Annotated in this window: 36 protein-coding genes and 1 tRNA gene; 17 read left to right on the forward strand and 20 right to left on the reverse strand. The window is 36.5% G+C overall.

From position 1 onward, the window contains the following. Positions 1 to 242, reverse strand: a 242-nt coding sequence (locus tag AC1W31_RS10795) for a DUF6249 domain-containing protein (RefSeq protein ID WP_481734453.1), incomplete at its 3' end; no start/stop codon positions are given. 137 nt (positions 243 to 379) lie between these two features. On the opposite strand from AC1W31_RS10795, the gene AC1W31_RS10800 reads away from it, so the two are divergent. Both AC1W31_RS10800 and AC1W31_RS10805 read left to right on the forward strand, forming a co-directional pair. Beyond that, the gene (locus tag AC1W31_RS10800; RefSeq protein WP_481734454.1) at positions 380 to 958 is read left to right on the forward strand and encodes an RNA polymerase sigma factor; all 579 of its coding nucleotides are present in this window, start codon (positions 380 to 382) and stop codon (positions 956 to 958) included. Between the two features lie 13 nt (positions 959 to 971). Next, the gene (locus AC1W31_RS10805; RefSeq protein WP_481734455.1) at positions 972 to 1,442 is read left to right on the forward strand and encodes a hypothetical protein; all 471 of its coding nucleotides are present in this window, start codon (positions 972 to 974) and stop codon (positions 1,440 to 1,442) included. A gap of 55 nt (positions 1,443 to 1,497) precedes the next feature. Here AC1W31_RS10805 and AC1W31_RS10810 read toward each other — a convergent pair whose 3' ends face one another. Further along, positions 1,498 to 2,955 (reverse strand): rubredoxin, encoded by a 1,458-nt coding sequence (locus AC1W31_RS10810; protein ID WP_481734456.1) that lies wholly within the window; start codon positions 2,953 to 2,955, stop codon positions 1,498 to 1,500. A 502-nt stretch (positions 2,956 to 3,457) separates the two neighbouring features. On the opposite strand from AC1W31_RS10810, the gene AC1W31_RS10815 reads away from it, so the two are divergent. Next, positions 3,458 to 3,856 (forward strand): hypothetical protein, encoded by a 399-nt coding sequence (locus AC1W31_RS10815; RefSeq protein WP_481734457.1) that lies wholly within the window; start codon positions 3,458 to 3,460, stop codon positions 3,854 to 3,856. 153 nt (positions 3,857 to 4,009) lie between these two features. Here the strand turns inward: AC1W31_RS10815 and AC1W31_RS10820 are convergent, their stop codons facing one another. The 7 genes from AC1W31_RS10820 to cobA form a co-directional block, all read right to left on the reverse strand. Next, complete coding sequence (locus AC1W31_RS10820; RefSeq protein ID WP_481734458.1) at positions 4,010 to 7,561, reverse strand: molybdopterin-dependent oxidoreductase; 3,552 nt, start codon at positions 7,559 to 7,561, stop codon at positions 4,010 to 4,012. 623 nt (positions 7,562 to 8,184) lie between these two features. Further along, a complete protein-coding gene (locus AC1W31_RS10825; protein WP_481734459.1) occupies positions 8,185 to 9,039 on the reverse strand; it encodes an ABC transporter ATP-binding protein in 855 nt (284 codons plus the stop codon). A 114-nt stretch (positions 9,040 to 9,153) separates the two neighbouring features. Next, on the reverse strand, positions 9,154 to 9,930 hold the full coding sequence (gene ntrB / locus AC1W31_RS10830) for a nitrate ABC transporter permease (protein WP_481734460.1): 777 nt from the start codon (positions 9,928 to 9,930) through the stop codon (positions 9,154 to 9,156). A gap of 73 nt (positions 9,931 to 10,003) precedes the next feature. After that, a complete protein-coding gene (locus AC1W31_RS10835; protein ID WP_481734461.1) occupies positions 10,004 to 11,212 on the reverse strand; it encodes a CmpA/NrtA family ABC transporter substrate-binding protein in 1,209 nt (402 codons plus the stop codon). Between the two features lie 113 nt (positions 11,213 to 11,325). Beyond that, positions 11,326 to 12,945 carry an alginate export family protein gene (locus tag AC1W31_RS10840; protein WP_481734462.1) on the reverse strand — a complete coding sequence of 540 codons (1,620 nt, stop codon included), beginning with the start codon at positions 12,943 to 12,945 and terminating at the stop codon, positions 11,326 to 11,328. Between the two features lie 177 nt (positions 12,946 to 13,122). After that, positions 13,123 to 14,418, reverse strand: a complete 1,296-nt coding sequence (locus AC1W31_RS10845; RefSeq protein ID WP_481734463.1) for a NarK family nitrate/nitrite MFS transporter — start codon at positions 14,416 to 14,418, stop codon at positions 13,123 to 13,125. Between the two features lie 162 nt (positions 14,419 to 14,580). Continuing rightward, complete coding sequence (cobA, locus tag AC1W31_RS10850; RefSeq protein WP_481734464.1) at positions 14,581 to 15,351, reverse strand: uroporphyrinogen-III C-methyltransferase; 771 nt, start codon at positions 15,349 to 15,351, stop codon at positions 14,581 to 14,583. A 404-nt stretch (positions 15,352 to 15,755) separates the two neighbouring features. On the opposite strand from cobA, the gene nirB reads away from it, so the two are divergent. The 4 genes from nirB to AC1W31_RS10870 all read left to right on the forward strand — a co-directional run bounded on the left by nirB (position 15,756) and on the right by AC1W31_RS10870 (position 20,936). After that, on the forward strand, positions 15,756 to 18,260 hold the full coding sequence (gene nirB / locus AC1W31_RS10855; protein WP_481734465.1) for a nitrite reductase large subunit NirB: 2,505 nt from the start codon (positions 15,756 to 15,758) through the stop codon (positions 18,258 to 18,260). A gap of 92 nt (positions 18,261 to 18,352) precedes the next feature. Beyond that, a complete protein-coding gene (gene nirD, locus AC1W31_RS10860) occupies positions 18,353 to 18,706 on the forward strand; it encodes a nitrite reductase small subunit NirD (protein ID WP_481734466.1) in 354 nt (117 codons plus the stop codon). An 11-nt stretch (positions 18,707 to 18,717) separates the two neighbouring features. Beyond that, positions 18,718 to 20,136 carry an ATP-binding protein gene (locus AC1W31_RS10865; protein WP_481734467.1) on the forward strand — a complete coding sequence of 473 codons (1,419 nt, stop codon included), beginning with the start codon at positions 18,718 to 18,720 and terminating at the stop codon, positions 20,134 to 20,136. A gap of 158 nt (positions 20,137 to 20,294) precedes the next feature. After that, on the forward strand, positions 20,295 to 20,936 hold the full coding sequence (locus AC1W31_RS10870; protein ID WP_481734468.1) for a response regulator: 642 nt from the start codon (positions 20,295 to 20,297) through the stop codon (positions 20,934 to 20,936). Between the two features lie 84 nt (positions 20,937 to 21,020). On the opposite strand, the gene AC1W31_RS10875 is transcribed toward AC1W31_RS10870, so the two are convergent. The 3 genes from AC1W31_RS10875 to AC1W31_RS10885 form a co-directional block, all read right to left on the reverse strand. Then, positions 21,021 to 21,719 carry a DNA alkylation repair protein gene (locus AC1W31_RS10875; protein WP_481734469.1) on the reverse strand — a complete coding sequence of 233 codons (699 nt, stop codon included), beginning with the start codon at positions 21,717 to 21,719 and terminating at the stop codon, positions 21,021 to 21,023. 73 nt (positions 21,720 to 21,792) lie between these two features. Continuing rightward, positions 21,793 to 21,864: transfer RNA gene (locus tag AC1W31_RS10880), tRNA-Arg, on the reverse strand. A 15-nt stretch (positions 21,865 to 21,879) separates the two neighbouring features. Further along, complete coding sequence (locus tag AC1W31_RS10885; RefSeq protein ID WP_481734470.1) at positions 21,880 to 22,599, reverse strand: RluA family pseudouridine synthase; 720 nt, start codon at positions 22,597 to 22,599, stop codon at positions 21,880 to 21,882. A gap of 214 nt (positions 22,600 to 22,813) precedes the next feature. On the opposite strand from AC1W31_RS10885, the gene AC1W31_RS10890 reads away from it, so the two are divergent. Next, a complete protein-coding gene (locus AC1W31_RS10890; RefSeq protein WP_481734471.1) occupies positions 22,814 to 23,320 on the forward strand; it encodes a hypothetical protein in 507 nt (168 codons plus the stop codon). A 108-nt stretch (positions 23,321 to 23,428) separates the two neighbouring features. Continuing rightward, entirely contained in the window at positions 23,429 to 24,103 is a 675-nt protein-coding gene (locus tag AC1W31_RS10895; protein ID WP_481734472.1) for an outer membrane beta-barrel protein, read from the forward strand. Positions 24,104 to 24,183: 80 nt separating this feature from the next. On the opposite strand, the gene AC1W31_RS10900 is transcribed toward AC1W31_RS10895, so the two are convergent. Next, positions 24,184 to 25,722, reverse strand: a complete 1,539-nt coding sequence (locus AC1W31_RS10900) for a YifB family Mg chelatase-like AAA ATPase (protein WP_481734473.1) — start codon at positions 25,720 to 25,722, stop codon at positions 24,184 to 24,186. 245 nt (positions 25,723 to 25,967) lie between these two features. On the opposite strand from AC1W31_RS10900, the gene eutC reads away from it, so the two are divergent. Further along, entirely contained in the window at positions 25,968 to 26,717 is a 750-nt protein-coding gene (gene eutC / locus AC1W31_RS10905; RefSeq protein WP_481734474.1) for an ethanolamine ammonia-lyase subunit EutC, read from the forward strand. 298 nt (positions 26,718 to 27,015) lie between these two features. Here the strand turns inward: eutC and AC1W31_RS10910 are convergent, their stop codons facing one another. Beyond that, positions 27,016 to 27,675 carry a metal-dependent transcriptional regulator gene (locus AC1W31_RS10910; protein WP_481734475.1) on the reverse strand — a complete coding sequence of 220 codons (660 nt, stop codon included), beginning with the start codon at positions 27,673 to 27,675 and terminating at the stop codon, positions 27,016 to 27,018. A gap of 236 nt (positions 27,676 to 27,911) precedes the next feature. On the opposite strand from AC1W31_RS10910, the gene AC1W31_RS10915 reads away from it, so the two are divergent. The 4 genes from AC1W31_RS10915 (at position 27,912) to AC1W31_RS10930 (ending at position 31,029) form a co-directional block, all read left to right on the forward strand. Continuing rightward, positions 27,912 to 29,222, forward strand: coding sequence for an Nramp family divalent metal transporter (locus AC1W31_RS10915; RefSeq protein WP_481734476.1), 1,311 nt, complete (start codon positions 27,912 to 27,914; stop codon positions 29,220 to 29,222). Between the two features lie 92 nt (positions 29,223 to 29,314). Further along, positions 29,315 to 29,644, forward strand: a complete 330-nt coding sequence (locus AC1W31_RS10920; RefSeq protein WP_481734478.1) for a phage holin family protein — start codon at positions 29,315 to 29,317, stop codon at positions 29,642 to 29,644. 241 nt (positions 29,645 to 29,885) lie between these two features. After that, positions 29,886 to 30,287 (forward strand): hypothetical protein, encoded by a 402-nt coding sequence (locus tag AC1W31_RS10925; RefSeq protein WP_481734479.1) that lies wholly within the window; start codon positions 29,886 to 29,888, stop codon positions 30,285 to 30,287. Beyond that, positions 30,265 to 31,029, forward strand: a complete 765-nt coding sequence (locus AC1W31_RS10930) for a phosphoglycerol geranylgeranyltransferase (protein ID WP_481734480.1) — start codon at positions 30,265 to 30,267, stop codon at positions 31,027 to 31,029. The genes AC1W31_RS10925 and AC1W31_RS10930 overlap by 23 nt, the downstream gene beginning before the upstream one ends. Before the next feature lie 49 nt (positions 31,030 to 31,078). Here the strand turns inward: AC1W31_RS10930 and AC1W31_RS10935 are convergent, their stop codons facing one another. Then, on the reverse strand, positions 31,079 to 32,353 hold the full coding sequence (locus AC1W31_RS10935; protein ID WP_481734481.1) for a Glu/Leu/Phe/Val family dehydrogenase: 1,275 nt from the start codon (positions 32,351 to 32,353) through the stop codon (positions 31,079 to 31,081). A gap of 408 nt (positions 32,354 to 32,761) precedes the next feature. Between AC1W31_RS10935 and AC1W31_RS10940 the strand changes: the two genes are divergently transcribed. After that, the gene (locus tag AC1W31_RS10940; protein WP_481734482.1) at positions 32,762 to 33,154 is read left to right on the forward strand and encodes a TraR/DksA family transcriptional regulator; all 393 of its coding nucleotides are present in this window, start codon (positions 32,762 to 32,764) and stop codon (positions 33,152 to 33,154) included. Positions 33,155 to 33,232: 78 nt separating this feature from the next. Here the strand turns inward: AC1W31_RS10940 and AC1W31_RS10945 are convergent, their stop codons facing one another. The 3 genes from AC1W31_RS10945 to AC1W31_RS10955 form a co-directional block, all read right to left on the reverse strand. Next, the gene (locus AC1W31_RS10945; RefSeq protein ID WP_481734483.1) at positions 33,233 to 34,138 is read right to left on the reverse strand and encodes a DUF72 domain-containing protein; all 906 of its coding nucleotides are present in this window, start codon (positions 34,136 to 34,138) and stop codon (positions 33,233 to 33,235) included. A gap of 220 nt (positions 34,139 to 34,358) precedes the next feature. Next, the gene (locus AC1W31_RS10950; protein ID WP_481734484.1) at positions 34,359 to 36,929 is read right to left on the reverse strand and encodes a zinc-dependent metalloprotease; all 2,571 of its coding nucleotides are present in this window, start codon (positions 36,927 to 36,929) and stop codon (positions 34,359 to 34,361) included. 97 nt (positions 36,930 to 37,026) lie between these two features. Continuing rightward, positions 37,027 to 38,559, reverse strand: coding sequence for a sensor histidine kinase (locus tag AC1W31_RS10955; RefSeq protein WP_481734485.1), 1,533 nt, complete (start codon positions 38,557 to 38,559; stop codon positions 37,027 to 37,029). Positions 38,560 to 38,788: 229 nt separating this feature from the next. Between AC1W31_RS10955 and AC1W31_RS10960 the strand changes: the two genes are divergently transcribed. Beyond that, positions 38,789 to 39,628: a hypothetical protein gene (locus AC1W31_RS10960; RefSeq protein WP_481734486.1), complete on the forward strand. Its 840-nt coding sequence runs from the start codon at positions 38,789 to 38,791 to the stop codon at positions 39,626 to 39,628. Positions 39,629 to 39,722: 94 nt separating this feature from the next. Further along, complete coding sequence (locus tag AC1W31_RS10965; protein WP_481734487.1) at positions 39,723 to 42,884, forward strand: serine hydrolase domain-containing protein; 3,162 nt, start codon at positions 39,723 to 39,725, stop codon at positions 42,882 to 42,884. A gap of 183 nt (positions 42,885 to 43,067) precedes the next feature. Here the strand turns inward: AC1W31_RS10965 and AC1W31_RS10970 are convergent, their stop codons facing one another. Together AC1W31_RS10970 and AC1W31_RS10975 are read right to left on the reverse strand one after the other, a co-directional pair. Further along, positions 43,068 to 44,108, reverse strand: coding sequence for a hypothetical protein (locus AC1W31_RS10970; protein WP_481734488.1), 1,041 nt, complete (start codon positions 44,106 to 44,108; stop codon positions 43,068 to 43,070). A gap of 408 nt (positions 44,109 to 44,516) precedes the next feature. Beyond that, a partial coding sequence (locus tag AC1W31_RS10975) for an OmpA family protein (RefSeq protein WP_481734489.1) occupies positions 44,517 to 45,166 on the reverse strand: 650 nt, incomplete at its 5' end.

Below are 45,166 nucleotides of genomic sequence, written 5' to 3' on the forward strand. Positions count from 1 at the left end.
TCTAATAAAGAACCCATCAATAAGCCAATTCCAAAACCAACCAAAACAAACCCCCAACGCAGCGAATGGCTTGGATTAACTTCATGCGAAGTTTTTTGTGGAGGAACAATTCCTTTGGCAATCATGGCCATTCTTTCGTCATTTTGATACTTTCGTAAAAAGATAATCATTGTAAAAACTGCAATTGTTCCAACTATTGGAATTAACATTCCTACGATTGGCACCATGTTTCCGTCTATCATTGTCGTATTTTTTTATTGTGAATTAATTGATTTCTGGGGATATGATGTAAATTGTTATTGAAAGGTTACAGTTACATATAAAATATTCTTTCATTGTTTTCTGTAACCTTTCCCAGCAAACCCGCATCTAAACAATTGTGAAGACCAACGAAACAGATAATTCTATTATTGAACGCATTTTGTCTGGCGATAAGTCAGGGTATCGAGACCTTGCTAATCGCCATAAAGATTATGCGTTTACGGTGGCGTACAAGATTGCGGGTACTCGTGAAGATGCGGAAGAAATTGCTCAGGATGCCTTTATTCAAGCATTTCAAGCTTTATCAACCTTTAATCAAGAAGCGAAATTTACCACATGGTTTTATCGGATTGTTTTCAATGCAGCTTTGATGTTTAAGCGAAAAAACAGAATTCAAACCGAGGATATTGAACTTTCACAATCGGCTCAATTTGTCCCCGCTGATACAGCTAATGAGCTAAGAATGAGCGAACAACGACAATATATACAAAAGGCGCTCAACCATTTATCGCCCGATGATGTTACAATGATAACGTTATTTTACTTGAAAGAACAATCATTGGAAGAAATCGCCCAAGTAGTAGGAATTTCTGCTGAAACGGTCAAAGTAAAACTCTGTCGAGCCAGAAAACGATTGTCAGAAACGATGAGTAAAATGTTAGGGAAAGAAGTAAAAACATTAATCGGAGAAAACTAATTACTCCATAAAAATGAAAGACGAAGATATTTTTGCTATTCTTGACGGCATAGCTTCCGAAGAAATCATCCGCCAGCACCACAAAACGCTCACAGAAAGTACTGATTATCAGATACTTTTCAGTGAATATGCCCAGACGCACGCCCTACTCATGGATACGGGTAGAGAAAAAACAGCGTTTAATTTTACCGATAAATTAATTGATCGTTGGGAAGTCTCCCAAGAGGTAGTGATTATTCGTCAAACCAGTAAATTGCCCATTTATTTCTTAATTGGTGGGGCAATTATGTTGACTATTTTAATGATTTTGGCATTACCCACAATAAGTCAATCAACTATTCAAATTGATTTATCAAAACCTTTAAGAATATTGCAGGATAAAACCCTGGTTCATAGTGTATTGATAATCAACGTTTTATTTGCTTTATTTGTCATTGATAAAAGATTTTTAAAGCCCTATTTTCAGCGTAGAATGGGTTTATAAGAAAAAAGACGGCATCCTTTTGAGGGTGTCGTCTTCAAAACGCTGTTCCTTTAATCTACACCAATAATCCATCCACTGCCACCTCAACAAATTCACCCTTAGCACTTTCACAAATTGGACAGCAATAATCAGAAGGCAAATCTGCAAATTTTACCCCAACTAAAATTTCATTGACCGAATCGCCAAAACGTTCATCATAAATGGTGAAACAAGTTTTGCACTGATGTACCTTAATCAGTCGTAAATCAGACACTTTAGTTTCTTTTGTTTTTACAATTGAAACTTCATCCTTAGAGTATTGAGCATAAAAACGCTTCGTTAATCGCTGTAAAATCTCTGGAACGTGCGTTTTATTTACACCTTTTTCAAACAAAACTAATTCACGAGTATTCGGGTTAAAATCGATAGTATGATAAATATCAAAAACACTGGAAAGTCCTCCGAAAATAGCTCGTTTTTTAACCACTACCGAACCAAAAACCTCTGATTTAGAACGTGTTTGAACGGCAAAACTTAAACCAAAAGTACGAACGTCCTCATCATCAAATTCACGAATGATAGCCTTTTTTAAAGCCAATCCTTCAGGCGCTAAATCCTCCACTTGCCAATTCAATTCATTGGCCGCATGGCGAACATTAATCGTGTATTTGCCCAATAATTTATCCCAAAGATTACGATGCTTATTTTCTATTCCTTTGATAATCAATGATTTCCACGGAGTTGTGCAAATTTGCCCAATTTTAGTATCTAAGCATAATTTGCAAATTTCAATTAGAAAGTCAACGGAGAAAGTTTCATTTCTACGATAAATTCCGAGCCAAGTTTTATCCCCATAACGATTGAAACCTTCATAATAGGGCAATGAGAACTTAGGTAATTTCAAATCTTCTAAAATTACTTGCGAAATGATTTCTCCTTTGGCAATTACCTTTTCATATATCTCATTTTCATCTATTTCGGCATTTTCCCAAATCACTTCTTCAATTCGTTTACAGATTTTTGGAATCTCCAAAGTGTAAATTAAAATCGGAAATCTAAAAATTTGATTCGATTGTTTTGGACGTACATATAAGTACCAAAAGTTTTGGGTATTAGACGCAATAAAATTAAGATTACCCGTAAAGAAAGGTGTAAAAGATTGTTGAAAATCAGAGATGTTTACTTTCAATTTAGGTTGATAATCAAAACCATCGAAAATATCATTATAAATTCCTTCCGAAATCCATTGCCCCGTTGGGAATACTTCTTCGGCACAATATGAAGTAATAATATTGGGATAGTTATCAGCATTAATTTCGTAGTCAATCTTAGATTCGTACAATTTTTTCTTTAATTCGACAATTCCACTTCCTCGAACAGTTTCAGCTTTTACATACATTAAAATTTGTTGTCTTGCCCCAAATCTTACTTCTCTGATTCCAGCCTCACGAGCGGCTAAAAGGATATACTGTAAAGTCCCAGGAGAAATGATGCCTCCCATCAAATTTATCTTTAATAATGAATAGTCTTTCACCTTGAAAAAAATTTATGATTAATATTATACTTATGTAAATTAGTAGGTATTATTAGTAATATATACTTAATATACTGAAAATCAGCAAGATATATTTTGATAAATTCTATATGACTATTTCAATATTATATATAATTCCCAAATCTCGAATAGTATTATTTCCAGAAATATAATTTTTTTTAGAAGAACTTTCTTGAAAAAGTTAAAATTTTACGGCTTTTTAGTTTGTGCTTTCAAATTTTCGTTCTAAGTTTACATCGTCAACCGATTGACGGGAGTAGATTTTCAAGCATTTAGAATGAGTTTTAAAAACAAGTTTTGTATTCCTTGTAGATTCATTTTTAGAAATAAATACCTTTAACAAAGTAACGTTCGAGTTAAATATATTTGATTTACTAATCATTAAATTCTTGGAAATATACAATTTAAGTTTAACAAATAAATCTATCATTATAGAGATTAACAAATTAAAAATCTCTTTAAAATAATAAATATCACAATCATGAATAAGAACACTATAAAAGCATTTATCGTAGCGATAGCTATGATTTGCACATCGAATTTATCTTCATTTGCTAACAAGACAAATGACGGAGCGACTGCTTCTGTAAAGACAAGAATTACTCAGGTGAATAAATCACTAAGTTTTAACGTTTGGGTAGAAAATACGAATAAAAAAGTAATGGTAGTTGTGTTAGATGCTGACAAAAATGAAATTCACCGTGAATACGTGAGTGCTAAGTCAGATAAATTTGCAAAAACATTCGATTTTTCAAATTTGAACGATGGAAAATATACGATTGAAGTAGTCTCTTCAAATGTTGATGTGGTTGATTCAAAAAGTTTTGAAATAAAAACAAATCAAATTGTAAACCGTGACCTTATCGTTGCAATTCGTTAATTATTGTACTTCGATTTTCCAAAATCGAACAAAATTTAACCTCAAGATCATAAGGGAGTTTATCGAAAGATTAACTTCCTTATTTTTATTTTACCCTGATATTTCAGCATCGGAGTAATAAATATTTTCATTCTACGATACTGAAACATCAGGTTACATAACCTCTACCAATTCTTCTTTCAAAGCATTTTCCAAAATTACCCGCACTTCTGGGCGACAACTTCCGCAACCTGTACCCGCTCCAGTGGTTGCACACAAAGCGGTAAAATCTTTACAACCACCTGATATACAAGACTTTAAATTGCCTTCTCCTACGTTGTTACACGAACAAACCAACTTGCCCATTACCGGATCGGCCTTTTTGCCACTTCTCAATAACGCTAAACGTTTGTCAGACAATTCAATACCTTTGGCTATCAAATCTTTGAATTCTAAGAACTCCGATTTATCACCAATCAGAATTGCTCCGACTAATTTATCGTTGTGGATAATACACTTTTTATAATATCTTTTTGCTTTATCAATAAACGTAATTTCCTCATAATCAGGCGATTTTGGCGTTTCAATGATTCCCATTGAGCATAATTGCACCCCTTGGATTTTCATAATATTTACCGAAAGTGAGCCTTGATAGTAACTTGCCCAATCGCCCGCAATATATTTGGCAATGGTATCGGCTTGTTGTTCGGCAGCGGCCGTAATTCCCCACATTTCGCCACGCCATTGAGCAATTTCACCCGCCGCAAAAATATCAGGGTCGGAGGTTTGTAGATAATCATTCACCACAACGCCACGATTTACTTCTAATCCGCAAGCACGGGCAATTTCTACATTTGGTGATGTTCCGATAGCAAAAACGGCTACTTGAGCATCAATTTTTCGACCAGATTTTAATCTAACTCCTTCGAATTTATCTGTTCCGTAAAAGGCGGCAACTTCATCATTAAAATAAACGTCAACACCCAAATTAAGCATTTCTTCGTAGAGTAAATCAGAACCTAATTGGTCTAATTGTCTATCCATGAAACGACTAATACGCTGAACAATAGTTACTTGTACATTTATCTCACGGAGCGAAGCTGCCAATTCTAAGCCCAATAAACCACCACCGACAATGAGTGCATGAGGATTTTCTTGGTTCATAAATGGCATAATTCCATCGGCATCCAAACGAGAACGCATATTGAAAATCCCTGGAATTTTGGGAACCGATGGCGGCATAAACGCCCGTGAACCCATGCCCAAAATTAGACGGTCATACGTGTGTTCTTGTCCGTCAGAATCAACCACAACTTTATTTTTACGGTCAATATTTACAATTTCTAAACCCTTATGTACTTGAATGTTCGCTTCGGTAAATTGGTCTTCCCGAAGTTTTACCAATTGCTCCCAATCTTGAGCTCCTGAAATATAATCGGGTAACATGACACGGTTATAGAAAGGATATATTTCTTTGGAAAAAACATGAATTTCATCCGTTTTATTAAGATTTCTGTACGAATTAATGAATCCCAATCCCGCAGAACCCGCTCCGATAATCACAATTTTTTCTTGTGGCTTTACGTAAGGTCTAATTTGAACGGCTGAAAATTTGAAATCAGGTTCTTTTGAGCGAGCATCAACCAATGTATTTGTAAGGCTATTTGCTCTTCCGAAAGCACTTCCCAAAATTTTACCGAAGTGCATGGGCATAAAACAAACACCTTCTTTAATGTCTTCTGTGATTTGTGCTTTTACTTGATTTTTACCCCTAATTGTTTCAATTTCAACTACTTGCCCTTCTTTAATTCCTCTGCATTCGGCATCTTTTGGATGAATTTCAACGTAAGGTTGGGCAATGTGTTGATTTAATTTATTGACCTTTCCAGTTTTAGTCATCGTATGCCATTGGTCACGGATACGTCCAGTGGTGAGAATTAACGGAAAATCTTCGTTTAGTTTTTCTGATAAATTTTCATCGGGAACGGCGTGGATTTTTGCCCGTTGGTTTGGCGTGTAGAATTTGTGGTCGGAAAATAAACGTGGTGACCTAACGCTGGTAGGGTTTTGAACCCTGCCAGCGTTGATTTCTGACTGAAAATTACCCCACTGATAACTCCGATTCTCTTTCAAATATTCATAATTCAAACCCGAAATATCAATATTAGTTCCTTTGGTTGAAAGGACGTGTTCGTCGTATATCTCACTGTTATTAAGATAGTTAAACGATTCTCCGAAGCCCATTTTCTCGGCAAAACGTTTGATGATTTCTGTATCGTCTAAAGCTTCTCCTGGCGCATTAATAACTTTTGGAAGGAGGGTGATTCTTCTTTCTGAATTGGTAAAAACTGAATCCTTTTCCGCCCAAGCAGCCGCAGGAAGTATCACATCGGCATATTTTACGGTATCAGAACGATTAGAAATATCTTGAACTACCACAAATTTGGCATTTTGCAAACCCTTTTCCACCATATTCAAATCGGGTAAACTCACCATCGGGTTCGTTGTGATAATCCAAATCGCCTTCATGCGTCCATCCGCAAGGGCTTGAAACATTTCGGTAGCGGAGAAACCGGGCTTATCCGAAATTTTCGTACCGCCCCAAAATGCTTGAATTTCTTCACGGTGAGCGGGATTCAATAAATCTCGGTGGGCTGGTAGCATATTCGACAAACCACCCACTTCACGTCCACCCATAGCATTTGGCTGTCCCGTGAGTGAGAAAGGGCCGTTGCCTTCTTTTCCAATTCTACCCGTAATTAAGTGTAAATCAATGAGTGATAGGTTTTTATTTACACCCACCACCGACTGGTTCAGCCCCATTGTCCACAACGAAAGAAAGCCTTTCGATTCGTGAATGTATTGAGCTGCCAGTAATATATCGTTTTCAGTAAGTCCACAGATTGCGGTGGCTTCCGTAAGAGTTCTCGTGAAAACTTGTTCACGATAAGTCTCAAAACCATCTGTGTGATTAGTAATAAAATCTTGGTCAATCCAGTTATTTTCTATGAGAATTCGCCCGATAATATTGGTCAGAACGATGTCCGTTCCAGGTGTGAGTTGCAAGTGTAAATCTGCCTGAGATGCCGTTTGGGTACGTCTTGGGTCAATTACGATAATTTTTACGTTCGGATTTGCTTGTTTATGAGCCTCCACTCTTCGCCAAATAATTGGATGACACCACGCAGGATTTGCTCCTGTTACGAAAAAGCAATCGGCTAATTCAATATCATCATAACAAACAGGAACTGAATCTTCGCCCAATGTGAGTTTGTAGCCTACTACGGCAGACGACATACAAAGTCGTGAGTTAGTATCAATATTATTGGAGCCAATAAAACCTTTGATGAGTTTATTAATGATGTAATATTCTTCGGTAGAACATTGCCCAGAAACGTAAAAACCGACTGAGTCGGGGCCGTATTTTTGGATAAATGTTTTGAAAATGGCAGCAGTTCGGTCCAGAGCAGTATTCCAGCTAACTCGTTGAAGTGGCATATTTCGGCTAAAACGCATTTCAGGATGTAGCAATCTGTCGGAAGTATCATTGACGGTATAATGCAGATTCATTCCTTTTGAGCACAGCATTCCTTTACTGGAAGGATGGTCTTTATCACCTTCGACGTGAATTTTTCCATTCCCTAAGTCCGTGATTTCGACTCCACATCCAACGCCACAATATGAGCAGGTAGATTTATATTTTTTATGATTAGATAAAATGCTCATATTCTGATAAATAATTAATAAAAATGTGTGAAATATTAAAGTAATTTGCTTACAATTTATAATCAATCACACTGAAATCAATAATTTGTAAGGGTTGATGAATAGCCCTATTTTATTCGTAATGCTATCGTAAAGCCTTTCGGTATTTGCTATATTTAATAAGTATTAATGCCTTAGATGTATAGCTTTTCGATAATCACATCTTTTCAACGTATATACGTCAATCTACCATACTGTATTAATATAAAACTTTTCTAATTTTTATTTACATTTTTTTGCACATGTAATTTGCGTTTTTTTTCGTTAAAGAAAAGAGCGTTTATCTTAATAAATACGGATTTCGTGCCCAAATTACTGCTATATATTGGGAATAATTTGGGAGACCGCCATCGTCCAGAACGGTACTTAACCATTTCCAACTTTATACCTGACCATTACCGCCATTTTGTAAGGTACAGAACCCGAAGTTAATAACTTCGGGTTTTATGTTTTTGCAACCACATAGATAAGATAGAAAACATAGGGAAGGAGGAAAAATATTATTTCCACTCCTATGTTTTCTAAGATAAATATGCGGTTGCAGACTCTCTTTCTATGTTTCCGATCTTAACTATGTGGTTGCACTAATCCTCAATCGAGAATTTATCGAATAGCAATGTCAATAATTCATCGTGTACCCGTATATACTCGGGGTCGTGGGCGATATCTTTTTTGTTACGTGGTCTTGGTAAATTGATGTCCACAATTTTCTTGATTGTTGCCTCTGGGCCGTTATTCATGACTACAACTCTATCCGACAAGAAAATGGCTTCTTCAATATCGTGCGTTACCATAACGATGGTTTTATTTCGATTATCTAAATTCCACAATTTCAATAATTCGATGTGCATTGAGCCTTTTGTCAAAGCATCCAAAGCGCCAAAGGGTTCATCCAACAACAAAATACTTGGGTTGATGGCGAAGGCACGGGCAATAGCAACTCGTTGTTTCATACCACCCGATAATTGACCCGGCAATTTATCTTTGTGCTGAATGAGATTAACCATTTTTAGGTTTTCTTCCACTAACTCATGTTTTTCGATGGAAGTTTTATCTTTGAAAACTGAATCAACTGCTTCGTAGATATTTTTATAAACGGTTAACCAAGGTAAAAGTGAATAATTTTGAAAAACAATTCCTCGGTCGGGGCCTGGGCCTTTTACGATATTTCCATTGGCAATTACTTCGCCTTTTGAAGGCGCCACCATTCCCGAAATGGTATTCATCAAAGTTGATTTTCCGCAACCTGAGTGACCGATTAATGCTACAATTTCACCCTTTTTAATATCAAGACTAATGTCTTTGATGGCGGTAAAAGTGCCCTTTGAACCTTTGAATGAAACGGTTATATCTTTGATACTTACCGCTGTTTCTGTATTTATTTTATGAAAGTAATTCGCTGAATCAACGAATTTGACTGAAGTTTCGATTGTTGTCATGTTTTGTAAAGGTTATTTGTTATCGGTTACTGGTTATTAGTCATCAGCGTGTTATTCAAGGGAAAAATGAAACTTGTGCTAACTTCCCAATAACCATTAACTAATAACCAGTCTCTATTTTCCTTCCCAAGAGAATAAATTTTGTAAAGCATTAAATCCTTTATCTAAAATCAAGCCTACCGTTCCGATAATAAGAATCGCAACTAAGATTTTTTCTAAAGAAAGACCATTCCAGCTATCCCACACAAAGAAACCGATTCCAACGCCACCCGAGAGCATTTCGCCCGCCACAATAACTACCCAAGCAATACCAATTGAAAGACGTAATCCGGTAAAAATGTGTGGCAAAGCGTAAGGAATTACAATTTTTGTCAAATATTTCCATCTTGAAAAACCAAAAGCCTTTCCGACATTTTTGTGGTCTTGTGGAATACTTGAAACCCCAAAAGCCGTATTAATCACCGTTGGCCATAAAGACGTGATGGCGATAATAAAAATAGTGGCTCCACCAGAATCTTTGAAAGCCAAAAGTCCCAAAGGAAACCAGGCCAAAGGTGAAACTGGTTTAAGAATTTGTACAATTGGGTTCAAAAGGCTCATGCCAATTTTAGAAGCTCCCATTAACATTCCCATTGGAATGGCAATAATACTTCCCAATAAAAACCCTGTAAAAACCCGACCAATCGAACTCATTAAATTATTCCCGATTCCTTTATCGTTTGGACCACGGTCGTAGAAAGGCTCTACCATTAATTCTTTGAAAACTGTCCATGTTGAAGCTGGACTTGGAATTTCGGCTTTAGTAATGATAGAAATCAATTGCCAAATTCCGATTAAAATTGCCATACTTCCCAAGAAATAGGCTATGTTGAGTGCTGATTTTTTTATCATGATTTTATTAAGTAGCAAAGATTTTAACCTGTTACTTTTTTAATGACTGATGACAACAAGTTGGAAAACTGTCCTATTTTTTAGTTGCCTTCAAATAATCGTCAATATTAGCAGGGTCAAAATTTACGTCGTAAGTCGTTTTGAAAGGCTTCATATCGAGTTGAATAGGCACTTGCATTTCTTTGGCTACTTCGGCAAATAAGTCATCAAGAATCAATTTCTCTACAATTGCTTTGTAATTTGGTTCAGCTTTTAAATAGCCAAAACGAACGTATTGCGCTAAAAACCACATGGCATGAACCTTTCTTGGGGTATTTACAATGCCATTATTATAAAAAGTCATGTAATCATCTTTATATTTTTGAACCCCTAAATCACAACCTAAATCATTTGAACCTAATAAACGAGATTCAATCGCAGCCAATGGAGCATTTACGTAATAAGGTTTTGTCAGCCAAGAAGCTGCTTTTTTACGATTTCCCATATTGTCCAACCATCTACAAGCCTCAATAATCGCTTTCATTACGTTTTTCAAATCTTCTTTATCTTCTGCCGCAAATTTTGAATTAACCACTAATGCTTTTTCTGGATGATGTTTCCAAATATCTTGTGAAGCAATGTGCGTAAAACCTACACCTTGAGCAGCTGCAACACCATTCCAAGGTTCACCAACTGAAAAACCTTCCATATTATCCACACGCATATTCGCAACCATTTGTGGCGGTGGAATGGTGATAATTCCTACTGATTTTTGGTTAATTCCTGCGGCTGCCATCCAGTTTCTTAACCAAATATCGTGCGTTCCGCCTGGGAACGTCATCGCAAAAGTTACTTCTTTACGGGCTTGAACAGCTTTAACAGCGGCGGCAGCTTTATTTACTTCTTTGAATCCAACCAATCCACAAAAATCTTTTGAAAGCGTGATTCCTTGACCGTTATTACTTAGAACCATCGCAATTTTCATTTCTGAACCCGCTTTTCCACCGATACCTGTATAAACTGACAAGGGCATTGAGAACAAACAGTGAGCTCCATCCAATTCTCCATTCAATACTTTGTCTCTAATATTTGCCCAAGAAGATTCCTTTGAAAGTTCTACATCAACGCCGTATTTAGCAAAAAGTCCTAATTCTTTAGCAGCTACCAATGGAGCGCAATCCGTCAATGGAATAAATCCTAATTTGATTTTGCGGGCTGGTGGTGTAATCTTGAATGAAGATACCACCGTAAGAAGTGCCATTAGACACAAAAATGATACTGATTTTTTTAACAGAGTTTGCATAATTTCTTGTTTAAAAACGTTTATGAATATTCTCTAAAATTCGACCCCCATCGAGTTTTTAGAGATTTTGACAAACCTTATAGGTTTTTGAAAACCTATAAGGTTTAATAGATTTACTTAATCGCCACAGGTTTCGCATAAAAGAAATCTGGACGAATATTAACCATTAAATACAACCAAGTTCCCGTTTTGTCAAATGTTTTTGCGGCTGCATCAGTGGTTGCTTGTCCTTTGGCAAAAGTCATGTTATCGGTTGCCATCATGACAGAATATCCTAATTCGATATTGGTAAATTTATTCATGTTATAATTCAACAAGAAGTCAATTTCATTTCCTAAATCCGTTCCAACCAGCGTTCCGTCGCCTTTAGTAGTTGCTTTATTCAAGGCAAATGAGTGATAATCAACCCCAAATGTTAGCATATTGCTGGTATATTTTGCTTTTAAATAACCGTTATTCAAGCCTCCTGCGGGTGAATTGGTACCTACGTAGAAGTAATCCATGTATCCCCAGTGTCTATGTGGTGTTCCGTACAATGGGTCAAAACGATTATTATATCCCGTTGAAGCTTTGTAGTTATTGGTAGCACTTGAACCATCATTTCCAGAAAGTACATCGTAACCCGCTGTGAATGCCCATTTGCTTTTCTGATAAGTTACTGACAGTGTATAATGGTAAGCATCCATGTCATTTCCTTCACGGTCTTTGCCAGTTTGTCCGTAACACGCACCTTGTAAGGCAATTTTACCGAATCCAGAAGCATTTCCTAAGGTATGATTTATCATTAAACCATAGGTAGTACGACTTCTTGATTGTGAATAATCGAAAGCATCGGTGGTACTTGAAGGTAAAAATCTTCTACCGTAAACATAACCCGTAGCAGCACTTCCAACTGAATCTAAACGGTAAGCACTAAAATCATCTTGGAAGAAAAGTCCCGAAAATTTAGTCTGATTAAACTTACGGCTAATGTATACGCTCTTGAAAGATTTGTAATCTTGCGAGGCTCCGTTGGTCGATGGAGGGTTAATCCATGCCAAAGCTCCACCCGTTTTTACGCTATTTGCGCCAATTCCACCGCCCACTGTCAATGGAATAATTCCGGCTGGTGTTGGTACTAAAACGCCCGTTGATGTACGAGTGAAAGCATTAACGTTAGCAGGTACATAACCTGTACTAAGCGTTCCGAAAGCATCCGAATTTTGTCCAAAAGCATAGCCTGCATCCACTTGCCATCCGTGATGAACGGCTTTCAACAGAATCATGTCATGGCGGCGACCTTGTTGTAACCAATCCAAGTTTCCGATTAAACGAACGTCATCATAAATCAATTCTTGACGACCGATTTTCACGGTTAATAAATCTAAAGTTCTGAATTTTATCGTAGTATCAGCTTTATTGGCTAAAGTCACTTCTGCCCAACCTTCGTGGAGCATCAATTTTGCACCATCGGCATTTGAGATAGACGAAGCGTCTTGTCCCCATACTCTAACATCCTGAACAGCAGCGCCAAAAACCACTCTGTCCCACTTGTACCCAAAATTCAATCTTGTTCTTTGCGACGTAAATGCGGCTGATTTAGAATCGATCGGTACTAAGTTACCGAGGCCGTTTCTAATTTCTGTTCTTGTTCGTAATTGCCCCGTGAGCGTGAACTGTGCCTTGGTTGTGAATTGAGTACAAATACTCAAAAATAAAAAGAAGGCGAATTTAGAAATGTCAAATTTTTTCATACTTTTGTGATTGATTGTGAAATTTATAACAGAGTTTGCGCAATTTGCCCGAATGAGACCCCCATCTCGTTTGGGTTTTTTTATAGTTTAACTTTGAGTTATGAGAAGTGAGCTATGAGATTTACTGAAATCTGATTTATATAACTCAAAGCTCATCGCTCGTTTCTCAAAGCTGAATTAAGCAACTTCCAAAGCCATTTTCGTTACAGCCAAAGCCTTCTTATCAAACTTAATCAAAGCGATTAATGCACCCACCGTAGCTACTGCAAGACCGATGTAAAGGAATGCTTCTGAATATGAAATTGTTTCTGATTTAAAAAGAAAACCCGCTAAAACACCCCCTAAATTCCCCCCTGCACCCACGATTCCAGCCACTGAGCCTACATTTTTAGTGTCTATGAACGGTACGATTGCGTAAGTTGCTCCGTTTGCCATTTTCAAGAACATCGCAAAACCTAACATGGCAACCACTGCCATTGTTAATGAACCCGTTTGGGCAAAAAGCACAATGCCAATTCCTTCCATAATTAAGAAACCAGCCAATAGCCACCCCTTTCCTCTCATACCGTAAGAATTACCCACTTTATCGGCAACGATTCCGCCAACGGCACGAGCGAAGAGATTCATAAATCCGAAAAGTCCTGCTAAAAGACCCGCTGTTTTAAGGTCGCAAGAGAAATTTTCAGAGAAATATAAAGCGGCAATATTATCAAAAGTGATTTCAATGCCGAAACAAGCTCCGTAAGCCAAAAATAAAATCCAAGTACGATAATCAGAGGCTGCAGAAAGGAAAGAACCTTTTGCTTGTGGCGTATTTGTTCTATCAATTTCTGAATAATTCCCATCCGGTGTATCCTTTGTGAATTTGTAATACACAAAAGCCATTACCAATAACATTGCTCCTGGAATAATCATCGCATAACGCCAAGCCTCTGGTTTTGAATAACCTAAACCTACAAAGGCTGCCAATACTAAGGGCATAACCATGTTAGTAACACCTCCACCAAGATTCCCCCAACCACCTGCAACAGCGTTGGCAGTTCCCTTGATTTTAGGCGCAAACATCGCCGAAGTATGATATTGTGTAATAACAAAAGAGGCTCCAATTACGCCAATCGCTAATCTAAACAATAAAAAACTCTCATAGCTATGGGCCAATCCGATGGTCATCACTGGAATAGAACCCAAAACTAAAAGTCCTGTATAAGCCAATCTTGGTCCGATAGTATCGCAAAGACGACCAATGAGCAGACGAGCAAAAATGGTTGCGGAAACCGAAGCAATGATAATATTTCCAATCTGTCCTTTCGTTAAACCCAAATCATCTTTTACAATTTTCATTAAAGGGGCAATACCAAACCATCCGAAGAAACAAAAGAAAAATGTTATCCATGTAATGTGGAAAGTCTGCATTTGAATGCCTTTCCAAGAGAAAATTTTAAGAGAATCTAAGGGTTTGTTCAAAGTATTCATGATGGTTTTAATTTTCTAAATATTTGATTAATAAATATTTAGTTTGACATATCTTCTCGCCCCCACGAGAGACATTTTTCAACCGATGTTGAAGGGATTTTAACTAACAATTAACAATGGATAATTAACAATTATTAGTATTTCATATGCTAATTAATGTTTTCAATTACTCTCTGTTAACTGGTAATTGTTAATTATTAATTGTTCATTGAATTGCTCACTGAGACTAACGACCTCCCCAATCACAATAACCGCTGGGTTGGCTATATTTTCTGAAACTGACTTTTCTATAATGGTTGAAACCGTACCAACTACTGACTTTACATTTTTGCGGGTGCCATTTTGGATAATTGCCATGGGCATTTCTGACTTTCCGTGTTGTGCAAACATTTCACAAATTTCAGATAACTTACTCATTCCCATTAGGATAACCACTGTAGCGGATGACTGAGCGGCTAACTCTATATCTCTTGAAATTTCTCCTTTTTTAGTGGTTCCTGTAATTACCCAAAAACTTTCTGCGTATCCTCTACTCGTTACGGGAATTCCCACGGATGCAGGTGCAGCAATGGCGGAAGTTACGCCCGATACTATTTCACATTCAATATTAAAACTCTTAGCGTATTCCATTTCTTCAAATCCTCTACCAAATACAAATGGATCGCCTCCTTTTAATCTTACTACGTGTCCATATTCATGGGCCAAATAGACAATTTTTTGATTAATCTCTTCTTGGGTGTAAACGTATTTACCTAATCTTTTTCCAACATAAATTCTTAACGTATCTGGACGAGCATATTCTAACAATTCTTGATTAGCAAGGGCATCATATAATATTACGTCCGCAGATTTGATAGCTCTGATTCCTTTTAGGGTTATCAGTTCAATGTCTCCTGGACCAGCACCAATTAAAGTTAATCTTGGAATATTCATATTATGAGTTCTTTTACTCTATTTTAACTAAATAGAAATACTTAGTTCTTATTTCGATACAAAAGTGCTACAAAAATGTTAAAAACAAAAATATTAGTTAATAAATTGACTAATATTTTTAAAATAATTGAAAATTATCATTTTTTAGGTTTAAATTTGAACTATAAATAAAGATATTTAAGGAAATATATTGAAAACAGGTTATTAATTAAGTGCAATTGTTAAATAGTTAAATTATATCTTGAAATAGTAATAAATACTTAATTATTGAAGTTTTTTAGATTTATCATTTAATAAAGTTCAACAAGAGTATGAGTAAGTTTCCTTATAGTTTATTGTAGTAAAAAAAAATCAATTTATACATTATCAAAACCAAATTTTGGGATTGAATTTTTTTAAAGATCATGAAAAAAATCGTCGTCGTGGGGAACGGAATGGTAGGTTATAAGTTTTGCGAAAAACTTGTTAATAAGGACGTTTCCAAGCAATGTGAAATTATCGTTTTTGGTGAGGAGATTCGTCCTGCCTACGACCGTGTGCATCTTTCAGAATACTTTGCGGGAAAAACTGCGGAGGATTTGACAATGGCACCCACCGAATGGTATACTAAAAATGGTATTCGTTTAATATTATCTGACCCCATTGTGGACATTGACCGTGAAGCAAAAACGGTTCGCTCACATCACGGAATCGTTGAAAATTACGATTATTTAGTAATGGCTACGGGTTCGGGCGCTTTTGTACCCCCAATTCCAGGGGTTGAAAAAGATGGCGTTTTCGTTTACAGAACCATCGAAGACTTGGATATGATGCAGGCTCACGCTCGTAAAGCAACGAAAGGAGCGGTGATTGGCGGAGGACTTTTGGGTCTGGAAGCAGCCAAAGCATTATTAGACTTAGGTTTGCAGGAAGTTCACGTAGTAGAATTTGCTTCGAGATTAATGCCGAGACAAATTGATGAAGCGGGTTCGAGAGTATTACAAGCCAAATTAGAAACCCTTGGCTTAAAGATTCACTTGAATAAAAATACCCAAGAAATTGAGGGTGATGGTATTATCGAATTTATGCAATTTGCCGATGGTTCACGTTTGGATGTAGATATGCTGGTAATTTCAGCAGGTATCAAGCCCCGTGACGAAGTAGCGAAAGTGGCAGGATTGGAAGTGGGAACTCGTGGTGGCATTGTGGTAAATAATGCGTTACAAACATCCGACCCAAATATTTATGCGATTGGCGAATGTGCTTTGGCTCATCACATGATTTATGGTTTGGTTTCCCCTGGTTACGAGATGGCCGAAGTTGTGGCAACTGCGATTTTAGGAGGAGAAAAAGAATTTTTACCTTATGATATGTCCACCAAATTAAAATTAATCGGTGTGGATGTGGCAAGTTTTGGCGATGCGTTTATTCAAGAGCCTAATGCTCAGACCATTGTGTTTGAAAATTCGGCAAAAGGAATTTATAAAAGAATTAATATTTCAAACGATGGTAAGTATTTATTAGGTGGCGTTTTAGTGGGTGATGCCGAGCAGTATAATATGCTTTTGCAAAACACTAAAAACAAAACCATTCTTCCTGCCGACCCCGAAGATTTGATGTTGGGTTCACGTGGAGGTGCGGAAGGAAGCGCTTCGGGCGTGATGGCATTGCCAGATGAAGCCTTGATTTGTTCGTGCGAAGCCGTTACAAAAGGCGCAATTTGTCATGAAATCGTTGAGAATAAGATTACTACTTTCGATGGCATCAAAAAATGTACGAAAGCAGGAACGGGTTGTGGCGGTTGTGTGCCAATGGTGAAAGACCTTATCAACGAAACGATGAAGTCGCAGGGTGTTTTTGTGAGAAATGTTATTTGCGAACACTTTAATTATACTCGTCAAGAATTATTTGATTTAGTAAAAATTAAAGAATATAGAACTTACGATGAAGTATTGAATAATCTTGGTCATGGAGACGGTTGCGAGTTATGTAAACCTCCCGTAGCTTCTATCATTGCGAGTTTATGGAATGAAATGATTTTGGAAAAAGGCAATGCCACCGTTCAGGATTCAAATGACCGTTACTTAGCAAATATTCAAAAAAATGGTACTTATTCAGTCGTTCCAAGAATTCCAGGCGGAGAAATTACGCCCGAAAAATTGATTGTGATTGGACAAGTTGCTTTAGAATATAATCTTTATACCAAAATTACGGGTGGACAACGGATAGATTTGTTCGGCGCTCACGTAGGTGATTTACCTGATATTTGGGAAAAATTAGTAAATGCTGGTTTTGAGTCGGGTCATGCTTACGGAAAATCATTGAGAACTGTAAAATCATGCGTAGGTTCAACGTGGTGCAGATTTGGCGTTCAAGATGCGGTGAGTTTTGCCATTGAAGTGGAAGAGCGTTATCGTGGTTTGCGTTCACCGCATAAATTGAAATCGGCCGTTTCAGGATGTACTCGTGAATGTGCGGAGGCGCAATCGAAAGATTTTGGTATTATCGCTACCGAAAAAGGTTGGAACTTGTACGTATGCGGAAACGGAGGCGTGAAACCTCGTCACGCTGAATTATTGGCAACGGATATTGATTCAGAAACTTGCTTGAAATACATCGACCGTTTCTTGATGTTTTATATCAAAACTGCCGAGCCATTAACTCGTACTGCTCCGTGGTTAGATAAAATGGAAGGCGGAATAAATTATTTGAAAACCGTAGTGATTGATGACGTTTTAGGAATGGGCGAGCAATGGGATGCTGAAATGAATTTATTGGTAGAAGCTTACAAATGCGAGTGGAAAGAAGTCGTAGAAAATCCAGAACTCCGTAAGCGTTTTACACATTTCGTAAATGCTCCAAAAGTCAAAGACCCAAATGTGAAATTTGAGCAGATGCGAGAAATGGTGAAAGCAGGAGAGTGGAAATAATTTTCGAGTTGTGAGTTAGTGAGTATTTGCGATAGGTTAAATCACAAATCACTAAATCACAAATAAAAATTCACTAAATCACAAATAATACAATGGTTTTAGAACAAATAATTACGTGGCACTTAGCGTGCAGTACCGACGATATTCCTGCCAATGGTGGGGCTTGCGCCTTGATTGAAGGCGAACAAATTGCGATTTATAATTTTGAACGCCGTGGCGAATGGTACGCTACGCAAAACCTTTGTCCTCATCGTCAACAAATGGCACTTTCAAGAGGAATGATTGGTTCAACAGGCGTTGAGGCTGAACCAAAAGTAGCTTGTCCATTTCATAAAAAAACATTCTCATTGAAGTCTGGAGAGTGCTTGAGTGGTGATGATTACGTCATTAAAACGTATCCCATAAAAGTAGAAAACGGACAGGTTTTTGTGGGATTGGAAGAATAAAATAATTATATATGCTTGATAATCAAATATTTAAACGGCTTACCCGACTCTATGTTATTGCCCTCTTGGCAGTGGCGTTACTTTCCTTGGTGGGGCAGTTGTTGATTCAGGTTTTTTTGAATTCTCTATTGGATGATTCGCACGTGGTGAACATTGCGGGGCGACAAAGAATGTTAAGTCAAAGACTTTCCAAAACGGCGGTTTTATTGTGCCAGCCCCAAGTTTTTCAGGCCGATGCGGAATATTATTCCCAAGACCTCAAAGAAATTATTGCCCTTTGGGAGGCCAGTCATAAAGGCTTGAAAAATAAAAACTTAAAGACAGATGGAAGAAATTATACTGTCAGAAACAGCGATAAAATTGACAGTATGTTTCGGCAAATTGACCCAATTTTTCAAGTAATTTTAGCCAATGCCAAACTATTAGATAACACCATTAATAAACCCATTAAAAATCAACAAGAAGTCCTTCATTATGCTCGTAATCAAATACTTACTAATGAACGAGCATTTTTGAAAATGATGGATAAAATCGTTTTTCAGTACGATTTAGAATCCAGAAACCGTGTTGACACAACAAAAAAAATAGAACTCTTTCTATTCATTTTATTATTTAGTATTTTAGTATTGGAAGGAGCATTTATCTTTCGCCCGATTGCCAATCATATTCGATTTGTTATTAAAAGATTGACTGATTCTGAAGCCAATCTTCGTAAAACAAACGAAACGCTTTTGCAAACGCAACAAGCATTGGTGCAAGCAACGGAAGAAAAATATAAACTTCAATTGGCCGAAGAAAAAATACGAGCGGCATCATTAATGGAAGGTCAGGAAGGAGAGCGAAAACGATTAGCCGCCGACCTTCACGATGGTATTGGACAGATGCTTACAGGTTTGCGATTGCACAGTGAAAAGGTAAAAAGTTTTGATTTTACGAATGTAAAACAAGCAAAATCTTTTGATGAACTGCAAAATCTAATTCAAGAAACCATTGAAGCTACTCGAACGGTTTCGTTTAGTCTTGCTCCTTCGGTTTTGAGTGATTTTGGGGTTGTCCCAGCCATTAGAATTTTGACGGAACAAGTTTCAAAAATGACGAACATGACTTTTAAACTACAAGCTGAAAAAGTTAATCGACTACCCGAAGCCATTGAAACAAGCCTTTACCGCATTACACAAGAAGCAATTCATAATGCAGTAAAATATGCAAAATCTACGCTAATTAATATACAACTAATTGAAGATGAACGATTTGTAATATTAATAATTTCTGATAATGGCGAAGGATTTGACTTGAAATCAGTTAAAAAAACGTTGGGAGGGAGTGGTTTGAAAAATATGCAAGCTCGTGCAGAACTACTGAATGGAACGTTTAAAATTCAATCAAAAATTGGAAAAGGAACGAATATAAAAATTGAAATACCTAAGTAGTAGTAAGGTAAGCATAAGCATTCACTTTCAAATTCTCAAAGCTCACATTTTAAATAGAATCATCAATAAAACTATAAATTTTTAACAATAGCTGTGAATGATAAGCAATGTAACGGGTAGTCTCATTGCTCAAAGCTTATAGCTTAAAGCTTTTAATTATGAACACAATCACCATTTTATTAGCAGATGACCACGACGTTGTCAGAAGGGGAATGAAAATGCTTTTGGAAGATGAAGAAGGCATAAAAGTTGTTGGCGAAGCATCAGATGGCTTAGATGCCATAGAAAAAGTGAAATTGTTGATGCCCAATGTTGTTATTTTAGATTTAACAATGCCTAAAATGACAGGAATTGAGGCGGCTAAAATAATTTCTAAAGAATACCCCGACGTGAAAATCTTAATTTTTTCGATGCATCATAACAAAGAATATATTGTTAGTTCCGTAGAAAATGGAGCAAATGGCTATTTGTTAAAAGATACCAATAAAGATGAATTATTAAAAGCCATTAAAGTTGTTTCGGAAGGAAGAAAATACTTCCCTCCCGAAATTTCGGAGGTAATTATTAATGAATTATTAGCCAAAGCTACTGGAACCCAAGAAGAGACTCGACCAATTTTTGAAAAAATTACGCCCAAAGAAAAGCAAATTTTGGGTATGATTGTACAAGGATTTAATAGTAGAGAAATGGCAGATAAGTTGTTTTTGAGTATTCGTACCGTTGACAATCATCGGGCCAATATGATGAAGAAAGTAAAAGCAAAAAATACGGCTGATTTAGTAAAAATGGCCATTGGCTGATTTTAATGAACAATTATCAATTAATAATTAACAGTGTTGATTCATTTGAATTTCCATAAACTGTTCACTATTAATTGATAATTTTCACCTTCTCAAATACCCCAATCTTTTGCCTTCTTCCATTCGCTCAATGGCGTATCGGAGCATGGTTCGTGGCATTTTTTGAAGATGTTCATTCAAAAATTCTTCGAGTGCCAGTTCATCTCGTTTGCCCACTTCTCGCAACATCCATCCGCAGGCTTTGTGCATAAGGTCGTGCTTGTGTGAAAGGAATTTTTCGGAAAGATTAAAAATATCCGAAAACTGCCCATTTCTAATAAATTCCAAACAAGAAACCACCGCTACCCGCTCCGACCATAAGTGTCCAGATTCAGCTATATGGTAAAGAATTTGACGGTCTTTGTTTAATAAAAATTTCCCCAGAAGTTTATACGCAGAACAATCAACTAAATCCCAATTATTGATTTGGTGAATATTCTTCAAGTAAAATTCGATAATTTCCTGTTGTTGAATGGGCGAAGATTTTGGGAATTGTGCCACCAAAACCAGCAAACCAGCAAAACGTAATTCATGAATTTTATCATTAATAAGTTCTTGAATATCTGTAATTTGGGTAGATTTCCAATGCTCTTTTACCAATGCTTGCACTTGCGGGTTTGATAATCCAATAAAAATATCGCCTTCTCCATATTCTCCTTTTCCAGTCTTAAAGAATCGAGCGGTTTGGATGGCTCGCTCAGGGTTTGAGATTTGTAGGAGGGCTTGTTTGAGGGATGTTTTCATAAACAAAAATAGTAATTTGTTGGAAAAGTGAAAATCCTAACTATCTTTAATTCAGATAATTAGGATTTATTTGTGGCCTCGGAAGGAATCGAACCTTCATCTCAGGTACCGGAAACCTACGTCCTATCCATTGTACTACGAAGCCATTACTTTTACAAAATTACGAAAACTTATCTAACTGCTTGACCAAAACTTCAAAATCTTTTGGATAGGGCGCTTCAATTTTTATAATTTCTTCATTCACTAATCTAAATGTTAGAGAATGAGCATGAAGTGCTACACGCTTGATAATTGGCTGTTCTTCAGTTTCTTTTTTGAGATGAAACTTTCGTTTTAAGTCAGAAAGATAAATCATCTCGCCGCCATAAGTGGTATCGCAGACGATAGGCGCTTTCAAACACACCAAATGTATCCGAATTTGGTGCATTCGTCCCGTAATAGGCATACATTCCACAAGTGTATGATTTCTATAAACCTTCATCGAATTGAAAATCGTGTCGGCTTCTTTTCCTTTTTGTCGGTCAATGGCCACCATTGTTCCGTCACGTTTTGGGGCAATGGGTAAATAAACCGAAATCATTTCAAAATCGTGCGTTCCATTCACCACGGCATGATAGCGTTTTTCAACTTTTCGATGTTCAAATTGCATTGAAAGATGACGATAAGCGGCTGGATTTTTTGCAATGGCCAATACGCCCGACGTTTCTTTATCCAAACGATGACAAAGTTGTGCATCATCGGCATATTCTTTCGCTAAACGTAGGATACTCATCGAGTTATCCGCTTGGCGTTCATCCAAAGAAGCGATGTGAGGAGGTTTATTTATTAGAATATAATCGTCGTTCTCGAATATAATTAAGTCTTTGAAATTCAGTCTCATAAAGGGTGTTCGTAATTTTTGGCAATCATTAGATTACCTATTTTCATTTACAAAGTTACCAAAATAAAACGAAACTGATTAAAAGGTTTTTTCAAGGGAAAGTCCTCTCGCCAATCAAAGGCTTGTGGAATATGATAATTTTTTTATTCCCTTAATAAAAATCCTTAATTTTAGATTCAAACTTCTCAATGCTGAAATTTAAAATTATATAACCATGACTTTAAGAGACATTTTTACTCATATTTCCGTTAATCCTAATGGCTTACTTTTGTTCTTATTGTCCATTCCTTTACTGACTTTTTTAATCAGTATTTGGCAAAATCCTACTATTCCTCCGCAGCAAAAACCCGCTCGATTTTTTTATGCTGCCATGGCCTATTTAGCCAGCATTCCAGGCATTTTTGCGATTACTTTAAATGTATATTTGTTCCTTTTTGAGCGTCAAAGCATTTGGGATATGAATCTGATTACGCAATTATTACCCATTGTTACGATGGTTGGAACACTCATGATTATCAAGCGAAATATTCCTTTTGAGTACGTTCCAGCTTTCGGAAAATTATCGGGCTTTGTGACGTTCATTTTTGCCATGATTGGCATTATGTGGTTCGTGGATAGACTACGTATTTACGCCATTACTTACGTGCCATTTCATTATATCGCTATTGGTTTTATAGCACTATTGTTGTTGATTAGATTTGGTTGGAAAAGGATGTTCTAAAATAATTAACCGCTTGATAAATAATTAGTTATAAAAATATAAAGGGTTTTGGTAAAGTAGGGTTTTTACTATATATTACAACATTGCTAATCCTAAACTTATCCTTTTATGCAAAAAACTGCCTATGTATTTTGCTTACTACTAATTAATTTTACTATTAAAGCTCAATCAAAAAAAGACCATTATTTTTTCAAATTTGGCGTTAAATCCCTAAGTGTTGGTACGGATAATCCGTTTGCAAAAGGCAATTTTTATCTAAAACCAGCCATTGATTTTGGGTTTGGGATTAATTATAATCTATCGAAAAACATTCGTTTTCAGCCCGAAATTCATTACAATCCTAAGGGTTTTAAATCAAAATATAATTTCACTGATTCTACATATTTTGAGAATTCTTTGGAATTACACTACCTTGATTTTTGCCCAAATTTTAGTTACACTTTTGGCGGTTATCAGTGTTTTCAAACACGATTTATTGTTTGGGGAGGGCCATATTTGGGACTTGGGTTAACGGGAAAAAGTGTAATTTCAGGCGTTTTGCCTCGTATAATTGGCATACATTCCGATAGCACATTTTCAACGATAAATAAAAGATTTGGAGATGGTTTAAATAGAATGGATTATGGTTTTAATGTAGGTTTTGGATTCCAATACGAGAAATTCGCTCAGTTTGGAGTTTCATATAGTTTGGGTCTCAACAATATTGTGGATAAAAACTCATTTGCCATTTACAATAAATCCGTTGGAATTTACCTGATTTTCTTATTTGATGAAATGTTCTGAATCAATTTTTAGTGAAAATAAAAATGCCGATGAAGAGCTATTAACTCCAAATCGGCATTTTTTATATCGTTTCATTAAAATCATCCCGCCCAATTTTCTCGGTCCAGACTTCTGTATTGAATTGCTTCTGCCAAATGTTCAGTCCTAATATCTTCAGTACCTGCTAAATCAGCAATAGTTCGAGCAACCTTTAAGATTCTGTCGTAAGCACGGGCGGATAATTGTAATCTTTCCATGGCACGTTTCAAAAGGGCAATCCCTGCTTCAGTCAATACACAAACTTCTTTTACCATCTGTGAAGGCATCATGGCATTTGAATATATTTCAGGATGATTTTTGAACCTTACAGTTTGAGCTTCACGGGCTTTTATGACTCGTGCTCGTATTTGTTCCGATGATTCTGATTTTCTATTGGATGATAATTGTTCAAACTTTACGGGCGTAACCTCCACGTGTAAATCAATTCTATCCAAAAGTGGTCCCGATATTTTATTCAAATATTTTTGAACTACCCCAGGCCCGCAAACACAATCTTTTTCTGGATGATTATAATAACCACACGGACAAGGATTCATGCTCGCAATCAACATAAAACTTGATGGAAATTCAACGGCCGACCTCGCTCTGGAAATAGAAACTTTTCTGTCTTCCAAAGGCTGACGCATCACTTCCAGAGCTGAACGTTTAAATTCGGGTAATTCATCCAAAAACAAAACGCCATTGTGTGCCAACGAAATTTCGCCAGGTTGTGGATTACTGCCACCGCCTACTAAAGCGGCATCCGAAATAGTATGATGGGGTGAACGGTAGGGACGAGTTGAAACCAAGGTAGCTTTTGCTCCTAACTTACCAGCCACTGAGTGAATTTTAGTTGTTTCTAAGGCTTCATGAAGAGTTAGCGGAGGTAAAATTGAAGGAATTCGTTTTGCTAACATGGTTTTTCCCGCCCCCGGAGGTCCAATCATAATCGCATTGTGGCTACCCGCAGCGGCAATTTCTAAGGCTCTTTTAATATTTTCCTGACCCTGAACGTGCGAAAAATCAGCGTCATAGTCATTTTGAGAATTAGAAAATATATCTCGTGTATCGGTAATCAAAGGTTCAATTTTCAAAATACCCCTCAAAAAATTAACCGCTTCCTTTAGGTTTTTAACCCCAATAACCTCTAAATTATTTACGATAGAGGCTTCTAACGCATTTTCAGTAGGTAAAATAAACCCTTTAAATCCTTTTTTACGGGCTTCAATCGCAATGGGTAAAACTCCTTTGATAGGGCGTAATGAACCATCGAGCGCTAATTCGCCCATGATTACGTAGTTTTCAAGTTCTTTTAAATCTGCTTGCGATGAAGCATGAATCACGCCCAAAGCAATGGGTAAATCATACGCCGAACCTTCCTTACGAATATCCGCAGGGGCAAGATTAACCACAACTTTTGTTCTGGGAAAGAAATATCCTACCTGTTTAATGGCAGATTCTACCCTTTGTTCAGATTCTTTGACAGCACCATCTGGCAAGCCCACGATGTAGAAATGTTGTCCTTGTCCTTCGCTAACTTCAACGGTGATAATAGTAGCATCAACGCCATGTAAGGCACTTCCGAAGGTTTTGGCAAGCATAATTATAGTAGTTAAAGTGTTGAATTTTGTTCAAATATACAAAGAATTTTCCCTCAATTCAACCAATTTCAATTACTTGAAAGATTACGTATCTTTTGAATCAGTTTTCCAATAAAATAGATTTAATTCATGAAAATTAACCGTAATTTAGTTCAACAAATTTTTATAATTGATTTTGACTAAGGTAAAGTTGCATCTTCAAAATCATGGACAAATAAGGTTTACCGAAACAAAAACTCAAATTTATGCAACCTGACGCTTGGCAATTCCTTCAAACTTATACGCCCGCACGCATAGCCCGTGGACGAGCTGGACATAGCATCCCAACCAGCGAATTGCTAAAGTTTCAGTCTGACCATGCCCAAGCCCGTGATGCTGTTTATTCAGAATTAGCGATTCAAAAAATCACGCAAAATTTTATTGAATTGTTTGATTCACAGGTACTTCTCCTGAAAAGTGAAATCAAAAATCGCCCTCAATATTTGCAAAGACCAGATTTAGGTAGAACGTTAAGTCAAAAGTCAAGAGAGGAATTAATGGAAGGGAATTGGTCAGAATCAGATATTTGTTTTATCATTGCCGATGGACTTTCTGCGCAAGCGATAAATCAACATGCGTTGCCAGTTTTAGAAAACCTTTTGCCAAGACTTCAAAAAATTAACTGGAAAATAGGGCCAATTTGTCTTGTGGAACAAGGAAGAGTAGCCATTGGCGATGAAATTGGGTTTCTTTTAAAATCAGAAATTGTGGTAATTTTGATTGGCGAACGCCCAGGATTGACTTCACCCGATAGCATGGGCGCATACATAACTTTTCGCCCATCCGTAGGTATGACCGATGAAAGTCGAAATTGTGTATCAAATATTCGACCACAAGGAATGGATTTTCAAATGGCAACGGATAAGATTTTATACATTTTAACCGAAATGAAATCCAAAAAATTGAGTGGTGTTAATCTAAAAGATGAGTATGATAAAGACGTATTATTGCCTTGAATGAGAACGTAATATTTTGTTTAATGAGCTTGATAACCTATTAAATCAGAAGGGATTATGAAGAAAGTATAATTGAAGTTTGCGTTTATTAATATAATCCATCATTATTTTATCAAACTATTTATTTAAATTTCTTTATTCATGTAATTTATAACGTCTATATATGACATTTACCGCAAAAAGCCTTGTTTTAGTCACTATTTTTTATATTTTTGTAAAGCGTTTTAAGTAATGCAAATTTTTTTGACCTAACAAAGTGGCGGCTTTGTTAGGTTTTTTTTATGCTAACATTTACGAGCTAAAATACTTTTACTAATAAGCTTTTCGCCACTTCATAACTGATAAAAGAACGGGCGTTTCCTCCAATTTTTATAGTTAAAGATTTATCGAAATCATTAACTTCTATTACGTTTATACTCACTCCTAAACTTAATCCTATCTTGGCTAAATATTGCAAAAAATTAGTTGAATGTTGCGATACCCCCATCATAATGACGGTTTGATTTTCCCCAATATCCGAAAGATTTTTGTAGCCTAATTCAGGCATCCGTCCATTGCTATCGGGAATAGGGTCACCGTGTGGATCACACTGAGGGAATCCTAAAAACTCGTCTAAACGTTGTACTAATTCATCCGAATTAATATGTTCTAATTCTTCCGCTATTTCATGAACTTCATCCCAATTGAAACCCAATTTATTTACTAAAAAAACTTCCCATAGTCGGTGTTTTCTGATGACTTGTAAAGCCAAGTTTTCTCCCTTTTTAGTCAGTCGAACTCCTTGATATTTTTGATAGCTAACTAATTGTTTTTCAGATAATTTCCGTAACATATCAGTTACAGAAGCTGCTTTTGTTTGCGTTAATTCAGCTACGGCATTCGTACTGATTTCGTTCTCTGTTTCGGCAGATAATTTATAGATAATTTTGAGATAGTTTTCTTCGGTAAATGAAATCATTTTGCTGGGAGATTTGGTTGTAGTGATTAGTTATTGGTTATTGGTTATTAATTAGTGGTAATACTTTGCACCAATAACTAATAACCAATAACTAATAACCAATAACTCAACATACAAAGATATTATTTTTGTATGACAAGTATAAATTTTAGGCTAACCTAAAAAAATATTTTGGATTATCATTATTAAAATATACATTTGTGTTATACACTTTGTCGCCAATCTTAAATGTGATTATGTTTAATCAAGAAAACGAAACAAATAATTCATTACCAGAAGTTTACGGATCAATTCATGTTCCTAAAAATGGTTCATTTTGGAGGAAATTGTGGGCATTTACGGGGCCAGGATTAATGATTGCTGTGGGGTACATGGATCCAGGAAATTGGGCAACTGATATTGCAGGAGGAGCACAATTTGGTTATACACTTATTTCAGTTGTTTTAATATCCAATCTATTTGCGATGTTGCTGCAACATTTAGCCTTGAAATTAGGGATTGCCACGGGGCAAGATTTGGCCCAAGCCTGTAAAAGTTCTTATTCAAAACCCGTTTCCTTCGCTTTATGGATATTGTGCGAAATTGCGATTGCAGCCTGTGATTTAGCGGAAGTTATCGGTTCAGCTATTGCGTTGAATCTTTTATTTGGTATTCCCTTGACGGTTGGCGTAATCTTTACGGTACTTGATGTGTTGGTTTTATTATATTTTCAAGGAAAAGGTTTTAGGGTTTTAGAGAGCATTGTGGCAGCATTAATATTTATGATATTTTGTTGCTTCAGTTACGAAATAATTGTTTCACAACCATCTGTTTATCAAATATTTAGCAACATTTTGCCCAGGCCAGAAATCGTTACGAATCCAGCCATGTTGTATGTAGCCATTGGTATTTTGGGAGCAACAGTTATGCCCCATAATTTGTATCTTCATTCCAGCATCGTACAAACTCGAAACTTTGAAAAAAATGATGTTGGTAAGCGTTCTGCCATCTTTTTTGCTACCATTGATTCTACGTTGTCATTATTTATTGCCTTTTTTATTAATGCTGCGATTTTAATTTTGGCCGCTGCAAGTTTTCATAATTCGGGCAATCAAAATGTGGCAGATATTAACGATGCTTACCTTTTATTAGACCCCGTTTTAGGCGTAAAATTCGCAGGGATTTTCTTTGCTGTTGCCTTATTAGCGGCAGGTCAAAATTCCACGCTTACCGGTACGTTAGCGGGACAAATTGTGATGGAAGGCTTTTTGAATATTAGACTAAAACCTTGGATTAGAAGGTTGATTACCAGATTGGTCGCAATTATTCCAGCCCTCATTGTAACGATTATCTACGGTGAAAAAGGGACGGGAGAACTGCTTGTTTTGAGTCAAGTTATCCTATCATTTCAATTAAGTTTTGCCGTTGTTCCTTTGGTGATTTTTACGAGCGATAAATTGAAAATGGGCAAGTTTGTCAATTCTAAAATGCTGAAAATATTTTCGTGGATAGTTGCCATTATTATTATTGGGTTAAATATTTATTTGCTTTGGAATACGTTTTTTTAGTTAATTTTATTGAGAAATTTTCAATACTCAATTTTATAAGACAGCTAATTTTACTTGAACATTGAACATTTGAAATATTTTAACAATTAAACATGAAAATATTAGACCCCAACGGACTTGTTGATAACCTCTGTAAATACGTCCAAACAAATATCGAAATTGCCAAGGTTGAAGTTCAAGAAAAGATTGAAGATACCGTTAAAAAAGTAGCTCTCATTGCTGTTTTAGCAATTACGGCTATGGTGTTTTTAATCTTTTTGTTGATTACTTTAGCATTATTTCTTAACAAGATTTTAGAAAGCCAATACCTTGGTTTCCTGATTGTTACGGTTCTTTTAGGTATAGTTGGAGTAGTAGTTTGTGTGAAAATAAAACCAATTTTAGAACAACCGAAAATTGACGAAGAATCGGAAAACGTATAAATTGTTTATAAAATATATCTTCCTTCATACTGAACAATCAGACCGAAAAGGTAACTTTTAGCGTAAGTGAAAATGTTAAGAATTAGTAGTGGATAGGAGGTCTTTTTTAGTAAAGAAAGCTACACTGATAGTCTAAGTCAAAATAACAAATAACTATTCTGTAATTTTTTCCACTAAAAAGGCAATTTTTTGTACTTTTGAACTGTTTTTAGGTTGTAAAACGATTAAAAACAAAGAATTTATGTTTCCAACAGTAAGCCCAAAAAAGACCTCTGAACGTAAAACTGAATTACACAAAGAGGCACAAGCCTATAAAAAAACGATTGATGGTCAAGTAAATGATCTCAAATCTGAAGCCTCTCGCATCGGGACAACCGCCCTCATTGTGGGAACGGCATTAGCGAGTGTGTATGTAATTTTCAGCTTATTTACTTCTGATTCTGAACCCAAAAAGAAGAAAATAAAAGCAGTTGAAAACTCGAATTTACCCGTTGTTGTGACAAGAGAAAAAGGAACTGAATCATGGTTAGTATCCTCAATTAAGGGATATATTGTTGCATTTTTGATGGCGCTTGCCAAAGACAAAATCATGGAAGCAATGGCGATTTTAAAAGAAAGTAATGACCCAAAAACTACTGAGTAAACTATACGAGCGGAAAGAAAAAGGTCAGAAGTCTTTTGCTGTTTTGATTGACCCCGATAAGGTAAATCTTGACAACTTTTCAAATTTATTAAATCTCTGCGTTGAATATAATGCCGATTATATTTTCGTGGGCGGAAGTCTCATTACCAATTATGTAATGAGTGAAGTAATTACGAGAATCAAAGCATATACCAATATTCCCATAATTTTATTTCCAGGAAATAGTTTACATATTGATAATCAGGCAGATGCAATTTTGTTATTATCTCTAATCTCAGGAAGAAATCCAGAATTTTTAATTGGTCAACACGTAATTTCAGCTCCTGTTTTACGGAAAAGTAGTTTACAAATTCTGCCAACTGGCTATATGTTGATTGATAGTGGACGACAAACTACGGTTTCTTATATTTCCAACACAACGCCCATTCCACACGATAAACCTGGCATAGCGGCTTGTACGGCAATGGCAGGGGAAATGTTAGGTTTGAAATTAACGTATTTGGATGCAGGTTCGGGAGCAATGAATCCAGTATCGCCCGAGATGATTGCTGCGGTTAGACAATCAGTTGATACGCCAATCATCGTGGGAGGAGGAATTAATTCAATAAAAAAAGCAAAAAATGCCCTTTCCGCAGGTGCAGACGTAATTGTGGTGGGGAATGGAATTGAGGAAAATGTTGATTTATTGAGGGAAATTGCGATTACAGTTAATAGTTATCAGTCATTAGAGAGCAGAGCTTAGAATACAGATGATAGAATTTACGCTATCACCTGTATTCTAAACTCTATTTTTAATACCCCCCTCTAAATTTATACGTATCTGCAACTTTCTGAATTGCCACCATATAGGCAGCAATTCTCATCGGAACTTTGTATTGCTGAGAAGTTAAAAACACTTTGTCAAAAGCATCTTTCATAATTCTATCCGAACGACGATTAACTCTGTCCAAAGTCCATTTATAACCAATTCTATTTTGTATCCACTCGAAGTAAGAAACCGTTACACCTCCTGCATTTGCTAAGATATCAGGTACAACCAAAATTCCTTTATCGTTAATTATATCATCGGCGGAGGCGGAAGTTGGTCCATTTGCCCCTTCTACAATCATTTTTGCTTGAATATACGGTGCATTCTCATTGTTAATCACATCCTCTTTTGCCGCTGGAACCAATACATCCACCTCAAGCATTAACAATTCTTCATTAGTAATTTTCTCTGCTCCAAGAAAGTTCTTGAGGGTGCCATTATTGATTTCTCTAAACTTCATTGCTCCTTCCATATCAATTCCTTTTTCATTATAATAAGCTCCTGAGATATCAGAAATGGCTTTTATCATTACGCCACGCTCGTGCAGAAGTGCCGCAGCGTGTGAACCTACATTGCCAAATCCTTGGACAGCAGCGGTTGCTTTATAAGGATTAATTTTTAGTTTATCCATCCCTGCCAAAGCTGAAGTCATTACGCCTCTTCCTGTTGCCTCGGTACGTCCTAATGAACCGCCTAATACCAAAGGTTTACCCGTTACTACTGCATTTACCGTCATTCCTTTTGCCTTTGAATATTCGTCCATAAGCCACGCCATTTCACGAGGGCCCGTTCCCATATCGGGTGCTGGAATATCTTTATCAGGGCCAAAAACGTCTAACATCGAAACCGTATAGGCTCGCATCAAACGTTCCATTTCTCCCGCCGACATTTCCCGTGGATTACAGGCAATTCCGCCTTTTGCACCACCATAAGGAATATCGACAACGGCACATTTCCAAGTCATCCAAGCCGCCAATGCACGAACTTCATCCAAGTTAACAGCTGGGTCGAATCGAATTCCGCCTTTTCCAGGCCCTAAGATATTGGAATGCAAAACTCTGTGTCCCTCAAAAACTTTGATAGAGCCGTTGTCCATCGTGATGGGAAGTCCAACCGTCACTTGACGTGCTGGAACTTTCAATATATAATACATTTCGTCTGAAATGCCCAATAATTCAACCGCTTTATCAAAGCGTTGCATCATGGATTCTAATGGATTTTCCTTGTCCTTAATCGGAGCAGGTTCTATGTATGTCATAGTTTAAAAATGAATTATTGGTTTAGCCACTAACCTAAAACGAACAATTATTGTTGATGGTTTTGCAAAAATACTAAGTTTAAAACTTATAAGTCAAGCCTTTGGTTTCTAAGTATAAATACTTGATTTTCAGTTGAAAAGCATAAAGTTGAGGTCATTTTATATTTTCCTTTTTATCTTTATCGTAAAGTAGCAATTGTACCAAATAATCATTGGTAAAAGACTAAAATTAAAAAATCAAAAAATTTAAAATAAATTTAATTAATTCTTGAAATATTGATATTTTATTAAAATGAATTTATCTTTGTAAACTTTTTACGCACAGAATTACTTTTTCAAAGTTATTTTGTATAAAAATACCGCCAAAATCCTTATCAGTGAACCCATAAACAACCCTATTCAAGAAAGATGGAGACATTAGTAGAACAAAAAACCAGATATTCGAGTGAAGACCTTAAAGAATTTGAGGAGTTGATCACTAACAAATTAGAAGACGTTCGTGGAGAATTGAACTACATTCGTGAGGCCCTTCACAAACGTAATGACCCAGGTACTGACGTAACAGGCGGAAGTTCAAAGTTGATGGAAGATGGAGCAGACAGTACGGAGAAAGAAAGTATGAGTCAATTAGCAGCACGTTTGCAAAAATTCTCATTGCAATTAGAAAATGCTTTGATTCGTATCAAAAATGGCACCTATGGCATTTGTGTTGATACTGGAAAATTGATTCCGAAAGAACGCCTGAGAGCTGTTCCTCATACACAACAGACTATTGAAGCTAAACTGATGAAGCAGAAATAATTGTTTAATCTAACTATTTTAAGGACGGTATCGCTCAAATCGATGCCGTCCTTTTTATGTAATAAGCGTCTAATTTTATTAAAACAAACTCATTTGCTCCACCTTCGGTTGAAACTTAGGCGTTTCGATTTTTAGTTCACATTGGTCATTTAGTTGTTGAATCCAATAAGTGGCCATTTCGGGCGAATTTATGTTTTCGTTGATGTGTACAAATAGCCAAAGTTCTTGTAACCCTTCTTCCAACCAACCTTTTATTCTTTGTACCCATTCATCAATGCGCTGATAATCTGAAGGATGCTCATTGCCAATCCATCGAATAAAGGCTTTTGGAACGGATAGACTTTGATGCACCACATCTCGCCTGCCCGCTACATCCGTGATGACGGTGGCGTGTCCCATTTCGTGTAACATCGCTAAGGTTTCTTGCCAAGTATTTTCGTTTTTAAACCAATCTTCATGACGAAATTCTACCGAAATTTTCAATTTATCAGGCAACCTTTTTAGATATTTTTCGAGAATTGGTAATTGCTTTGGGGTAAAGTAGGGCGCTAATTGTAGGAAAGGTAATCCCAATTTATCTCCTAATTTCAAAATCTGCCGACAAAATTCATCCGTCAAATCTTCGGTATTTAATAGCAGTTTATCATGCGAAATTACTTGGGGAAATTTCGTACAAAAAGTAAAATCATCCGCCGATTCTTCCAGCCAACGTTCAATGGTTTCATCACTCGGAATTTGGTAATGCGTTACGTTGAGCTCAATCGTATCGAATTGTTGGGAATATAATTTCAATAAATCGTGCGTTTTGGCATTATTGGGATAGATTTTTCCATTCCATTCTTTCACCGACCAAACGGGACAACCCACTTTAATGAGCGGTGCTTTTGAAGTATTTTTTAAAACCTTCGCATTGAAATTATTATCTGGTATAAGGCTTAAATCAGTTTTTTCAAGTTCTTGTTTAGAGATTTTTCCGAAGTCCATACTTTAAAATGTGTTTAATATTAATGAGTTCATTTGAAGTATAAATATAATATCCTAATTCAGTAAAAACATGTGCCAGTAAATATCAAAATTAATAAAACCATCCAGATGAAATTATTCCCCAACTTCTTCTGTAATTCAATATTATTTTCTTCCAAAAATAACAAAAAAAAAGATTGGTTCTTTTCAGAACCAATCCCTAACAATCAATCCTTAAAGCCTATTTCGGGTCAAGTGCTTTTTCGATTCTGAAAAGACAGTCTTGTAAATGATATTTGCTCATTTTATCAAGCGTAGGCTTAGTTAAAGCACTTTTTATTTCATCTTTCAAAGTCAATAAATGTCCACGAGTTACGGAAATAATATCTGTTTTGCGTGGGTCAACAGCTAAAGGAACAACGCTACCTCTTCCTCCAAAACCACTTGATGGTGTAACGCCAGTAGCATTCAAAGTCGCAATCATTTTTTCGACAAAAATCTTTTGTAAATTTCTTCGTGAAGCATCAATCATTTTATGAGTACGTAATTCCGACCAGATAGAAGTACGCACGTCCGTAAATAATTCATCCATACTATAGGAGGCAGGAAACTTTGCGTTTGTTTCAATAAAACGTTGCATCCTGTCTACTGTAAATAAACTATTCAAAGTTGCTTCTTGTATTCTACTAATCGCATCAATGCCTTGATCTGGGCGAATTTTTGACATAATTTTATCATCCAATAACCAAGTTGGCGTTTCAAAAACTTGACGATTTAACCATGAAATGGCATCTTTTTGGATAGCACGTGGTGTTGGTTCGTAAACTGCTCCTTGTTCGTCAGACGATTTTGGCGTTTCATAAACACCGCCAACATTTTTCGTAACGTGGCCAATGTATCGCCGATATTGATTAACAATTTCGCCGTAACCTTCTGTAAGCATATCAAAATCTTGCGCTTCTTCTTTGGTCCATTCCGTCAAATTTGGCAAGATTCTTTTTAAGTTTTTGATACCATAATCACTCGCCAACATATTATTATCACCCAAACATTCCGATTGCGTGCGTGGGTCGTAAGGATTGGATTCTGTACCAAACCAAATTCGTGGATTTTTGGCGTATTCAGTAATAAACTGCTTGTTCAAAGTTTTCTGGTCGTCTTCTGGCGTGGCTCCTCCGAGAGTTTGATACGCCCATTTTACCGCCCAGACATCGTATTCGCCAATTCTTGGATACAAATCTTTTACGCCATCTTCTGGTTGAGCTACGTAATTAAAACGAGCATAATCCATGATTGAAGGCGTATGTCCGTGAGCGGCAATCCAAGCTGGATTACGCAAATTTTCAACGGGAATGGTCGAACTTGAACCAAAATTATGGCGTAGTCCAATCGTATGTCCAACTTCGTGTGAAGACACAAAACGGATTAAATCACCCATCAATTCATCATCAAATTTGTTTTTTCTCGCCCGTGGATCAACGGCCGCTGCTTGGGTCAAGTACCATTTTTTCAATAATTTCATTACGTTGTGATACCAACCAATGTGACTTTCCAAAATCTCGCCTGAACGTGGATCATTTACGTTAGGGCCGTAAGCGTTTTCAATATCCGAAGCGAAATAACGAATGGCTGAATAACGGGCATCTTCCAGACTAATGGTGGTGTCATTATCCGCTAAAATCTCTCCTCTGATGGCATTTTTCCAACCAGCGGCTTCAAAAGCTTTTTGCCAATCATCCACGCCTAATTTTAGATATTTTCTCCATTTTGCGGGCGTTGCAGGGTCAATATAATACACGATTGGTTTCTTTGGTTCAATCAATTCGCCTTTCTTTTGTTTGGCAGCATCTTCAGCATTTTTAGGTTCTAAACGCCATCTAACGGCAAATGTACGGTCTTCAGTGCGTTGTCCACCTTCTTCAAAAACAGTGTAACCATTTGCAAAATACCCAACACGTGGGTCAAAATAACGTTGCTTCATAGACTCTTTTGGTAATAGAATCATTGAAGTATTTATTTCCATCGTAACCGCACTTGATACCGCAATGGCAGGAACACTTACCGACGGAATCGGACTTGGCGTTGCTGGCCCAAAAGAAGGCGTTGGAGGAGTACCATTGAAGGTTTTAACCGTTCTAATTTCCGTATTTATCGGAAACGTTTTAATTCCTTGAATATAAGAACGATCGACTGCAATGGACGTAATTTTATACGATGATTTCGTTTGTGGAGATAAAGAAACTATTTGATTATCGCCTTTGAAAAAATCAGTAATCTCAATAACTGTTGAAGATAATTTACTGGCTGAATCTTTCTTAAATGCCTTAATGTCAAAGGCTTGTGCGATTGGCTGAACGTTAGAATTTTTTACAGCTTTGTACATCGGAGCCGTAGAATCTGGCGAAACGTTGATGTATTGAATAGCCCGTAAAAAAACTTTATTTTCAGGACCTTTCTCAAAATTAATTACCTGACGATTTAATAATTCACCGCCATAAGCTCCAGGAATTGTGGCCGCTTTTGTGATACGGGTGATGGTCATAATCTCACGACCCATCAAAGAATCAGGAATTTCAAAGTAGTACTTGTCTTCTACCTTATGCACCGTAAAAAGTCCTTTGGATGTTTTGGCTTTGTCGGTAATTACCTCTTTATAAGGTTTTGGCCCTGTTTTAGGCACTTCGGCAGGTTTTGCTGGTGTGGCAGGAGTTTGAGGCGTTTTTACCTCTCCTTTTTTGTCTTGGGCTTGGACTGTCAGGGTTAGACAAGCCATTGAAGCCAAGAGCAAGGCATTTTTAGTGATTTTTAGCATGATGAATAGTGTTATTATTTTTTATAAAAACGAAAATACAAAAAAAAGCAGTTCCACTGCGGGTTTGATTTAAAAATGTTCTGTGATAAGCTGGAAATCAAATTGGTAAAGTCAATTTTACACAAGTTCCCGTTGGTCTTCCCTTCACATCAACCAAATCCTCAATTTTTACGAAGGCTTGGTCGGGGTTCATTTCGTTGAGAACCTCCAATCTATCACTTGTCAATTTCATGCCCATTGAAGTTTTACCGTTTTTCATGGGACTTTGAAAATCGGCCGACTTTTTTCTGCCAATGCCATTATCGGCAATATTGACAAACAAAGAATCTTCATCATTTTCAAAGGTGATTTTTAAAATTCTTTCCCCCTTTTTGTTTAATAATCCGTGCCATATCGCATTTTCAGCGTAAGGTTGAACCAACATTGGTGGAATATTTATCAGCACCGGGTCAATATCAGTATTTACTTGAATATCATATCTGAAAGCGTGCGTAAACCGTAAAGATTCTACGTCAAGGTACAATCTTAATGTTTCAATCTCACGAGAAAGCGGAATATTTTGTTGGTCAGAATTCTCCAAAATTAAACGAACTAACCTTGAAAATTTGGCTAAATACATCACCGCTGCATCCGTCTGATTGGTAATAATGCACTCCTGAATGGCATTGAGACTATTAAACAAGAAATGAGGGTTCATCTGACTACGCAAGGCACGCATACGAAGATTGGTCATTTGGCGACTCAATTCTTGTTTTTCAAGCGCCAATTTCAATTGATCCATTTCTCGTTGTTCACGCTCTTTTTGTAAACTTTGTTCGGCAATAAGTTTCTGGTTTTCAATAACCTTGGTTTTATAACTTAACGCCAAAGACAAACAAACAATTTCTAAGATTACGCCCAATTGCATATTAAACATTGGCAATTGCCAAAAAGCCAAATCTGCAGGATCACTATCAAGTTGAAAAAAAATCATGGATGAAATCATGGCAAATAGCGCAAATATTACCATAAAAATAGAGCCTATCACAAAAAACCAACGTAATTTATCAACCGAATTATGTAGAATCACGATGAAGTAAATAGAAACTACTGCCGTAAGTAATCTGGCAAGTGTATGGAGCATTTCATACCAATTTTGAGTTTTAGCATCTGGGAAAAAAAGAGCTACTAAAAGGATAAAACCAAGATAAATCAATAAGATTATTTGAGTTAATCTTACCTTCCAACTGACTTCTGGAACTGTTTTGGGGAAATCTAAGAGGCGATTTGCAAAACTGTAATACAAAATATAAGACAACATTGGAAATCCTATTCGGTGAAAATTCCATAGAAAATTCACCCCAAATAACTTCTTAGGATTGCTTTGAAAATCATAAAACATTGCTTCACGGATGGTAAAATAAAGAAGCCAACACAGAATATGAAAGAAATAAAAACGATACGCTTTGTCTGCAATAAAATAATTTTGCAAACCGATGTACACGAGCATCATGCACATCATGCCTTGAAAAATAGGAAATATATCGTTGTAATAATCAATCATATTTTCATGAATTAATGGAAGAGGGTTTGATAGACTTAATATTAATTGCCAATAAAAATAGATATACTCTTGGAATTTTATTAACATCAAATAACTATTTATATTTTACGTTAAAATTCTGAAATTCAATGGATTAATGCTTGCGAGATTCATAAATGTTTCATTTTTATTAATAGTTGGAAGTTCTAAAATTAACAAAAAACCAAACTTCTAAGAGAAGTTTGGTTTTATTTTTACTGATTTACGCAACCTACAATTGCCAAAAGGCGTATAAGCTACAAAATCAAATTATTGGACCTTTAAAATTACTAAAAAAATGAAAATTAACAACTTTTCTAAACGCTTCATGTTATTCTGCCTTTGGGTAGTTATTGGTATTGCTTGTACTAAAAAAGAAGATGCTACCCCGCTACCAAGCGTTGATTTAATGGTAAAAAGTACCACATTGGGTAACATTTTGACCGATGGCTACGGAAAAACACTGTATTTTTTCTCGAAAGAGGTAGCGGGAACATCATTATGTGAATCTGGTTGTACAACTTCTTGGCCTATTTTTTCTGTAGATAATTTGCGTTTAGATGCTGGTTTGACCGCTACTGATTTTGCCTCAATTACCCGTTCTGATGGCAAAAAACAAGTAGCCTACAAGGGTTGGCCGCTCTATTATTTCTCTGGCGATGTAGCTGCAGGTGATGTAAAAGGTGAAAATATGAATAATGTTTGGACAGCTGCCAAAACTACTTATTCTATTTTGTTAGCCAACACCCAATTAAAAGGAAATGATGGTAAATTATACGATGGAACGTATAAAGAAGGTACGGCTGATACGCAATATTTTGTGGATGAAAATGGCCGTACTCTCTACGGATTTGCGAATGATAAAAAGAATAAAAATAATTATACAAAATCCGATTTTAGTAATGACGGAACGTGGCCAATTGCAACCATAGATTTGAAAGATATTCCTTCGGCGGTGGATAAAACCTTGTTTGGAACGATTGATGTTTTTGGAAAAAAACAATTGACTTATCGTGGATGGCCCTTGTATTATTTTGGTCCAGATAATAAAGAAAGAGGCGCAACAAAAGGAGTAAGTGTGCCAAAACCAGGCGTTTGGCCTATTTTGCAAAAAGTAATGCCTAATGCACCCGAATAAGGTTAGTAAATGAGTAAATAATTTGAAAAATGGCTTTCCTTACGGTTAGCCATTTTTTTTGCTAAATTGCAAGACAAACAAATTAAAATACCAAATGAAGAAATTAATCATCAGCAAACTATTATTATTTTTACTGATTTTCTTAAATCTGCCCTTGTCTGTGTCCTCACAAACCACACGAACAGCACCAAGTCCAGATAATCTTTTCCCTAATGCCAATATGCGTTGGGTAGATTCAGTTTTTAATACTTTATCTATTGATGAAAAAATTGGGCAATTAATGATGCCCCGTGGCAATTATAGTTATGAATATGACACCGTACGTTTGTATAAAATTGTGCGAGATTATCACGTAGGTGGATTTGTACTTTTTCGGAATCGTCCAACGCCACAGGCTTTATTAGTCAATAAATTGCAATCTATGTCTAAAGTGCCGATGATGATTGGGATGGACTTGGAATGGGGAATGGAGATGCGTTTGGACAGCACCGTTCGTTTTCCCTATCAAATGACTTTGGGAGCCATGCAGGGCAATGAAAATTTGATTGAAGAAATGGGTTTGCAAATTGCCCAACAGTGTAAACGCATGGGTGTACACGTGAATTATGCGCCTGTGGTTGACATCAATAATAATCCAAATAATCCTGTTATTAATTTCCGCTCGTTCGGAGAAAATCGGGAAAAAGTAACGTCAAAGGCCCTTGCTTATATGCGAGGTTTGCAAAAAGGAGGAATTATTACTTCGGCAAAACACTTTCCTGGACATGGCGATACGGGTGTGGATTCTCATACAGATTTACCCGTGATTCTGCATAATCGTAATCGTCTGGATTCGCTCGAATTATTTCCTTATCGTGAATTAATTAAAAATGGTTTGCAGGGCGTGATGATTGCCCATTTGAGCATTCCGTCTTTGGATACAACCAAGAATTTAGCCTCTACTTTATCCCAAAAAATTGTTACTGATTTATTGCGTAAAGATTTGAATTTCAAAGGATTAGTTTTTACGGATGCGATGGATATGCAAGGAGCCGTAAAGTTTTTTCCTGAAGGAACTGCCAATGTAAAAGCAATTTTAGCAGGAAATGATATTTTGGAAACATTTTTGGATGTGCCTGCCGCTTTCAACGCTATCAAAATTGCGTTGGAAAAGGGAGAAATTGCGCAAGTTGATATTGATTTGAGAGTAAAAAGAATTCTTACCGCAAAGGCTTGGGCAGGTTTGGATAATTATAAACCCATCAAAATCAGTAATTTAATTGAAGATTTGAATCCAATAAAATCTCAAGCGCTAAATCGTCAATTTGCGGAGGAAACGATTACACTGTTGAAAAATGACGGAAATATCCTTCCACTTCAAAACTTGGATACTTTGCGGATAGCTTCTTTGAATATTGGAAATCCAACATTTGGCTCAAAATCACCTACTGATTTTCAGAAAGCTTTATCTAATTATACCGACGTTCAGCATTATAATTTAGATGAAAATTCAGCCGATTCAACCATTCAACGAGTGCGTGATTCTTTGAAAAATTATAATTTGATATTAATGGCAGTTAATGGACAATCGGTTCGTCCTGCCAAAAATTATAGTATCAATCCTAAAATTGAGAGCTTAGTTTCCGAATTTGCCAATTCTTCTAAAACGGTAGTTTCATTATTCTCAAATGCCTATACTTTATCCAAATTTGGGAATTTAGACAAAGCAAAAGCCTTGACAATTACGTACCAAGAAAGTCCACAAATGCACGAAGCCGTAGCTACTGCCGAATTGATTTTTGGTGGAATCGGAGCAAAAGGAAAGTTGCCAGTAACGGTAAACATGACATTCAGATACAATGATGGCTTGACGACTCAGCCAATTAAAAGATTTCAATATGATTATGCCGAAAACGTTGGAATTGATACAAAATTCCTGAATTATAAAATAGATTCTATTGTAAATGAGGCAATTAGACAAAAAGCAACGCCAGGTGCGGTCGTTTTAGTTGCCAAAAATGGTAAAGTGATTTTGCATAAAGCCTACGGAAAACATACCTATGAAGGAAACGAAAAAGTATTAACAACCGACCTTTATGATTTAGCGTCAATTACCAAAATAAGTACTTCCGTTCCAGCTATGATGAAGATGGAAGATGAAGGGAAGTTTACGCTTGAAGAAACAATGGGGGAATTAATGCCAACGTGGAAGGAATCGAACAAAGCAGGCTTAGTTTATAAAGATATTCTTACGCATCAGGCACGGCTAAAAGCGTGGATTCCCTTTTGGATGGATTGTATTGATTCTACTAAAATGGTGTTGGCAAGTAAGGTTTACAAAGAGAAGTATTCTGAGAAATATGTAATTACGTTTTGGGATAAATTATTTAGAAAAAAGAAATCGTTACAACGAATTTGTCAAGCAATTCAAACGGATAAACAATTGTGGAAAGAATGTATAAATCTTGTAATAGACCCTACAATTTGGAAACCCAATACATTTGCCTATAAACCTTCGACCAATTTTACGGTTCAAATTGCGGGTGATTTATGGTTGCATAAAGATTATGACCAAACACTTTTTAAAGCCATTGAAGATTCACCTTTGCGTGAGAAGAAAGAATATGTGTATTCAGATTTATCGTATTATTTATATCCACAAATTATTCCACGTCTAACGGGGAAAGATTTTCCAACATTTTTGAATGATACTTTTTATAAGCCTTTGGGAGCAAATAGCTTAGGTTTCTTGCCAAGAGAAAGATTTTCATTATCAAAAATTATTCCGACAGAATACGATTCTTTATACCGCAAAACGCTCATACACGGGCGAGTGCATGATGAAGGTGCTTCAATGTTAGGCGGAATTTCTGGACACGCTGGACTTTTTGGAACGGCTCAAGATTTGGCAAAATTAATGCAAATGTACCTTCAAAAAGGGTTTTACGGAGGAAAGAGATATATTAACGAAAGCACGTTGAACGAATGGACGGCTTATCCATTTCCTACGGAAGTGAATAGTAGAAGAGGCGTAGGTTTTGATAAACCCGACCGCAAACGGGCAGGAATCAGTGCTGCTGCCAGTGCAAGTGCCAACAGTTTTGGGCATTCAGGCTTCACAGGGACGTACACATGGGTTGATCCAGACAATCAATTGGTTTACGTATTTCTTTGTAACCGAGTTTATCCAACCCGTAACAACTCAAAATTATCTGATTTGAATGTACGAACGAACATTAATGAAGTGATTTATCAGGCGATTAAGAAAGGAATATAGTATAAATAATATTGATTATTAACCATAAAAAAGGTAGCACAGAATAATATCTTTGCTACCTTTTTTATGTTGATAAAATTCATAAAGGTTTTGAATTAAATAAGTTATCCAATTTTAATCAGTAATTGTCTGAAAATCATCTGATTGTAAACTCATAACCCATCACTTATAATTCATCACTTCTTACGGCAAATCCAACAAAAATCCAATTGTAAAATTGGCATCCCAGTCAAACACAAATTGCTTGCAACCCGTTGATTCTGCGAGAGATTTATAGATATTTAGACCCGCTTTTGATTTAGCATTATCCAGTTTATAGGTAGTTGGCGCATCTAAAACGGTATAACGCTCTTTGCCATTACGCACTTTTTTGGCTAATTCAAAAGGAACACCACCAATAATAAAACATGTTTCACGCTTGCCCGAAGGGATTTGCTTTGCTTTTGCCTCCACTTCTTTGGTAACTACATCATCCGAAACATTATTTTGAAAATATTTAGCTCCATAAGTTTCTACCGAAGAAATTTTAGTCCCTTCTTTCCAAGAAATTTTTGTATTTCCTGAACCAATATCCGCTACAAAAGAATTATCAGCAAACTTGGCAGGTTGAACACATTTCAAACCCAATTGTCCTTCTTTTTCGGGCGTAACGGTGTTTACAAAGTATTTCAAAGATTTCAATACGTTAATAATCTTTTGCGTTCCTTCAGATTTTAAAGCTCCCGAACTTACCACGAAGTGAATATCACGTCCGCTAACGCCATAATCCAACATTCCACCGATATATTTTTTCAAACCAATTCTGATGTCATCATCCGAAGCCATATTTTCCATGACCAAGCTGTTGCCAAATTCAGCTTTTTCTTGTTTCCAGTTTTTGTCGGCATCAATTCTGATGATAAATGAATTAAAACCAGATGCTCCTAATTCAACAACTCCTTTCAATTTTCCAGCCACAGGGCCAGGAGGCGTGTAATCGAAAGTAGGTTTTTGTCCACCGTCAGAAGCCGAAGAAGACGACTGCGAATCTGAAGCAGAATTGCTTGTTTCAGAAGTGTTCGAGGCGTTGTCGGCACCCGAAGTGGCAGTGTTTGTTTCTGTCTGAGTTTCGGGGGCTAATTTTTTGAGGGCTTCTTGTCCTCCAAACATCTTAAAGCCAAAATAAATAGCTCCAATAATAAGGGCGGTGATAATTAATCTGCCCGCAACGGTTAATCTTTGCATAGTTGATTTTTAAGTTATGAGCTTTGAGCAATAAGCAATGAGTTTTAAGATAGACATTATGATCTTATAGCTCGTCACTCAGAACTCATTGCTGAGTAAATATACCCTAAATTAAACAAACTCTTTATTCCTTACAATTTTGATTGGGTTGTTTGGTAAATTGGTCTTGTAAAATTGTAATTTTTGAGGATGAAATTTTGGGGTTTAGGGGTTATGGGGTTTAGGGATTAAGGAGTTCGATGCATTATGTCTTATACGATACAACGCTTCGTAATCCAAATTCGGATGGGGTCGCCCTGTCTAAGTCGTATAGACAATTTATTACCAAAAAAAACCTCCCGAAATAAATTGAGAGGTTCAACCTAAAGTCTAATTCTTAAATACCTACATCCCCAAACCCCACAATTCCTACTCCGCTCTGACCTTAATAATCTTCACCGTAGTTCTACGATTTTTTTGATGTTCGACTTCAGTACAACTTACACCGTCCACGCAAGTATTTACTAAATCACTTTCTCCGTATCCTTTTGCCAACATTCGGCTTTTGTCAATTCCCTTTTTAGCAATATAATCAACGGCTGCTTGCGCTCTTTTTTCCGAAAGATTCATGTTGTCTTGCGCTTCTCCACGACTGTCCGTGTGCGACCCTAACTCAATTACCATGGAAGGGAATTTTTGTAAGGTGGCGGCTAATTTATCTAATTCACGAGCTGCATCTTTACGAATTCCTGCTTTGTTTGAATCATAATAAATATTGTCCATTGTAATCAAATCGCCTTCTTTGAAAAGCCCTAATCCCAAGGAGATTTCTTTCGCTTTGCCTTTCTTTACTTTCTTGATTTTATTTACGTTGGTTCCGTAACCATCTTTTGAAACTTCTAACGTATAATCACAACCATCGGTCATATCGAAGGCATAAACTCCGTCTAGACCCGTCATTACTTGTTGGGTTGTATGATCACAATCATTTTTAAAAGTTACCAAAACGCCTTCAATTGGTGTTTTCTCAACTTCTGTTTTTACAACCCCTTTCAAGAAAGACTTCTTTTTTGTCAATG

The sequence above is a fragment of the Arcicella sp. genome (assembly GCF_964672035.1).

Coding starts and splice junctions, on each gene's coding strand:
- AC1W31_RS10805 (WP_481734455.1), top strand. CDS start 972: ATGAAAGACGAAGATATTTTTGCTATTCTTGACGGCATAGCTTCCGAA.
- AC1W31_RS10815 (WP_481734457.1), top strand. CDS start 3,458: ATGAATAAGAACACTATAAAAGCATTTATCGTAGCGATAGCTATGATT.
- AC1W31_RS10820 (WP_481734458.1), bottom strand. CDS start 7,561: ATGAGCATTTTATCTAATCATAAAAAATATAAATCTACCTGCTCATAT.
- AC1W31_RS10825 (WP_481734459.1), bottom strand. CDS start 9,039: ATGACAACAATCGAAACTTCAGTCAAATTCGTTGATTCAGCGAATTAC.
- ntrB (WP_481734460.1), bottom strand. CDS start 9,930: ATGATAAAAAAATCAGCACTCAACATAGCCTATTTCTTGGGAAGTATG.
- AC1W31_RS10835 (WP_481734461.1), bottom strand. CDS start 11,212: ATGCAAACTCTGTTAAAAAAATCAGTATCATTTTTGTGTCTAATGGCA.
- AC1W31_RS10840 (WP_481734462.1), bottom strand. CDS start 12,945: ATGAAAAAATTTGACATTTCTAAATTCGCCTTCTTTTTATTTTTGAGT.
- AC1W31_RS10845 (WP_481734463.1), bottom strand. CDS start 14,418: ATGAATACTTTGAACAAACCCTTAGATTCTCTTAAAATTTTCTCTTGG.
- cobA (WP_481734464.1), bottom strand. CDS start 15,351: ATGAATATTCCAAGATTAACTTTAATTGGTGCTGGTCCAGGAGACATT.
- nirB (WP_481734465.1), top strand. CDS start 15,756: ATGAAAAAAATCGTCGTCGTGGGGAACGGAATGGTAGGTTATAAGTTT.
- nirD (WP_481734466.1), top strand. CDS start 18,353: ATGGTTTTAGAACAAATAATTACGTGGCACTTAGCGTGCAGTACCGAC.
- AC1W31_RS10865 (WP_481734467.1), top strand. CDS start 18,718: ATGCTTGATAATCAAATATTTAAACGGCTTACCCGACTCTATGTTATT.
- AC1W31_RS10870 (WP_481734468.1), top strand. CDS start 20,295: ATGAACACAATCACCATTTTATTAGCAGATGACCACGACGTTGTCAGA.
- AC1W31_RS10875 (WP_481734469.1), bottom strand. CDS start 21,719: ATGAAAACATCCCTCAAACAAGCCCTCCTACAAATCTCAAACCCTGAG.
- AC1W31_RS10885 (WP_481734470.1), bottom strand. CDS start 22,599: ATGAGACTGAATTTCAAAGACTTAATTATATTCGAGAACGACGATTAT.
- AC1W31_RS10890 (WP_481734471.1), top strand. CDS start 22,814: ATGACTTTAAGAGACATTTTTACTCATATTTCCGTTAATCCTAATGGC.
- AC1W31_RS10895 (WP_481734472.1), top strand. CDS start 23,429: ATGCAAAAAACTGCCTATGTATTTTGCTTACTACTAATTAATTTTACT.
- AC1W31_RS10900 (WP_481734473.1), bottom strand. CDS start 25,722: ATGCTTGCCAAAACCTTCGGAAGTGCCTTACATGGCGTTGATGCTACT.
- eutC (WP_481734474.1), top strand. CDS start 25,968: ATGCAACCTGACGCTTGGCAATTCCTTCAAACTTATACGCCCGCACGC.
- AC1W31_RS10910 (WP_481734475.1), bottom strand. CDS start 27,675: ATGATTTCATTTACCGAAGAAAACTATCTCAAAATTATCTATAAATTA.
- AC1W31_RS10915 (WP_481734476.1), top strand. CDS start 27,912: ATGTTTAATCAAGAAAACGAAACAAATAATTCATTACCAGAAGTTTAC.
- AC1W31_RS10920 (WP_481734478.1), top strand. CDS start 29,315: ATGAAAATATTAGACCCCAACGGACTTGTTGATAACCTCTGTAAATAC.
- AC1W31_RS10925 (WP_481734479.1), top strand. CDS start 29,886: ATGTTTCCAACAGTAAGCCCAAAAAAGACCTCTGAACGTAAAACTGAA.
- AC1W31_RS10930 (WP_481734480.1), top strand. CDS start 30,265: ATGACCCAAAAACTACTGAGTAAACTATACGAGCGGAAAGAAAAAGGT.
- AC1W31_RS10935 (WP_481734481.1), bottom strand. CDS start 32,353: ATGACATACATAGAACCTGCTCCGATTAAGGACAAGGAAAATCCATTA.
- AC1W31_RS10940 (WP_481734482.1), top strand. CDS start 32,762: ATGGAGACATTAGTAGAACAAAAAACCAGATATTCGAGTGAAGACCTT.
- AC1W31_RS10945 (WP_481734483.1), bottom strand. CDS start 34,138: ATGGACTTCGGAAAAATCTCTAAACAAGAACTTGAAAAAACTGATTTA.
- AC1W31_RS10950 (WP_481734484.1), bottom strand. CDS start 36,929: ATGCTAAAAATCACTAAAAATGCCTTGCTCTTGGCTTCAATGGCTTGT.
- AC1W31_RS10955 (WP_481734485.1), bottom strand. CDS start 38,559: ATGTTAATAAAATTCCAAGAGTATATCTATTTTTATTGGCAATTAATA.
- AC1W31_RS10960 (WP_481734486.1), top strand. CDS start 38,789: ATGAAAATTAACAACTTTTCTAAACGCTTCATGTTATTCTGCCTTTGG.
- AC1W31_RS10965 (WP_481734487.1), top strand. CDS start 39,723: ATGAAGAAATTAATCATCAGCAAACTATTATTATTTTTACTGATTTTC.
- AC1W31_RS10970 (WP_481734488.1), bottom strand. CDS start 44,108: ATGCAAAGATTAACCGTTGCGGGCAGATTAATTATCACCGCCCTTATT.